This is a genomic window from Geodermatophilus sp. SYSU D01180, from assembly GCF_054050415.1.
In genome coordinates, this window is record NZ_JBJGZH010000004.1 from 171282 (window position 1) to 225777 (window position 54496).

At 75.6% G+C, this 54496-nt stretch carries 60 protein-coding genes and 1 tRNA gene (2 of these 61 only partly in view); 37 read left to right on the plus strand and 24 right to left on the minus strand.

Annotated features, from left to right (window positions below):
- Nucleotides 1-1287, minus strand: the 5' portion of a protein-coding gene (gene argS, locus ACI8AA_RS05895) for an arginine--tRNA ligase (RefSeq protein ID WP_457043573.1). The gene continues 375 nt to the left of window position 1, outside the view; the window shows 1287 of its 1662 coding nt (coding positions 1-1287); the start codon lies at nucleotides 1285-1287; its stop codon lies off the left edge, out of view.
- Between the two features lie 183 nt (nucleotides 1288-1470).
- On the opposite strand from argS, the gene ACI8AA_RS05900 reads away from it, so the two are divergent.
- From ACI8AA_RS05900 to ACI8AA_RS05915, 4 genes are all read left to right on the plus strand, one after another.
- Complete coding sequence (locus tag ACI8AA_RS05900; RefSeq protein WP_457043574.1) at nucleotides 1471-2334, plus strand: DUF3105 domain-containing protein; 864 nt, start codon at nucleotides 1471-1473, stop codon at nucleotides 2332-2334.
- A gap of 7 nt (nucleotides 2335-2341) precedes the next feature.
- Nucleotides 2342-3043 carry a DUF305 domain-containing protein gene (locus ACI8AA_RS05905; RefSeq protein WP_457043575.1) on the plus strand — a complete coding sequence of 234 codons (702 nt, stop codon included), beginning with the start codon at nucleotides 2342-2344 and terminating at the stop codon, nucleotides 3041-3043.
- Between the two features lie 50 nt (nucleotides 3044-3093).
- A tRNA-Arg gene (locus ACI8AA_RS05910) sits at nucleotides 3094-3165 on the plus strand.
- Between the two features lie 260 nt (nucleotides 3166-3425).
- Complete coding sequence (locus ACI8AA_RS05915) at nucleotides 3426-3722, plus strand: hypothetical protein (protein ID WP_457043576.1); 297 nt, start codon at nucleotides 3426-3428, stop codon at nucleotides 3720-3722.
- Between the two features lie 17 nt (nucleotides 3723-3739).
- Here the strand turns inward: ACI8AA_RS05915 and ACI8AA_RS05920 are convergent, their stop codons facing one another.
- The 3 genes from ACI8AA_RS05920 to ACI8AA_RS05930 form a co-directional block, all read right to left on the minus strand.
- Entirely contained in the window at nucleotides 3740-5239 is a 1500-nt protein-coding gene (locus ACI8AA_RS05920; protein WP_457043577.1) for an AAA family ATPase, read from the minus strand.
- A gap of 94 nt (nucleotides 5240-5333) precedes the next feature.
- Complete coding sequence (locus ACI8AA_RS05925) at nucleotides 5334-6029, minus strand: polysaccharide deacetylase family protein (RefSeq protein WP_457043578.1); 696 nt, start codon at nucleotides 6027-6029, stop codon at nucleotides 5334-5336.
- A gap of 155 nt (nucleotides 6030-6184) precedes the next feature.
- A complete protein-coding gene (locus ACI8AA_RS05930; protein ID WP_457043579.1) occupies nucleotides 6185-7201 on the minus strand; it encodes a LacI family DNA-binding transcriptional regulator in 1017 nt (338 codons plus the stop codon).
- 167 nt (nucleotides 7202-7368) lie between these two features.
- Here ACI8AA_RS05930 and ACI8AA_RS05935 point away from each other — a divergent pair, with 167 nt between their 5' ends.
- Both ACI8AA_RS05935 and ACI8AA_RS05940 read left to right on the plus strand, forming a co-directional pair.
- The gene (locus tag ACI8AA_RS05935; RefSeq protein WP_457043580.1) at nucleotides 7369-8520 is read left to right on the plus strand and encodes an endo-1,4-beta-xylanase; all 1152 of its coding nucleotides are present in this window, start codon (nucleotides 7369-7371) and stop codon (nucleotides 8518-8520) included.
- An 80-nt stretch (nucleotides 8521-8600) separates the two neighbouring features.
- Complete coding sequence (locus tag ACI8AA_RS05940) at nucleotides 8601-9509, plus strand: alpha/beta fold hydrolase (RefSeq protein WP_457043581.1); 909 nt, start codon at nucleotides 8601-8603, stop codon at nucleotides 9507-9509.
- A 45-nt stretch (nucleotides 9510-9554) separates the two neighbouring features.
- Here the strand turns inward: ACI8AA_RS05940 and ACI8AA_RS05945 are convergent, their stop codons facing one another.
- Complete coding sequence (locus tag ACI8AA_RS05945; protein WP_457043582.1) at nucleotides 9555-10325, minus strand: SDR family NAD(P)-dependent oxidoreductase; 771 nt, start codon at nucleotides 10323-10325, stop codon at nucleotides 9555-9557.
- Between the two features lie 118 nt (nucleotides 10326-10443).
- On the opposite strand from ACI8AA_RS05945, the gene ACI8AA_RS05950 reads away from it, so the two are divergent.
- From ACI8AA_RS05950 to ACI8AA_RS05960, 3 genes are read left to right on the plus strand one after another with little or no spacing between them, the layout of a single operon-like run.
- Nucleotides 10444-10869, plus strand: coding sequence for a hypothetical protein (locus ACI8AA_RS05950; RefSeq protein WP_456940295.1), 426 nt, complete (start codon nucleotides 10444-10446; stop codon nucleotides 10867-10869).
- Nucleotides 10790-11878, plus strand: a complete 1089-nt coding sequence (locus ACI8AA_RS05955) for an alpha/beta fold hydrolase (RefSeq protein WP_457043583.1) — start codon at nucleotides 10790-10792, stop codon at nucleotides 11876-11878. Before ACI8AA_RS05950 ends, ACI8AA_RS05955 begins: the two co-directional genes overlap by 80 nt.
- Nucleotides 11879-11880: 2 nt before the next feature.
- Nucleotides 11881-12423, plus strand: a complete 543-nt coding sequence (locus ACI8AA_RS05960) for an N-acetyltransferase family protein (protein WP_457043584.1) — start codon at nucleotides 11881-11883, stop codon at nucleotides 12421-12423.
- Nucleotides 12424-12520: 97 nt separating this feature from the next.
- Here ACI8AA_RS05960 and ACI8AA_RS05965 read toward each other — a convergent pair whose 3' ends face one another.
- The 3 genes from ACI8AA_RS05965 to ACI8AA_RS05975 form a co-directional block, all read right to left on the minus strand.
- Entirely contained in the window at nucleotides 12521-14158 is a 1638-nt protein-coding gene (locus tag ACI8AA_RS05965) for an ABC-F family ATP-binding cassette domain-containing protein (RefSeq protein ID WP_457043585.1), read from the minus strand.
- Between the two features lie 84 nt (nucleotides 14159-14242).
- Nucleotides 14243-15418, minus strand: coding sequence for an adenylate/guanylate cyclase domain-containing protein (locus ACI8AA_RS05970; protein WP_457043586.1), 1176 nt, complete (start codon nucleotides 15416-15418; stop codon nucleotides 14243-14245).
- Nucleotides 15419-15431: 13 nt separating this feature from the next.
- Entirely contained in the window at nucleotides 15432-15890 is a 459-nt protein-coding gene (locus ACI8AA_RS05975) for a universal stress protein (RefSeq protein WP_457043587.1), read from the minus strand.
- A gap of 200 nt (nucleotides 15891-16090) precedes the next feature.
- Here ACI8AA_RS05975 and ACI8AA_RS05980 point away from each other — a divergent pair, with 200 nt between their 5' ends.
- From ACI8AA_RS05980 to ACI8AA_RS06010, 7 genes are all read left to right on the plus strand, one after another.
- Nucleotides 16091-17062, plus strand: coding sequence for an ABC transporter ATP-binding protein (locus tag ACI8AA_RS05980; RefSeq protein WP_457043588.1), 972 nt, complete (start codon nucleotides 16091-16093; stop codon nucleotides 17060-17062).
- Nucleotides 17059-17814: an ABC transporter permease gene (locus ACI8AA_RS05985; protein ID WP_457043589.1), complete on the plus strand. Its 756-nt coding sequence runs from the start codon at nucleotides 17059-17061 to the stop codon at nucleotides 17812-17814. The genes ACI8AA_RS05980 and ACI8AA_RS05985 overlap by 4 nt, the downstream gene beginning before the upstream one ends.
- Nucleotides 17815-17857: 43 nt before the next feature.
- Nucleotides 17858-18664, plus strand: coding sequence for an ankyrin repeat domain-containing protein (locus tag ACI8AA_RS05990; protein ID WP_457043590.1), 807 nt, complete (start codon nucleotides 17858-17860; stop codon nucleotides 18662-18664).
- A gap of 178 nt (nucleotides 18665-18842) precedes the next feature.
- A complete protein-coding gene (locus tag ACI8AA_RS05995) occupies nucleotides 18843-22634 on the plus strand; it encodes a multifunctional oxoglutarate decarboxylase/oxoglutarate dehydrogenase thiamine pyrophosphate-binding subunit/dihydrolipoyllysine-residue succinyltransferase subunit (protein WP_457043591.1) in 3792 nt (1263 codons plus the stop codon).
- A gap of 2 nt (nucleotides 22635-22636) precedes the next feature.
- Complete coding sequence (locus ACI8AA_RS06000) at nucleotides 22637-22834, plus strand: DUF6104 family protein (RefSeq protein ID WP_457043592.1); 198 nt, start codon at nucleotides 22637-22639, stop codon at nucleotides 22832-22834.
- A 125-nt stretch (nucleotides 22835-22959) separates the two neighbouring features.
- On the plus strand, nucleotides 22960-23676 hold the full coding sequence (locus ACI8AA_RS06005) for a metal-dependent hydrolase (RefSeq protein ID WP_457043593.1): 717 nt from the start codon (nucleotides 22960-22962) through the stop codon (nucleotides 23674-23676).
- Between the two features lie 36 nt (nucleotides 23677-23712).
- Nucleotides 23713-24132 (plus strand): hypothetical protein, encoded by a 420-nt coding sequence (locus tag ACI8AA_RS06010; RefSeq protein ID WP_457043594.1) that lies wholly within the window; start codon nucleotides 23713-23715, stop codon nucleotides 24130-24132.
- Here the strand turns inward: ACI8AA_RS06010 and ACI8AA_RS06015 are convergent.
- A complete protein-coding gene (locus ACI8AA_RS06015; RefSeq protein ID WP_457043595.1) occupies nucleotides 24102-24536 on the minus strand; it encodes a hypothetical protein in 435 nt (144 codons plus the stop codon). The genes ACI8AA_RS06010 and ACI8AA_RS06015 overlap by 31 nt on opposite strands.
- Nucleotides 24537-24676: 140 nt before the next feature.
- Here ACI8AA_RS06015 and ACI8AA_RS06020 point away from each other — a divergent pair, with 140 nt between their 5' ends.
- The gene (locus ACI8AA_RS06020) at nucleotides 24677-26017 is read left to right on the plus strand and encodes an MFS transporter (protein ID WP_457043596.1); all 1341 of its coding nucleotides are present in this window, start codon (nucleotides 24677-24679) and stop codon (nucleotides 26015-26017) included.
- Entirely contained in the window at nucleotides 26014-27465 is a 1452-nt protein-coding gene (locus tag ACI8AA_RS06025) for a pyridoxal phosphate-dependent decarboxylase family protein (protein ID WP_457043597.1), read from the plus strand. The genes ACI8AA_RS06020 and ACI8AA_RS06025 overlap by 4 nt, the downstream gene beginning before the upstream one ends.
- Here the strand turns inward: ACI8AA_RS06025 and ACI8AA_RS06030 are convergent.
- Nucleotides 27455-28648, minus strand: coding sequence for an NAD(P)-dependent malic enzyme (locus ACI8AA_RS06030; protein WP_457043598.1), 1194 nt, complete (start codon nucleotides 28646-28648; stop codon nucleotides 27455-27457). The two genes, ACI8AA_RS06025 and ACI8AA_RS06030, sit on opposite strands and share 11 nt — an antisense overlap.
- Before the next feature lie 83 nt (nucleotides 28649-28731).
- On the opposite strand from ACI8AA_RS06030, the gene ACI8AA_RS06035 reads away from it, so the two are divergent.
- The gene (locus tag ACI8AA_RS06035) at nucleotides 28732-29352 is read left to right on the plus strand and encodes a dTDP-4-dehydrorhamnose 3,5-epimerase family protein (protein ID WP_457043599.1); all 621 of its coding nucleotides are present in this window, start codon (nucleotides 28732-28734) and stop codon (nucleotides 29350-29352) included.
- On the opposite strand, the gene ACI8AA_RS06040 is transcribed toward ACI8AA_RS06035, so the two are convergent.
- Complete coding sequence (locus ACI8AA_RS06040) at nucleotides 29349-29714, minus strand: S26 family signal peptidase (protein ID WP_457043600.1); 366 nt, start codon at nucleotides 29712-29714, stop codon at nucleotides 29349-29351. The genes ACI8AA_RS06035 and ACI8AA_RS06040 overlap by 4 nt on opposite strands.
- A 51-nt stretch (nucleotides 29715-29765) precedes the next feature.
- Here ACI8AA_RS06040 and sodN point away from each other — a divergent pair, with 51 nt between their 5' ends.
- The 6 genes from sodN to ACI8AA_RS06070 all read left to right on the plus strand — a co-directional run bounded on the left by sodN (nucleotide 29766) and on the right by ACI8AA_RS06070 (nucleotide 33645).
- On the plus strand, nucleotides 29766-30170 hold the full coding sequence (gene sodN / locus ACI8AA_RS06045; protein WP_456929294.1) for a superoxide dismutase, Ni: 405 nt from the start codon (nucleotides 29766-29768) through the stop codon (nucleotides 30168-30170).
- Between the two features lie 178 nt (nucleotides 30171-30348).
- On the plus strand, nucleotides 30349-30762 hold the full coding sequence (locus ACI8AA_RS06050) for a VOC family protein (RefSeq protein ID WP_457043601.1): 414 nt from the start codon (nucleotides 30349-30351) through the stop codon (nucleotides 30760-30762).
- A gap of 74 nt (nucleotides 30763-30836) precedes the next feature.
- On the plus strand, nucleotides 30837-31526 hold the full coding sequence (locus ACI8AA_RS06055; RefSeq protein WP_457043602.1) for a phosphatidylserine decarboxylase: 690 nt from the start codon (nucleotides 30837-30839) through the stop codon (nucleotides 31524-31526).
- A 10-nt stretch (nucleotides 31527-31536) separates the two neighbouring features.
- The gene (pssA, locus tag ACI8AA_RS06060) at nucleotides 31537-32367 is read left to right on the plus strand and encodes a CDP-diacylglycerol--serine O-phosphatidyltransferase (RefSeq protein WP_457043603.1); all 831 of its coding nucleotides are present in this window, start codon (nucleotides 31537-31539) and stop codon (nucleotides 32365-32367) included.
- The gene (locus ACI8AA_RS06065; RefSeq protein WP_457043604.1) at nucleotides 32364-32855 is read left to right on the plus strand and encodes an N-acetyltransferase family protein; all 492 of its coding nucleotides are present in this window, start codon (nucleotides 32364-32366) and stop codon (nucleotides 32853-32855) included. Before pssA ends, ACI8AA_RS06065 begins: the two co-directional genes overlap by 4 nt.
- Nucleotides 32856-32859: 4 nt before the next feature.
- A complete protein-coding gene (locus ACI8AA_RS06070; protein WP_387990193.1) occupies nucleotides 32860-33645 on the plus strand; it encodes an HAD-IIA family hydrolase in 786 nt (261 codons plus the stop codon).
- Nucleotides 33646-33670: 25 nt separating this feature from the next.
- Here ACI8AA_RS06070 and ACI8AA_RS06075 read toward each other — a convergent pair whose 3' ends face one another.
- The gene (locus ACI8AA_RS06075; protein WP_457043605.1) at nucleotides 33671-34144 is read right to left on the minus strand and encodes a hypothetical protein; all 474 of its coding nucleotides are present in this window, start codon (nucleotides 34142-34144) and stop codon (nucleotides 33671-33673) included.
- 81 nt (nucleotides 34145-34225) lie between these two features.
- Between ACI8AA_RS06075 and ACI8AA_RS06080 the strand changes: the two genes are divergently transcribed.
- Entirely contained in the window at nucleotides 34226-35248 is a 1023-nt protein-coding gene (locus ACI8AA_RS06080) for a diacylglycerol/lipid kinase family protein (protein ID WP_457043606.1), read from the plus strand.
- A 302-nt stretch (nucleotides 35249-35550) separates the two neighbouring features.
- Nucleotides 35551-35799 (plus strand): WhiB family transcriptional regulator, encoded by a 249-nt coding sequence (locus ACI8AA_RS06085; RefSeq protein WP_387990201.1) that lies wholly within the window; start codon nucleotides 35551-35553, stop codon nucleotides 35797-35799.
- A 128-nt stretch (nucleotides 35800-35927) separates the two neighbouring features.
- On the opposite strand, the gene ACI8AA_RS06090 is transcribed toward ACI8AA_RS06085, so the two are convergent.
- Nucleotides 35928-37427, minus strand: coding sequence for a sensor histidine kinase (locus tag ACI8AA_RS06090; RefSeq protein ID WP_457043607.1), 1500 nt, complete (start codon nucleotides 37425-37427; stop codon nucleotides 35928-35930).
- A gap of 43 nt (nucleotides 37428-37470) precedes the next feature.
- On the opposite strand from ACI8AA_RS06090, the gene ACI8AA_RS06095 reads away from it, so the two are divergent.
- On the plus strand, nucleotides 37471-37977 hold the full coding sequence (locus ACI8AA_RS06095) for a GNAT family N-acetyltransferase (protein WP_457043608.1): 507 nt from the start codon (nucleotides 37471-37473) through the stop codon (nucleotides 37975-37977).
- A 10-nt stretch (nucleotides 37978-37987) separates the two neighbouring features.
- Here the strand turns inward: ACI8AA_RS06095 and ACI8AA_RS06100 are convergent, their stop codons facing one another.
- Nucleotides 37988-39553, minus strand: coding sequence for a WS/DGAT/MGAT family O-acyltransferase (locus tag ACI8AA_RS06100; RefSeq protein ID WP_457043609.1), 1566 nt, complete (start codon nucleotides 39551-39553; stop codon nucleotides 37988-37990).
- A 114-nt stretch (nucleotides 39554-39667) separates the two neighbouring features.
- Between ACI8AA_RS06100 and ACI8AA_RS06105 the strand changes: the two genes are divergently transcribed.
- On the plus strand, nucleotides 39668-40462 hold the full coding sequence (locus ACI8AA_RS06105; RefSeq protein ID WP_457043610.1) for an esterase/lipase family protein: 795 nt from the start codon (nucleotides 39668-39670) through the stop codon (nucleotides 40460-40462).
- 17 nt (nucleotides 40463-40479) lie between these two features.
- Here the strand turns inward: ACI8AA_RS06105 and ACI8AA_RS06110 are convergent, their stop codons facing one another.
- Together ACI8AA_RS06110 and ACI8AA_RS06115 are read right to left on the minus strand one after the other, a co-directional pair.
- Nucleotides 40480-40704, minus strand: a complete 225-nt coding sequence (locus tag ACI8AA_RS06110) for a biotin/lipoyl-binding carrier protein (RefSeq protein ID WP_387990214.1) — start codon at nucleotides 40702-40704, stop codon at nucleotides 40480-40482.
- A gap of 63 nt (nucleotides 40705-40767) precedes the next feature.
- Nucleotides 40768-41817, minus strand: a complete 1050-nt coding sequence (locus tag ACI8AA_RS06115) for a biotin carboxylase N-terminal domain-containing protein (protein ID WP_457043611.1) — start codon at nucleotides 41815-41817, stop codon at nucleotides 40768-40770.
- Nucleotides 41818-41983: 166 nt separating this feature from the next.
- Between ACI8AA_RS06115 and ACI8AA_RS06120 the strand changes: the two genes are divergently transcribed.
- Nucleotides 41984-42058 carry a 50S ribosomal protein bL37 gene (locus ACI8AA_RS06120; protein WP_014377707.1) on the plus strand — a complete coding sequence of 25 codons (75 nt, stop codon included), beginning with the start codon at nucleotides 41984-41986 and terminating at the stop codon, nucleotides 42056-42058.
- Nucleotides 42059-42138: 80 nt separating this feature from the next.
- Here the strand turns inward: ACI8AA_RS06120 and rsrA are convergent, their stop codons facing one another.
- Together rsrA and ACI8AA_RS06130 are read right to left on the minus strand one after the other, a co-directional pair.
- Nucleotides 42139-42477, minus strand: a complete 339-nt coding sequence (gene rsrA / locus ACI8AA_RS06125; RefSeq protein ID WP_457043612.1) for a mycothiol system anti-sigma-R factor — start codon at nucleotides 42475-42477, stop codon at nucleotides 42139-42141.
- Nucleotides 42474-43190 (minus strand): sigma-70 family RNA polymerase sigma factor, encoded by a 717-nt coding sequence (locus tag ACI8AA_RS06130; protein ID WP_387990223.1) that lies wholly within the window; start codon nucleotides 43188-43190, stop codon nucleotides 42474-42476. The genes rsrA and ACI8AA_RS06130 overlap by 4 nt, the downstream gene beginning before the upstream one ends.
- Nucleotides 43191-43410: 220 nt before the next feature.
- On the opposite strand from ACI8AA_RS06130, the gene ybaK reads away from it, so the two are divergent.
- Nucleotides 43411-43959, plus strand: coding sequence for a Cys-tRNA(Pro) deacylase (ybaK, locus tag ACI8AA_RS06135; RefSeq protein WP_457043613.1), 549 nt, complete (start codon nucleotides 43411-43413; stop codon nucleotides 43957-43959).
- Here ybaK and ACI8AA_RS06140 read toward each other — a convergent pair.
- Together ACI8AA_RS06140 and ACI8AA_RS06145 are read right to left on the minus strand one after the other, a co-directional pair.
- Nucleotides 43938-45419: a fused MFS/spermidine synthase gene (locus tag ACI8AA_RS06140; RefSeq protein WP_457043614.1), complete on the minus strand. Its 1482-nt coding sequence runs from the start codon at nucleotides 45417-45419 to the stop codon at nucleotides 43938-43940. The two genes, ybaK and ACI8AA_RS06140, sit on opposite strands and share 22 nt — an antisense overlap.
- Nucleotides 45420-45508: 89 nt before the next feature.
- On the minus strand, nucleotides 45509-46255 hold the full coding sequence (locus ACI8AA_RS06145; protein WP_457043615.1) for an SOS response-associated peptidase: 747 nt from the start codon (nucleotides 46253-46255) through the stop codon (nucleotides 45509-45511).
- A gap of 134 nt (nucleotides 46256-46389) precedes the next feature.
- On the opposite strand from ACI8AA_RS06145, the gene ACI8AA_RS06150 reads away from it, so the two are divergent.
- From ACI8AA_RS06150 to ACI8AA_RS06165, 4 genes are all read left to right on the plus strand, one after another.
- Entirely contained in the window at nucleotides 46390-47856 is a 1467-nt protein-coding gene (locus ACI8AA_RS06150; RefSeq protein ID WP_457043616.1) for an NAD-dependent succinate-semialdehyde dehydrogenase, read from the plus strand.
- A 40-nt stretch (nucleotides 47857-47896) separates the two neighbouring features.
- Entirely contained in the window at nucleotides 47897-49177 is a 1281-nt protein-coding gene (aroA, locus tag ACI8AA_RS06155; RefSeq protein ID WP_457043617.1) for a 3-phosphoshikimate 1-carboxyvinyltransferase, read from the plus strand.
- Between the two features lie 116 nt (nucleotides 49178-49293).
- The gene (rsgA, locus tag ACI8AA_RS06160) at nucleotides 49294-50190 is read left to right on the plus strand and encodes a ribosome small subunit-dependent GTPase A (RefSeq protein WP_457043618.1); all 897 of its coding nucleotides are present in this window, start codon (nucleotides 49294-49296) and stop codon (nucleotides 50188-50190) included.
- Between the two features lie 13 nt (nucleotides 50191-50203).
- Nucleotides 50204-50635: a VOC family protein gene (locus tag ACI8AA_RS06165; RefSeq protein WP_457043619.1), complete on the plus strand. Its 432-nt coding sequence runs from the start codon at nucleotides 50204-50206 to the stop codon at nucleotides 50633-50635.
- On the opposite strand, the gene ACI8AA_RS06170 is transcribed toward ACI8AA_RS06165, so the two are convergent.
- Both ACI8AA_RS06170 and ACI8AA_RS06175 read right to left on the minus strand, forming a co-directional pair.
- Entirely contained in the window at nucleotides 50632-51258 is a 627-nt protein-coding gene (locus ACI8AA_RS06170; protein WP_457043620.1) for a hypothetical protein, read from the minus strand. The two genes, ACI8AA_RS06165 and ACI8AA_RS06170, sit on opposite strands and share 4 nt — an antisense overlap.
- Before the next feature lie 164 nt (nucleotides 51259-51422).
- Nucleotides 51423-51965, minus strand: coding sequence for a DUF2087 domain-containing protein (locus ACI8AA_RS06175; protein ID WP_457043621.1), 543 nt, complete (start codon nucleotides 51963-51965; stop codon nucleotides 51423-51425).
- Nucleotides 51966-52019: 54 nt separating this feature from the next.
- On the opposite strand from ACI8AA_RS06175, the gene ACI8AA_RS06180 reads away from it, so the two are divergent.
- Nucleotides 52020-52196, plus strand: a complete 177-nt coding sequence (locus ACI8AA_RS06180; RefSeq protein ID WP_457043622.1) for a DUF2795 domain-containing protein — start codon at nucleotides 52020-52022, stop codon at nucleotides 52194-52196.
- 22 nt (nucleotides 52197-52218) lie between these two features.
- Nucleotides 52219-53028, plus strand: coding sequence for an inositol monophosphatase family protein (locus ACI8AA_RS06185; RefSeq protein WP_457043623.1), 810 nt, complete (start codon nucleotides 52219-52221; stop codon nucleotides 53026-53028).
- A 50-nt stretch (nucleotides 53029-53078) separates the two neighbouring features.
- Here ACI8AA_RS06185 and ACI8AA_RS06190 read toward each other — a convergent pair whose 3' ends face one another.
- Both ACI8AA_RS06190 and ACI8AA_RS06195 read right to left on the minus strand, forming a co-directional pair.
- The gene (locus ACI8AA_RS06190; RefSeq protein WP_456929268.1) at nucleotides 53079-53267 is read right to left on the minus strand and encodes a hypothetical protein; all 189 of its coding nucleotides are present in this window, start codon (nucleotides 53265-53267) and stop codon (nucleotides 53079-53081) included.
- A gap of 87 nt (nucleotides 53268-53354) precedes the next feature.
- Nucleotides 53355-54496: the 3' portion of an FGGY family carbohydrate kinase gene (locus tag ACI8AA_RS06195; RefSeq protein WP_457043624.1), read on the minus strand. It continues 175 nt past the right edge of the window; 1142 of the gene's 1317 nt are visible here — the last part of the coding sequence; its start codon lies off the right edge, out of view; the stop codon is at nucleotides 53355-53357.

Genomic DNA, 54496 nt, shown 5'->3' on the forward strand with positions numbered 1-54496 from the left:
GACGTAGAAGACCGGGTTCTCGTTGGTGCTGCGGCTCCACAGCTCGACGTCGATGTCGATGGTCTGGTCCACCGAGGCGCGGGCCAGGGCGTACCGGGCGGCGTCGACCCCGATCGCGTCGGTGAGGTCGGACAGCAGCACGATCGTGCCCGCCCGCTTGCTCATCCGGACCGGCTCGCCGTCGCGCAGCAGGTTGACCAGCTGGCCGATGAGGATCTCGAGGTTGGCGTCCGGGTCGTCGCCGGTCGCGGCCACTAGCGCCTTGTACCGGCCGACGTAGCCGGAGTGGTCGGCGCCGAGCATGATCACGACCCGGTCGAAGCCGCGGGCCCGCTTGTCCAGGTAGTAGGCGCAGTCGGAGGCGAAGTAGGTGGTCTCGCCGTCGGCCTTGACCAGCACGCGGTCCTTGTCGTCGCCGAAGTCGGTGGTGCGCAGCCACACCGCGCCGTCGGACTCGTAGACGTGCCCCTGCTCCCGCAGCCGGGCCAGGGCCTTGTCCACCGCGCCGGTGTCGTACAGCGACTTCTCGGAGAACCAGACGTCGAAGTCGACGCCGAAGCCCTCCATCGACCGGCGGATCTCGTCGAGCATCAGCGCGACGCCGCGGTCCCGGAAGGTCTGCCGCTGCGCGTCGTCGTCGCCCTCGAGGACGTCGGGCACCTCGGCGACGACGGCGGCGGCGATGTCGGCGATGTAGGCGCCGCCGTAGCCGTCCTCGGGCACCGGCTCGCCCCTCGCGGCGGCCTGCAGGCTGCGGGCGAAGCGATCGATCTGCGCGCCGGCGTCGTTGATGTAGTACTCGCGGGTCACGTCGGCGCCACTGGCCTGCAGCAGCCGGCCGATCGCGTCGCCGACGGCGGCCCACCGGCTGCCGCCGATGTGCACCGGGCCGGTGGGGTTGGCCGAGACGAACTCGAGGTTCAGCCGCTGCCCGGCCAGCGTGGCGGTCCGGCCGTAGGCCTCCCCCGCGGTGACCGCCTGCACGGCGATCCGCCCCAGCGCGCCCTGCGCGAGGGTGACGTTGAGGAAGCCGGGGCCGGCGACGTCGACCCGCTCCACGGCCGGCTGCGCACGCAGCTCCTCCGCCAGCAGGTCGGCCACCGCGCGCGGCGGCATGCCGGCGGGCTTGGCCAGGCGCAGGGCGACGTTGGTCGCGTAGTCGCCGTGCTCGGGGTTCTTGGGGCGCTCGACGAGGACGTCGTCGGGGACGGCGACGGCGAGCGTGCCGCGCTCGACGACCGCCGCGACCGCGGTCCGGACGAGGTCGCGCAGCTGCTCGGGTGTCACCGCGTCATCGTAGGCAGCGGCCGCGACCCGGTTCCCCGCCGCACCCGCGTTGCCAGGGGGCGCACAGGTGCGCGACCTAGACTCGCCTGCGAGGGGCAGGCGGGAGGCCTGCCGCGCCGGCGCGCACCCATGCTGCGCCACGACCGGCGGACGCACCACTCGACGAGCACTGAGGAGAAGCACGTGGCCAAGGACCGCAAGCCCGAGGCCGGCCGCGCCGGAGGCGGGTCGAGCCGGTCCGGGTCCGGCGCCCGTCCGGTGTCGACGGCCAAGTCGTCGGGCAGCGGGTCGTCGGCCCGCCCGCCCGCCGGCCGCCCCGGGGGCCGCGGCCGTACCCGCCCGCCGACGCAGGTCGTGACGCAGCAGCGCCCGTGGGGCCTGATCGCCGCCGCCGTCGCCGTCGTGGTGTTCGCCGCCGCGGCCATCACCTACGCCGTCGTCCAGGTGCGCGCGTCCGACGCGGCGAAGATCGACGCGCTCGACGAGATCTCCGGCATCCAGAGTTTCGACTACGCCGCCGGCCAGGAGCACGTGACCACCCCGGTCGAGTACGAGCAGACGCCGCCGGTCGGCGGGCCGCACGACGGCGAGTGGGCCGACTGCACCGGCACCGTCTACGACGTCGACATCCGGCACGAGAACGCCGTCCACTCGATGGAGCACGGCGCCGTGTGGATCACGTACGACCCGGACGAGGTCACCGGCGACGACGTCGAGAAGCTCGCCGAGCTGGTCGACGGCGTCTCCGGCCGGCTGCTGTCGCCCTACGCCGGCCTGGGCTCCGCGGTCAGCCTGCAGTCCTGGAACCACCAGCTGGCGGTCGACTCCGTCGACGACCCGCGGATCGAGCAGTTCGCCGACTTCCTCACCTTCAACTCCGAGGTCGAGGGCGCCTACCCCGAGGTCGGCGCCAGCTGCGAGAACCCGACCTTCATCAGCGACCCGCTCGTGGCCGGCGACGCGAGCCGCGGCGCGGGCGCGACCACCGACGCGCCGACCACGCCGACCATGGGTGCCGACGGCTCCACCGAGTCCCCGACGGAGTGACCGCGCCGTGACCGCCACCGCCACCCGCTCCGGGCAGGAGACCCCCGCGCCGGGCCCCCGCCCGCGCGGCCGGGGGGTGCGGGCCGCGCTCCTGGCCGTCATCGCCGCCGCGCTGGTCGCGCTCGGCGGCGGGCTGGCGGTGGGGCTGGGCATCGGGCAGGAGGCGACGCCGACGGCGGACTCCGTCGACGCCGGCTTCTCGCGGGACATGGCCGTGCACCACCGGCAGGGCGTGGAGATGGCCAACCTGGCCCTCGAGCGCAGCACCGACCCCGAGATCCGGCAGATCGCGTTCGACATCTCCAGCACCCAGACCAACCAGGCCGGGCAGATGGAGGGTTGGCTCGCGCTGTGGGGCCTCCCCCGCTCCGGCGGTGAGCACATGGCGTGGATGGGCGGCGAGCACGCCGGCCACGACATGTCCGCGACGTCCGGTTCCGGCGGCGCGCTGATGCCCGGCATGGCCACCGAGGACGAGCTGGCGGCCCTGCGGTCGCTGTCGGGGACGGCGTTCGACGTCGAGTTCCTCCGGCTGATGATCCGCCACCACCAGGGCGGCTTCGACATGGCGCAGTACGCCGCGGGGAACGCCACGGAGCTGGCCGTGCGGACGCTGGCCCGCTCGATCGCCGAGACGCAGACCGCCGAGGTGACGACGATGGTCGGCATGCTGACCGCGCGGGGCGGGACGCCGCTGCCGGCGCCCTGACCCGCCGCCGGGACGGGCGGGGAGGGCTGGTAACTTCTCTCCTGCCCCGAGCCCCCGTAGCTCAGGGGATAGAGCACCGCCCTCCGGAGGCGGGTGCGCAGGTTCGAATCCTGCCGGGGGCACTTCCCACTGAACGGCCCGGACGGTCTCCCGTCCGGGCCGTTCTGCGTCCCGGCCGGCGGTGACCGGCTCGCGGCGGCGATGAGTTCCGCACGCCGGGGTGGTCGTGTGCGTGTGGTCACGGACGAGACGCTGATCCGGATCGGCCGAGCGGCCCAGCTGGGCCACGGCGGCGAGCGCGAGGCCGCCCGGGCGCTGCTCGCGGGGATCTGGGCGGAGATCGACAGCGAGGACGGGGACCCCCCGCACGCTCGCGCACGCGATGGCCGACGTCCAGGACGACGTGCGCCAGGAGCTGGTCTGGGACCAGCGGACACTGGCGGCCGCCGGCCTGCTGACCGACGAACGGCTGGCGGGGGCCGGCGTGACGCTGCCGGCGGCCGGCCTGTACCCCTCGCTGCACCTGAACCTGAGCGAGTGCCACCGCAGGCTGGGCGACCTCGACCGCGCCCGCGAGCACCTCCGCCGGGCGCAGGCCACGAGCGGCGCGCTCGGCGACGACGCGTACGGGGTGATGGTCCGGGAGGGGCTGCGGCAGGTCGCGGACCGGCTGCGCTGACCGCGGGGCGCTCGCGGTCAGCGCGGGCGGAAGGGGCGGTAGCCGCCTCCGTACTGGATCGGCGCGAGGCCGGGCTGCGGGCCGCCGCCGTCCGCCACCGCGCCCTCGGCCCCCACGCCGAGCAGGGTGCGGGTGACCTGCTGGGTGGAGTCGAGCAGGTCGTCGAGGGCGCGGTCGAGGTGCTCCGCCGTGACCGCGACGACCGGGTCCTGCTCGTGCAGCGCCTCGAGCACGGCGCGGCGCAGCAGCTCCTTGAGGAACGACGCCGTCACGCCCTCGCTGCGGTCGACCGCGCGCGTCACGTCGTCGTCGGTCAGGCGCAGCGGCACCGCCCGGCCGTAGAGGAGCAGCAGCCGCCGGCGGGCCGCGGCGTCGGGGAGGTCCACCTGCACGGCGACGTCGACGCGGCCCGGCCGGGCGGCCAGCGCCGGCTCCAGCAGGTCGGCCCGGTTCGTGGTGAGGACGAACAGCAGGTCGGCGTCGGGCGCCGCGCCGTCCATCGCGTCGAGCAGGTCGAACAGCACGGGGCTGCCGCCGGGGCCGAAGGAGCGGTCGGCGGCGACGAGGTCGACGTCCTCGAGCACCACCACGGCCGGCTGCAGGTCGCGGGCGAGCTCGGTGACCGAGCCGACGACGCCGAGCGAGCGACCGGTGAGCAGCAGCCGGGTGTAGTCGCCCATGCGGCCGAGCAGGTAGCGCACGGTGTGCGTCTTGCCGGTGCCCGGCGGGCCGTAGAGCAGCAGCCCCCGCTTGAGGTGCTGGCCGGCGGCGCGCAGGCCGGCCCGGTGCCCGGCCACCCCGAGCGCGTGCCGTTCGACGCGGTCGAGGACCGCCGCGGGCAGCACGACGTCGTCGCGGGTGAGGTCCGGCGGGTCGAGGAAGGTGAGCGCGACCTGGCCGGTGGGCGTGGGGGTCACCTCCACCAGCCGGCCCCGGTAGACGTTGAGCTCGCGGCGCAGCCGGTCGAGCTCGGCCAGGACGGCCTGGGCCCGCTGCACCGGCAGACCGGCCACCTCGACGCTCATCGCCGGCCGGTGCTCCCCCGCCTCCTGCACCAGCAGGACGTAGCGGCCGTCGTCGTCGGTGACGAGCAGCAGCGCCAGGCGCAGGCAGGCGAGCGTCGACCCCGGGCCGTTCGGGAGGTCGACCACCGCGGGAGCGCTCAGCCGGACCGGGGGCAGCGCCTCCCCGGTCATCAGCTGCTGCAGGTCGATGCCGACGTAGTGCGGCGGGAGGACGACGCCGCGCACCTCCACGGAGCGCCCGGGCGCGGCGCTCCACGCGTCGAGCGCGGTCTGCAGGTTGACGTGCTCGAAGGCCGGCAGCTCCCGGGCGACGACCGACTGGCCGAGGCCGGCGGGGCCGAGCGCACCCCGCACCAGCGCGACGACCTCGTTGCCCGCCGCGGGCCCCGACAGCTGCAGCCAGTCGAGCAGGGACCGCAGCCCCGCGGCGAACTCCCTCGCCTCGTCCTCCGACGCTCCCGCCACCGCGGCCCCCGCTCCCTCGACCGGCACGTGGCGGCGGAGCCTAGCGATCACCGGCCCGGCGTGTCGCCGGGGAATCCGGGGGCCGGCCCCGCCCGCGGAGGCGGGGCCGGCCCGCGCGGGTTCAGGCGGTCTTCGCCGGGCGGTCGAAGCGCCAGCCCTGGTCGCGCAGCAGCGGGACCAACCGGTCGACGGCGTCGACGGTCTGGCTGCGGTCGCCGCCGCCGTCGTGCATGAGGACGACGGCGCCCGGGGTCACCCCGTCCACGACGCGGCGGACCAGCTCGTCGGTGCCCGGCGGCTCCCAGTCGCCGATGGCCAGCGCCCAGCCCAGCGGCTGCATGCCCAGCTCCGCCGCGACCTCCGGCGTCTGCCCCCAGCTGCCGTAGGGCGCGCGGAAGAACGGGATGTGCGCGCCGGGCACCGCCTCGCGGATGACCGCGGAGGTGGCCTCGAGGTCGGCGCGGACCTGCTCGGGCGTCCAGGACGACATGTCGTCGTGGTGCATCGTGTGGTTGCACAGCGTGTGCCCGTCGCGGGCGATGGCCCGCGCGATCTCGGGGTGCTCGCGCACCTGGTCACCCCACAGGCAGAACGTCGCCTTCACGTGGTGCTCGCGCAGGACGGCGAGCAGGTCCAGCGTGTCGTCCGGGTCCGGCCCGTCGTCGAAGGTCAGGGCGACCGACCGGTCGTCGTGCCGGGTCGTCGTCACGACCTCGGCGGTGGGCTGACCGGCCAGCGCCGGCGGCGTGGCGGCCAGGAGGAGGCCGGCCGTGAGGGCGGGGACGGCGAGGCAGGCCAGGCGGGCGGGACGGCGCACGGGAGCTCCTGTCGACGATCGGCGGGCGGCTCGGCTTCCGGGAGTTTCCGGAACGAGCGCGGCCGAGCGTGGCACCCGTCACACCCCCGGGCAAGCGCGGACGGGTGCCGGAGGACGTCCGGCGAGGTCGGGACGGCGAGTCGTGACGGGTCGGGTCAGCGGGGCGCGGCGGTGCTGTCGCGCACGACGAGCCGCGTGGCCAGCTCGACCTTCGGCCCCTCCAGCCGCTCGCCGTTGACCAGCCGCAGCACCGTGCGGACGGCCAGCTCCCCCATCTGCCCCAGGGGCTGGTGCACCGTGGTCAGCGGCGGCGAGGACCACGCGGCCTGCGGCAGGTCGTCGAAGCCGACGACGCTCACGTCGTCGGGGACCCGCAGGCCGCGGCGGCGCACGGCCTCGTAGACGCCGAGCGCCATCTGGTCGCTGGCGGCGAAGACGGCGGTCGGCGGGTCGGCCAGCTCGAGCAGCTGCGCGGCGGCCCGCGCGCCGGAGGCGTAGTCGAACTCGCCGGGGACGACGAGCTGCGGGTCCGCCGCCAGACCCGCGCCGTCCAGCGCGGCCCGGTACCCGTCCAGCCGCGCGCGGGTGCACCACAGTCCCGGCCGGCCGGCGACGTGGGCGATCCGCCGGTGGCCGAGCGCGGTGAGGTGCTCGGTGGCGGCGACCCCGCCGGCCCAGTTGGTGGCGCCGATCGTGGGGACGTCGAGGTCGGGCAGCCCGGCCGGGTCGACGACGACCGCCGGCAGGTGCAGCCCGCGCAGCTCGGTGTGCAGGTCCGGGTCGAGCGCGGTGGTGACCAGGATGACGCCGTCGCTGGCCCGCGCCCGGACGTTGTCCAGCCACAGCCGGGCCGAGCTGCGCCGCCGGTGCACGGCGGAGACGACGGTGCCGACCCCGGCGGCGTGCGCGGCCTGCTCGACGCCGCGGATGACCTCCAGCGCCCACGGGCTGTCGAGGTCGTCGAAGACGAGGTCGACCAGGCCCGCCCGCTCCTCCCGGTGCGGGCCGCGGCGCTGGTAGCCGTGCTCGCGCAGCAGCCGCTCCACCCGTTCCCGGGTGTGCGGCGCGACGTCGGACCGGTGGTTGAGCACCCGGGAGACCGTGGGCACGGACACGCCGGCCTTCGCGGCGATCTCGGAGATCGTCACGGCATGGCGCTGGGTGTCCGTCACGTCCCCTCCTCCGGGCCGACGGTCAGCCTACGGCCGTGGAGCGGCCGACACGGGTGCTCCCGTTCCGCCCACCCCCTTGCGGATGACCGATTTGGTTCCGGTAACTTCCGGAAGTGACGCGGGCCACAGGGCCGTGCCCGCGCACCGGACGTCCTTGGAGGGACACCGTGAAGCGAGTTCTCCGACTGGCCGCCGCCACGTGCGCCGCCTCTGCCCTGCTGTCCACCGGCGCCCAGGCCTGGGCCGCGCCGGCGGGCGGGGGCACCGCGACCGCACCCGGCTACGACAAGCAGGACAGCCTGCGCCGCCTCGCGCCGCAGGACCTCGTGATCGGCAGCGCCGTCGCCGGTGGCGGCCACCACGAGACGATGGGGTACCCGGCGCCGTTCCCGAACGACGAGCAGTACACCGAGATCCTGGGCGAGGAGTTCAGCTCGCTGTCGCCCGAGAACCAGATGAAGTGGGAGTTCCTGCACCCGCAGCGGGACGTGTGGAACTTCGGGCCGGCCGACGAGATCGTCGCCTTCGCCCGCCAGAACAACCAGGTGGTCCGCGGCCACACACTGCTGTGGCACAGCCAGAACCCCGCGTGGCTGGAGCAGGGCGACTTCTCGGCCGAGGAGCTGCGCGACATCCTGCGCGAGCACATCCAGACGGTGGTCGGCCGCTACCGGGGCCAGATCCAGCAGTGGGACGTTGCGAACGAGATCTTCACCGACCAGGGGCAGCTGCGGACGCAGGAGAACATCTGGATCCGCGAGCTGGGCCCGGGGATCATCGCCGACGCCTTCCGCTGGGCGCACGAGGCCGACCCGCAGGCGAAGCTGTTCTTCAACGACTACGGCGTGGAGAGCGTCAACGCCAAGAGCAACGCGTACTACACGCTCGTCCAGCAGCTGCAGGCCCAGGGCGTGCCGGTCGACGGCTTCTCGGCGCAGGCGCACCTGAGCATCCAGTACGGCTTCCCGGGCGACCTGCAGCGGAACCTGCAGCGGTTCGACGACCTGGGCCTCGAGACCGCCATCACCGAGCTCGACGTCCGCATGGTCCTCCCGCCCGGCGGCGAGCCCACCGCCGCGCAGCTGGAGCAGCAGGCCGACTACTACGGCCGGACCCTGGAGGCCTGCCTGGCCGTCGAGGACTGCAACTCCTTCACCCTCTGGGGCTTCACCGACAAGTACTCGTGGGTGCCGGTGTTCTTCCCCGCCGAGGGCGAGGCGACCGTCATGGACGAGCAGTACGCCCCCAAGCCGGCGTACACCGTGCTGCAGGACCTGCTGGCCGAGGCCCGGCCCGGCCGGCAGGTCAACGAGCGCTGACCGTCCCGCCCCGTCGCGCCGCCCGGCACCGGTCCCGTCCGGTGCCGGGCGGTCGCACGTCCGGGGCTAGCGTGCGCGGCATGGAACACAGGGGCATGGAGCACACCGGGGTGCAGACCACCCGCGCCGGCGACGTCGACCTGGCCTACGAGACCTTCGGCTCGGCCGGGGACCCGCCGCTGCTGCTGGTCATGGGCCTCGCCACGCAGATGATCGGCTGGCCCGACGAGTTCTGCCGGATGCTGGCCGGGCGCGGCCTGTACGTCGTCCGGTTCGACAACCGGGACATCGGCCTGTCCACCCACCTCGACGAGGCCGGGGCGCCGGACGTGCTCGCCGTCATGGGCGGCGACCACTCGAAGGTGCCCTACCGCCTCGCCGACATGGCCGACGACGCCGCCGCCCTGCTCGACGCGCTGGGCATCGACAGCGCCCACGTCGTCGGCGCCTCGATGGGCGGGATGATCGCCCAGTCGCTGGCCGTCCGGCACCCGGAGAGGGTGCGCAGCCTCACCTCGATCATGTCGACGACGGGCGACCCCGCCGTCGGCGCGCCCGCCGAGGCCGCCATCGGCGTCCTGCTCGCGCCGCCGGCCACCGACCGGGAGAGCGCCGTGCAGCGCGCGGTCGACACCTACCGGGTCATCGGCTCCCCCGGCTTCGAGTTCGACGAGCACGGGCTGCGGGAGCGGGCCGGGCTGTCGTTCGACCGCGCTCACAACCCGGCCGGCGTCGCCCGCCAGCTCGCCGCGATCCTGGCCAGCCCCGACCGCACCGCCGACCTCGCGCGGGTCGCCGTCCCCACCCTCGTCGTCCACGGCGAGCACGACGCGCTGGTCAACGTGTCCGGCGGCCGGGCGACGGCGGCCGCGATCCCCGGCGCCGAGCTGCTCGTCGTCGACGGCATGGGCCACGACCTGCCGCGCGAGGTGTGGCCGCAGCTGGTCGACCGGATCACCGCGCTGGCCGCGCGCGCGGACGGCCGCTGAGCCTGACCGGGGCCCCGCCGCGCGAGGCGGGGCCCCGGCACGCGGTCAGCTGGTGAGCATGCCGCCCTCGACCGGGATCGTCGTCCCGGTGACGTAACCGCCGGCGTCGCTGACGAGGAAGACCAGCGCCGCGGCGAGCTCCATCGGGTCGCCGGCGCGGCCGGCGAGCACCCGGCCCATCTGCTGGTCGAGGTAGCCCTCGGGGTACTGGTCGGTCATCTCCGAGGCGAAGAAGCCCGGCGCCAGCGCGTTGACCCGGATGCCCTTGCGGCCGGTCCACTGCTGCGCGAGGTCGCGCGTCAGCCCGATCAGGCCGGCCTTGCTCGCCGCGTACGCGGCCTGCGGCAGCCCCGCGGTCGTCAGGCCCAGGATGCTGGAGATGTTCACGATCGAGCTGCCCGGCTTCATCACCCGCCCGCAGGCCTGGGCCATCCAGTAGCAGCCGTTGAGGTTGACGTCGATGACCGACCGGAACTCCTCGGGCTTCTCCCGGGTGGCCGGGACCGCGGTGCCGATGCCGGCGTTGTTGACCAGGACGTCGACCCGGCCGAACTCGGCCATCGTGGCGTCGACCAGCGCCTGGCAGTCCTCCACCCGCGCGACGTCGGTGCGCACGGTGATCGCCCGCCGGCCCTCGGCCTCGACGGCCTCCCTCGTGGCGGCCATCCGGTCCTCGCGGCGGGCGCCCAGCGCCACGTCCGCCCCGGCCTGGGCCAGCGCCCGGGCGAACACCACGCCCAGCCCCGACGACGCCCCCGTGACGATCGCCACCTTCCCGTCGAGCCGGAACATGTCCAGGATCGTCCTGTCCGCCACCGTGGTCTCCTCTCCCGCGCCGCACCGTCCCCAGGACCGTAACGGCGCTGTGCGGTAGATCACCGGGCGGGCGGGTAGGAGGCCCGGCGGGTAGCCGGTCCCGCTGAGGAGGAACTCGATGTCGTCACCGACACCGCCGGGGCCCCCGCTGTGGCGGCAGGCCTACGACGCCGCCGAGAAGCGGGTGACCCCGCACGCGGAGAACCTGGTGCGCACGCCGTACTTCGCCGTCGGGGTGGGCCTGCTGCGCCGCGCGCAGACGCTGGCGAAGGACACCGCCCGCGGCGTCTCCGCGCGCGCCTGGCACCTGGTCAACCTGCCCGCCGGCACCGACCTCGCCCGGCTGCGCGCCCAGGTCGGCGCGCTCGACCGCGAGGTCCGGCGACTGACCGTGCAGTTGGACAACGAGCGCCGCCGTCCCCGGACGGCGGACGTCCCGCCCCCCTCGACCTCGGAGGAAGCCGATGCCGACGGTGCCCAGTCCCCAGGCGGTCCTCGACCGCGTCCGCCGCGACGTGGAGCGCAACGCCCTCCGCGCGCGTAACGGCATCAAGCTCGTCGCCGGGGTCGACCGGCCCGGCGTGGGGCTGACGCCCAAGGACGTCGTCTGGGAGCGCGGCCGCACCCAGCTCTGGCACTACCGCAGCGACAAGGTGAGGTACTCGCCGCCGCTGCTGATCGTGTTCAGCCTGATCAGCCGCAGCTACATCCTCGACCTCACACCGGGGAACTCCTTCGTCGAGCAGCTGATCGACGCGGGGTTCGACGTCTACATGGTCGACTGGGGCGAGCCCGACGCGCGGGACGCGCAGAACCGGCTCGAGGACTACGTCGACGACTACATCCCCGCCGCCGTCGAGCGGGTGCGCGAGCTGTCCGGCGCCGACGAGGTCAACCTGTTCGGCTACTGCTTCGGCGGCAACCTCACCCTGCTCTACGCCGCCCACCACCCCGACGCCCCGGTCCGCAGCCTCACCGTGCTGGCCACCCCGGTCGACTTCACGCGGATGGGGCCGATGGCCGACGTCTTCCGCGGCGGCCTCGACGTCGACGACGTGGTCGACGAGGACGGCAACGTGCCGCCGCGGGTCGTCGTCCAGGGGTTCCGCACCCTCACCCCCACCTCCGAGGTCACCCGCTACGTGACGCTCTGGGAGCGGCTCTGGAGCGACGAGTACGTGCAGGCCTACCAGGCGATGACCGGCTGGTCCGACGACCACATCCCGTTCCCCGGCGCGGCCGCCCGCGAGACGGTGCAGATGCTGGTGCGCGACAACGGGATGGTCACCGACCGGCTGACCGTCGCCGGGGACCCGGTGCACCTGTCGGACATCCGGCTGCCGTTCCTCACCGTGCGCGCCGACCGCGACCACATCGTCCCGCCGGACGCGACCGCGCCGCTGATCGACCTGGTCGGCTCCGAGGACAAGCACGAGCTGCGGCTCAACGCCGGGCACATGGGCCTGGTCGTCGGCCGGACGGCGGCGAAGACGACCGTGCCGGAGATCATCGGCTTCCTGAAGAAGCGCAGCGACGAGATCGGGGAGGACTGACGGTGGAGGTCGTCGAGCTGGAGTCGGCGCACTGCGACGCGCTGCTGCGCTTCTTCGCGAGCCTGCCCGAGGGCGACCTGACCTTCATCGAGGAGGAGGTCACCGACCCCGACGTCGTCCGGTCCTGGGCGTCGGGCGGCGCGGGCGGACGGCGGTTCGTGGCGCTGGACGGCGACGAGGTCGCCGGCTACGTCGCGGTGCGCCCGCTGCCCGGCTGGTCCTCGCACGTCGGGGAGGTGCGGCTGGTCGTCTCCCCCACCCGGCGCGGTGAGGGCCTGGGTCGGCAGCTGGCCCGGCAGGCGCTGGTGACGGCGGTCGGCGACGGGCTGGCGAAGCTGGTCGTGGAGGTGGTCGCCGAGCAGGGCGCGGCGCTGGCGCTGTTCACCGACCTGGGCTTCACCGGCGAGGCACTGCTGCGCGACCACGTCCGGGACCGCGAGGGGAACCTGCGCGACCTCATGGTGCTGGCCCACCACGTCGACGACACGTGGGCCGGCATGGCCACCGTCGGCCTGGACGAGGCGCTGGGCCAGGACCTCAGCTAGGTCCGGTTCCGTCTCCCGGCCTCCCTGCAGGGACCCACCGCGAGCCTGCGAGTGGTGAGGGGCAGGGAGGTCCTTCGACTGAGCTGGGTCCTCCGGCTCAGACCTCGCTGACCCGGCCGCCGTCGACGGTGATCCGCCGGGTGGTGGCCACCGCCTCGAGCATCCGGCGGTCGTGGGTGACCAGCAGCAGCGTGCCCGGGTAGGCGGCCAGCGCCGACTCCAGCTGCTCGATCGCCGGCAGGTCGAGGTGGTTGGTCGGCTCGTCGAGCACGAGCACGTTCACTCCGCGGGCCTGCAGCAGCGCCAGCGCCGCGCGGGTGCGCTCCCCCGGCGAGAGTGTGGCCGCGGTGCGCAGGACGTGCTCGGCGGTGAGGCCGAACTTGGCCAGCACCGTGCGCACCTCGGCGGTCGGCCAGTCGGGCACCTCGGCGGCGAAGGCGTCGAGCAGCCGCCGCTCGCCGGTGAACAGCCCGCGGGCCTGGTCCACCTCGCCGAGCCGCACCGCGGGGCCGAGCGAGGCCGCGCCGGAGTCCAGCGGGACCCGGCCGAGCAGCGCGCCGAGCAGCGTCGTCTTGCCCGCGCCGTTGGGGCCGGTGATCGCCACCCGGTCGCCCCAGTCGACCTGCAGGCCCACCGGCCCGAGGGTGAAGTCCCCGCGGCGCACCACGGCGTCGCGCAGGGTGGCGACGACGGCCCCGGCGCGCGGCGCGGCGGCGATGGTCATCCGCAGCTCCCACTCCTTGCGGGGCTCCTCGACCACCTCCAGCCGCTCGATCCGCCGCTCGGTCTGCTTGGCCTTGGCGCCCTGCTTCTCCGCCGTCGACCGGTTGTGCGCCTTGATGTGCTTGTCCGGGTCCTTGGCCTTCTTGACCGCGTCGCGGACGCCCTTGGCCAGCCAGTTGCGCTGCATCCGCGCCCGCGCCTCGAGCTCGGCCTTCGTCCCGGCGTACTCCTCGTACTCCTCGCGCGCGTGTCGGCGGGCCACCTCGCGCTCGACCAGGTAGCTCTCGTAGCCGCCGTCGTGCACCCGCACCAGCTGCTGGACGAGGTCGAGCTCGACGACGCGGGTGACCGTGCGGGCGAGGAACTCCCGGTCGTGGCTGACGACGACGATGCCGCTGCGGGTGCCGGCGACGAACGCCTCCAGCTGGTCGAGCCCGGCCAGGTCGAGGTCGTTGGTCGGCTCGTCGAGCAGCAGCACGTCGTAGCGGGACAGCAGCAGCGCGGCCAGCCCGACCCGCGCCGCCTGCCCCCCGGACAGCGCGGGCATCGCGGCGCCCGGGGCGACGCCGGGGGCCACCTCGGCCAGGACCTGCTCCAGCCGCTCGTCGAGGTCGGCGCCGCCCAGGGCCAGCCAGCGCTCCAGCGCCTCGGCGTACGCGTCGTCGGCGCCGGGGCGGCCCTCGGCGAGGTCGGCGGTGGCGGCGTCGAGGGCGGCCTGCGCGGCGGTGACGCCGGTGCGGCGGGCCAGCGCGGCGGCGACGGTCTCGCCCTCGCGGCGGTCCCGCTCCTGCGGCAGGTGCCCGACGGTCGCCGTCGGCGGGCTCAGCGCGACCGAGCCGGAGCCGGCCGGCAGCTCGCCGGCCAGCGTGCGCAGCAGCGTGGACTTGCCGGCGCCGTTGACGCCGACCAGGCCGACGACGTCACCGGGCGCGACGACGAGGTCGAGGCCGGAGAAGAGGACGCGTGCGCCGTGGCCGGCGGCCAGGCCGCGGGCGACGAGGGTGGCGCTCATGGAGGTGCTCCCGGGAGGACGGATCGGTCGGGTCGACGTCGTTCCGGGGGTCACAGCACGGGCCCACGGTAGCGCGCGGCCCGGTCAGGCGTCGCGCGCGTTCCCGTCGCCTGCCCCGTCGTCCGCCCCGTCGTCCGCCCCGTCGTCGTGGTCCCCGGCCAGGTCCCCGGCGTCGTCCCCGGCGAGGTCCTCGTCGAGGTCCTCGTCGAGGTCCCGGGCGAGCACCTCGTCGGCCATCTCGTCGAGCATCGCCTCGAGCGCGTTGTCCTCCTCCCCCACCGGCCGGCGGCGGACCAGCCACGGCCGCAGGTGGTCGTAGCCGCGCACCGACACCCGGCGCAGCGGCCGCACCCGGTACCGCGGGTGCCCGCGCAGCCGGCGGGCGAGCTCGCGGTCGACCAGCACCGTCCCGGGCCGGGCCACCGAGGTCAGCCGGCTGGCCAGGTTGACCACCGGCGAGTAGACGTCGCCGAGCCGGGTGAGCACCGTGCCGTAGGCGGCGCCGACCCGCAGCTGCGGCCGGTCGGGGGCGTCCCACGCCTCGGGCAGGGTCAGCCCGATCTCGACCGCGTCGACCGCGGACGCGGCGGTGTAGAGGACGCCGTCGCCGACGGTCTTGACCACCCGGCCGTGCGAGCGGGCGATGACCTCGGTCGCGGTCGCCTCGAACGCCTCGACCATCGCGCCGAGCTCACGGGCGGCCATGCCGCGGGAGCGGGTGGTGTAGCCGACCAGGTCGGCGAACCCGACGGCGAGCTCGCGGCGGTCGCCGGGCTCGCCGGTCGCCAGCACCCGGTCGATGTTGGCCGCGAGGTGCCGGCGCCACACGTAGTCCTGGGTGCGGGCCAGCAGCGGCAGCAGCACGTCGGCCGCGGCGACCGGGTCGACGGCCTCCGGGCCGAGCTCGCGGGCCTGCCGGGTGAGGACGTCGGCGAGCAGGTCGGTCTGCCAGTCGGCCAGCCGCGACAGCGCCTGCCCGGTGGCCCGGGCGATCGAGGCCTCGGTGTCGGGGTCGACGAAGCCGGAGTCGATGAGCGCCGACAGGGTCCCGAGCGCCCCGACGTCGGCGAGGGTGAAGGCCGGGTCGTCGTCGGCGACGTCGGGGAAGCCCAGCGCGCGCCACAGCCGCTGCGTCCGCTCGGGCGGCATGCCCGCGGCCGCGGCCACCTCCAGCCGGGTCAGCCGGCGCGGGCCGCCGAGCAGCAGCCGCTCCAGCGCCGCCCGGACGGCGTCGCGGTCCGGGCCGGATCCGGGGTCCACGTCGGCCCCCGGGTCAGCCCGTCGTGTGGACGACGAGCACGTCGCAGGCCGCGCGGCGCGTGGCGTCGGCCGGGACCGAGCCCAGCAGCCGGCCCCGGATGCCGTTGAGCCCGCGGTTGCCGACCACCAGCAGGTCGGCGTCCTCGCGCCGGACGACGTCGAGCAGCGCCTCCACCGGGGACCCGAGGACGGCGACGGTGCGCACGTCGCCGGCGCCGGCCTCCAGCGCCACCTCGCCGGCCTGCCGCACGGTCTCCTCGGCGGGGTTGGCGCCCACCACCTGGTAGGCCTCGTCCCCCAGCACGTCCCGGGCCCGGGACAGCTCCCGGTCGTCCTCCTCGGTGGGCAGGTGGGCGCAGACCACGACGAGGGTCGCTCCGCAGGCGCCGGCGAGGCCACCGGCCCGCGCCACCGCGCGCAGCGAGGACTCCGAGCCGTCCGTCCCGACCACGACCGTCCGATACGCGCTCACGGCGCGCACTGTAGTGATCGTGCCGCGCCGCTGTGCCGCCGGTCACGGGCCGGACACCCGATCGGGCTGCCGGGAAACGGCTGGTGGACGGCGGGTTGCCGGGACGCGACCGGCGGCGCGCCGTCCCCCCGGGACCTCGGCAGCGTTCCCGTCCTGGGACAGGATGGCGGCAGCACGGGGACCCGACGGCGAGGAGGACCATGACCAGCGCGACCCCCGGACGCCCGGGACCGGTGCGGGTCGAGGTGTCCGGGCTGAGCAAGACCTTCGGCTCGGTGCGGGCCGTCTCCGACCTCGGCTTCACCGTGGAGCCGGGCTCGGTGACCGGCTTCCTCGGCCCCAACGGCGCGGGCAAGACGACGACGCTGCGGATGGTGCTCGGGCTCGTCACGCCCGACGCCGGCACCGCGACCTTCGACGGCGTCCCCTACGCGGCCCTGCGCGCGCCGGTGCGCACCGTCGGCGCCGTCCTCGAGACCGCGTTCCACCCCGCCCGCTCCGGCCGCGACCACCTGCGCGTGTACTGCCGGGCCGCCGGGCTGCCCGTCTCCCGCGCCGACGAGGCGCTCGAGCGGGTCGGGCTGACCGCCGCCGGGCGCCGCCGCGCCGGCGGCTACTCCCTCGGCATGCGGCAGCGGCTCGCGCTGGCCACCGCGCTGCTCGGCGACCCGGCGGTGCTCGTGCTCGACGAGCCGGCCAACGGGCTGGACCCCGAGGGCATCCTCTGGCTGCGCGGGTTCCTGCGGCACCTGGCGCACGACGAGGGCCGCACGATCCTCGTCTCCAGCCACCTGCTCGCCGAGGTGGAGCAGACCGCCGACCGGGTGGTCATCGTCGGCGCCGGCCGGCTGGTGCGGCAGGGCTCGATCGCCGAGCTGCGCGCCGGCGCGTCCGGCGGCAGCGTGCTGGCCCGCAGCCCCGAGGCCGACCGGCTGGCCGCGGTCCTCACCGGGGCGGGCATCGCCGCCACCCGCTCCGACGACGGGCTGGTCACCGTGACCGGGACGACGACCGCCGACGTCGGCGCCCGCGCCTTCGCCGCCGGGGTGGAGCTGCACGAGCTGCGCGCCGAGACCACCGGCCTCGAGGACCTCTACTTCCGGCTCACCGCCGGCCAGGAGCAGTACGCCGCCGACCCGACCGCCGTGACCGCCGAGGGAGCCGCCCGATGACCGCGCTGGTGCGCGCCGAGTGGACCAAGCTGTTCACCACGCGCGTGTGGATCGGCCTGCTGCTCGGGTCGTGCGTGATGGTCGCCGGCTTCGCCGTCCTGTTCACCGCGTTCGCCGGCGACGCCGAGGCCGGGCTGCCCGCGGTCGGCTCGGAGCAGTACGAGCAGCTCGCGCTGGCCACGGCGGCGAACGTGACCGTGCTCTTCCTGATCCTCGGGATCATCGGGATGACCCAGGAGTACCGGCACCGGACCGCGACGCCGACGTTCCTGACCACCCCGGCCCGGGGGCGCGTCGTCGTCGCCAAGCTGGTCTCGTACGCGCTGGCGGCGGTGCCCTTCGCGCTGCTGGTCCTGGCGGTGAACTACGTCGTCGTCGCCCTGTACGCCGGCGCGCGCGGGACCGCACCCTCGCTGTCGGGCGAGAACCTGCGGGTGATGGCCTCCAGCGGGCTGGCGCTGGTCGTCTACGCCGTCATCGGCGTGGGCATCGGCGCGCTGCTGCGCAACGAGGTCGGCGCGATCGTCGGGGCGCTGGTGTACCTGTTCGTCGTCGAGCCGATCATCCGGTCCGTGCCGGCGACGGCGCCCGCCTACAAGTGGCTGCCCGGCGGTGCGCTGGAGGCGCTGACGGCGACCTTCCAGGCCCCGGACCTGCTGGAGGCGTGGCAGGGGGGCCTGCTGCTGCTCGGCTACGGTCTCCTGGCGGCCCTGCTCGGCACCTTCCTCGCCGTCCGCCGCGACGTCGGCTAGCGAGCACCGGCCTCCCCGACCCCGCACCGAGAGGTCCTCCCGCATGACCACCCGCATGACCGTGCAGCGCCTGGGCCGGCTGGTGGCCGACGGCGACGCCGAGGCCGTCCGCGGCGCCGTCACCGACGCACCGCGGCTGCTGACCGGCACGGTCGAGCACCACGGCGACGGCGGGTGGACGCCGCTGCACCTGGCCGTCGCGCAGGGCCGCGAGGACGTGGTCGAGGTGCTGGTCGGGGCCGGCGCCGACCTCGCCGCGCGCACCGAGTCCGGCCGCACGCCGCTGCACGTCGCCGTCGAGCACGCCCCGCGGCTGGTGCCCGTCCTGACCGGGCTGGGCGCGGCCGTCGACGCCGCGGCCGCCGCCTACCTCGACGACACCGGCCGGCTCGCCGCCGAGCTCGACGCCGGGGCGCCGCTGACCGACGCCGCCGGCGGCTGGGACCTGCTGACGCTCGCCGCCGCCGGCGGGGCGGCGGGCACGCTGCGCCTGCTGCTCGACCGCGGCGCCGACCCCGACGGCGGCGCGCTGGCCGCGGCGGCCGCCGCCGGCCGCCCGGACCTGGTCCGGGTCCTGCTCGACGCCGGCGCCACCGTCGGCCGCCGGGACCCCGACACCGGCCGGACGGCGCTGCACGAGGCGGTCGCGGCCGGCCCGGGCGACGACGCGCCCGAGGTCGTGCGGCTGCTGCTGACCGCCGGGGCCGACGTCAACGCGACCACCAGCGACGGCGCCAGCGCCCTCGACATCGGCCGGGTCGCGGCGGCCCGGCACCGGCGCGACGCAGGTCAGGCGGGCGCCCGCGACGCGCTCGTCGACCTGCTCGTCGCCTCCGGCGCCACCGACTGACCGGCCCCCGACCAGCGGTGTCCGGGACGCAGACGGCCTGCTCCACGCGGTTCCGGAGAACCGGACGGGCGTAGACTCCAACCCCGGTCCAGCGACGTCCACCGACGACGAAGAAGGCACTCGCCCCGTGTCACGCGACAACTCATCCCGGCCGTCCACCACCTCGTCCTCCTCCGCGGTGGCGGGCTTCGGCACCAACGAGTGGCTGGTCGAGGAGATGTACCAGCAGTACCTCGCCGACCCGTCCAGCGTGGACCAGGCCTGGCACGAGTTCTTCGCCGACTACCGGCCGGGCAGCCCGGTCGCCGCGAGCGACGACCGTGAGCAGGCGTCGGCCCCCGCCGGCAACGGCGCCGCCGCGCAGCCCGCGCCCGCCGCGAGCTCCTCCGCGCGCCCGGCCGCCGCCGACGCCGCCGCCTCGGCCCCCGCGGCCGCCGCCCCCGTGACGCCGTCCCCGGCGCCGGCGCGCTCCACCCCGGTCCCCGAGCGCACGGAGGCCACCGTGGTCGACCAGGCCGCCGACCGCGCCGACCAGACGGCGAAGGCCGCGCCCGCCCCGGCGAAGCCGGCCCCGGCCGCCGCGAAGCCCGCCCCGGCCCCCGCCGCCGACGGCCCGAAGCGGACGCCGCTGCGCGGCGCCGCCGCCAGCGTCGTCAAGAACATGAACGCCTCGCTCACCGTGCCGACGGCGACGAGCGTGCGCGCGGTGCCCGCCAAGCTGCTGGCCGACAACCGGATCGTCATCAACAACCACCTGAAGCGCTCGCGCGGCGGGAAGGTCTCGTTCACCCACCTGATCGGCTACGCGCTGGTCCGGGCGCTGGACGACTTCCCGAACATGAACGCGGCCTTCGCCGAGGTCGACGGCAAGCCGACCCTGGTGCAGCCCGAGCACGTCAACTTCGGCCTGGCCATCGACCTGCCCAAGGCCGACGGCTCGCGCTCGCTCGTCGTCGCCTCGATCAAGGGCGCCGAGCAGATGGACTTCGCCCAGTTCTGGGGCGCCTACGAGGACGTCATCCGCCGCGCCCGCGCCGGCAAGCTGACCCTCGAGGACTTCTCCGGCACCACGATCAGCCTGACCAACCCGGGCACCATCGGCACCGTCCACTCGGTGCCGCGGCTGACCGCCGGCCAGGGCGCGATCATCGGCGTCGGCGCGATGGAGTACCCCGCCGAGTTCCAGGGGATGAGCCCCGAGGCGCTGACCGAGCTCGGCGTCTCGAAGATCATCACGCTGACCTCGACCTACGACCACCGGATCATCCAGGGCGCCGAGTCCGGCGACTTCCTGCGCCGGCTGCACCAGCTGCTGCTCGGCGAGGACGGCTTCTACGACGAGGTCTTCCGCTCCCTGCGCCTCCCCTACGAGCCGGTGCGCTGGATGCCGGACGTGCGGGTCAGCCGCGAGGGGCAGATCGACAAGGAAGCCCGGGTCATCGAGGTCATCGAGTCCTACCGGCGCAACGGCCACCTCATGGCCGACACCGACCCGCTCGAGTTCAAGGTCCGCAGCCACCCCGACCTGGACATCCTCCAGCACGGCCTCACGCTGTGGGACCTCGACCGGCCCTTCCCCGTCGGCGGGTTCGTCGGCGAGAAGGTCATGCCGCTGCGCGACATCCTCGGCGTGCTGCGCAACTCCTACTGCCGCACCGTCGGCGTGGAGTACATGCACATCACCGACCCCGAGGAGCGCGAGTGGCTGCAGAAGCGCATCGAGCTCAAGGCCGAGCAGCCCGACCGGGAGAAGCAGAAGCACATCCTCGGCCGGCTCAACGCCGCTGAGGCGTTCGAGACCTTCCTGCAGACCAAGTACGTCGGGCAGAAACGGTTCAGCCTCGAGGGCGGCGAGTCGGTCATCCCGATCCTCGACGAGGTCCTCATCGCCGGCACCGACCACGGCCTCGACGAGGTCGCGATCGGCATGGCCCACCGCGGCCGGCTCAACGTCCTGGCCAACGTCCTCGGCAAGAGCTACTCGAAGATCTTCGGCGAGTTCGAGGGCAACATCGACCCCGGCACGGTCCAGGGCTCGGGCGACGTCAAGTACCACCTCGGCGCCGAGGGCACCTTCGAGAACCCGTTCAAGCCGGGTGCCGAGATCGCCGTCTCGCTGGCCAGCAACCCCTCGCACCTGGAGACGGTCAACCCCGTCCTCGAGGGTGTCGTGCGCGCCAAGCAGGACATGATCGACAAGGGCGAGCAGGGCTTCACCGTCCTGCCGGTCCTGCTGCACGGCGACTCCGCCTTCGCCGGCCAGGGCGTCGTCCAGGAGACGCTGAACCTGTCCCAGCTGCGCGGCTACCGCACCGGCGGCACCGTGCACGTGGTCATCAACAACCAGGTCGGCTTCACCACCAGCCCGGCCGCGGCGCGCTCGAGCCTCTACTCGACCGACGTCGCGCGGATGGTCAACGCGCCGGTGTTCCACGTCAACGGCGACGACCCCGAGGCGTGCGTGCGCGTGGCCCGGCTGGCGGTGGAGTACCGGCAGGAGTTCAAGAAGGACGTCGTCATCGACCTCGTCTGCTACCGCCGCCGCGGGCACAACGAGGGCGACGACCCGTCGATGACCCAGCCGCTGATGTACGACATCATCGACCGCAAGCGCTCGGTCCGGAAGCTGTACACCGAGGCGCTGGTCGGCCGCGGCGACATCACGCTGGCCGAGGCCGAGGAGGCCCTGAAGGACTACCGCGACCAGCTGGAGCGGGCCTTCGCCGAGACCCACGACGCCACCGAGACCCCGAAGCCGCAGCCGGTCATGGACCAGCCGGCCCAGCAGGTCTCGACCGTCGCCACCGCCATCACCCCTGAGGTGATGAAGGCGATCGGCGACGCGCACGTGTCGCTGCCGCCGCAGTTCACCCCGCACCCGAAGCTCCAGCGGCTGCTCGAGCGGCGCGCGGCGATGGTCAGCGAGGGGGGCATCGACTGGGCGATGGGCGAGCTGCTGGCCTTCGGGTCGCTGCTCATGCAGGGCGTGCCGGTGCGGCTGGCCGGTCAGGACTCCCGCCGCGGCACGTTCGTGCAGCGCCACTCGGTGCTCATCGACCGGGAGACCGCCGCCGAGTACACCCCGCTGGCGCACCTGGCCGAGGACCAGGCGAAGTTCTTCGTCTACGACTCGCTGCTGTCCGAGTACGCGGCGCTGGGCTTCGAGTACGGCTACTCGGTGGCCAACCCGAAGGCGCTGGTCCTCTGGGAGGCGCAGTTCGGCGACTTCGTCGACGGCGCCCAGATGGTCATCGACGAGTTCATCTCCTCCGGCGAGGCCAAGTGGGGGCAGCGCTCCGGCGTCACCATGCTGCTGCCGCACGGCCTCGAGGGTCAGGGCCCGGACCACTCCAGCGGCCGCATCGAGCGGTTCCTGCAGCTGTGCGCCGAGAACAACATGACCGTCGCCAACTGCTCGACCCCGGGCAACTACTTCCACCTGCTGCGCCGGCAGGCGCTCTCCGACGTGCACCGGCCGCTGGTCGTGTTCACGCCGAAGTCGCTGCTGCGGGCCAAGGCGGCGGTCAGCCCGGTCGCGGACTTCACCGACGAGGGCTTCCGCCCGGTGCTCGGCGACCCGGGTGTCGGCGGCGAGCCGCTCGACGACGCCGCGGTGCGCCGGGTGCTGCTGTGCAGCGGCAAGGTCGCCTACGACCTGCTCGCGCAGCGGGAGACCGAGGGCCGCGCGGACACCGCGATCCTGCGGGTCGAGCAGCTCTACCCGCTGCCGGCCGAGCAGATCGCCGAGGCGGTCGGCCGCTACCCGAACGCGCAGGACCTGGTCTGGGTGCAGGAGGAGCCGGCGAACATGGGCGCCTGGTCGTTCATGGCGCTCAACCTCCCCGAGCACCTCGGCGGGCGGACGCTGCGGCGGGTCAGCCGGAAGGCCTCGGCCAGCCCGGCGGTCGGCTCGGCGAAGGTCCACGAGGTGGAGCAGAAGGAGCTCATCGCGAGCGCCTTCGCCGACTGACGGTGTACTTCACCGACCGCGGGCTCGAGGAGCTGGCCGACCGGCGCGGCGAGGAGCAGGTGACCCTCGCCTGGCTGGCCGGCCAGCTGCAGGCCTTCGTCGACCAGCACCCCGACTTCGAGGTGCCGATCGAGCGGCTGGCCACGTGGCTGGCGCGCGGCGGCACCGACGACGTCGACGACCTCGACGACCTCGACTAGACGAAGGACCCCCTCGCCCCCAGCCCCTCGCACGCTCGGGGCCGGATCCTGCGAGGGGGCCTCGGTTCGTCGGCTGCGGGGCGCGCCTGCACCGGCCGGGCCGCGGACGACGGCACGCTGTGTCCGTGCTCGGTCACTCGCACGCCCTGTCCGGACTCGCGGCCGGCGCGGCGACCCTGCCCTGGGCGCCCGTCGAGGGCACCGTCGCCCAGGTCGCGTGGGTCGCCGCCGTCGGCGGGTTCGCCATGCTGCCCGACCTCGACCACACCGGCTCCACGGTCTCGGACATGTGGGGGCCGGTGACCGACGTGCCCTCCGGCGCGATCGGCCGGCTGGCCGGCGGGCACCGCTGGGGCACCCACGACGCCGTCCTCGCGCCGCTGGCCTTCGGCGCGCTCGCCCTCGCGGCGGCCGAGCTGTTCTGGTCCAGCCTCCTGGTCATGGCGCTGGGGATCGGGCTGGCGCTGCGGGCGCTGCACTTCGTCATCCCCGGCCGGGCGGAGAACACCGTCGTCGGGAACCTGGTGCTCTCCTTCGGCGGCGCCTGGCTGCTGCTGGCGCACATCCCGCAGCCCACCTGGCTGCCGTACGCGGTCGGGCTGGGCGTCCTCACGCACGTCGCGGGCGACCTCATCACCAAGCAGGGCGTGCCGCTGCCGGTGCTGTGGCTGGCCAGGCGTCGCCGGCTGGCGCTCACGCCGATGCGCACCGGGACGACGCTGGAGAAGGCGGTGCTGGCGCCGCTGTTCCTCGGCGTCGCGGTGTGGTTCGTCTACGCCAACACCGGCGCCCGCGAGGCCCTGGACCCCTACCTGGCCGACCTGGTCACCCTCGGCGGCTGAGACCGCGCCGAGACCCGCACGCGCCGTGCTCGGCGCGTGACCCGCGTCGGCGCGCTGCTGGTGGCCCTGGCGTGCGCGGGGTGCACGTCGTCCGCCGGGACCCCGGGGGCGGTCGCCGGCCGCGCCGCGCTGCCGCCCTGCCCGGTGCAGGACCTCGGCCAGGGCGAGCGGGTCGCCGCGGACGCCCTGGCGTGCCCGGCCGCCGGCGCCGCCGACGGCGCCGAGCTGGTGGTCACCCGGCCGACCACCGAGGGCGACCCGGTGACCAGGTGGTACCGCGCCCGGCCCGGCGTCCCCGGCCTGGAGGTGATCGTCGACGGCAGCCGCGACCGGTTCGGCACCGGCGACTGGCTGCGGCTGGACTGCCCCGCGGCGACCTCCCCGGAGGACCTCGGGGACTGCGGGGAGACCGTGCTGGGCCGAGGTCAGCCGGCGCGCGTCATCGTGGACTCGTAGCCGCCGCCGGGCCACCGCCACGCGCCCTCGTTGACCGTGCCGTCGGGGCTGAAGCGCCCCTCGTAGCGGGCCGGGGAGTCGGTGCCGCCGTACCAGATCCGCAGGACGTCGCCCTCGAGCCGGTAGGTGTACTCGAGCAGCTCCCCGCCGGCGCCGAAGTAGTGCGACCGCAGCTCGCCGGTGCCCTCGTCCCAGCCGATGTACTCCACGCCGCGGGTGGGGTCGTCGCCGCGCAGGTCCACGTGCTGGACCAGCCAGTTGCCGCCGTCCATCCACTCGTAGCGGACCTCGCCGCGCGGGCCGCCGGGGCCCGAGACGGTCCAGGTGCCGACGAGCCGGTCGAGGGTGCGCAGCGCCGCCGCGCGGGCATCGGGAGCGGGAGCGGTGCTCGGGTCGGGGTCCACGGTCGCCTCCTGGGTGGGCGGGGCCCGGCGCCGTCGCGGGGCCACACGGGGAGGACCGCGCGGCGACTCCTCCCTCATCGGTGGACGGCGGGGCGGGTTCCGAGACCGTGCCGCCCCGGCGGCGGCTACGGTGCCCCGCTGTGACCGCCGTCGCACCGCGCCTGTCCCGGGGCACCCACCTGGGCTACGCCCTCGGCTCGATCGGGACGGCGGCCTTCGGCACGGTGCCCGGCCTGCTGCTGCTGCACTACCTGACCGACGAGCTGGGCGTCGCCGCCGGGCTGGCCGGCCTGGTCGTGTTCGCGCCCAAGGCCTGGGACGTGCTGCTCAACCCGTGGATCGGCAGCCGCTCGGACCGCACGACCGGCCGCTGGGGTCCGCGCCGGCCGTGGATGATGGCCGGCGGGCTGGCCCTGCCGCCGCTGTTCGTGCTGGTGTTCGCCGGCCCCGGCGACCCGCCGGCGGCGGCCGCGGCCTGGGTGGCCGTCACCTTCCTGCTCGCGGCCACCGCCTACGGCTGCTTCCAGGTGCCCTACGTGGCGCAGCCGGCCGAGATCACCGACGACCCGGGCGAGCGGGCGACGCTCATGTCCTGGCGGGTGGCCGCGCTGGCGCTGGGCATCCTGCTCGCCGGCGCGGGCGCGCCCGCGGTGGTCGACCTGGCCGGCGGCGGGCGCGCCGGGCACCTGGCGATGGCGGTGTTCGTCGCGGTGCTGCTGGCCGCCGGGATGATCGGCGCGGTCGTCGGCACGCGGCGGGCGCCCACCCTCACCCGCGTCGAGAGCGAGGGGCGGCTGGGCGCCACGCTCGTCGTCGCCTGGCGGTCCCGGCCGTTCCGGGTGCTGCTCACCGGCTTCGTCGTCCAGGCACTCGGGATCGGCGTGATGCTCGCCGGCGTCCCCTACTACTCCGAGCACGTGCTCGGCGACGCCGCGGCCGGCTCGGTCCTGTTCGCCGCGCTGGTCGGCCCGGCGATCCTGGTCATGCCGCTGTGGCTGCGGGTCAGCCGGCGGCTGGGCAAGCGCACCGGGCTGCTGGTGTCCTCGGCGCTGTTCGCGGCCGGGGCCGGGGCGTTGGCGCTGGTCGGCACCGGCGGGACCGGGCTCGCGGTCGCGCTCGTGGTGCTGGTCGGCGTCGGCTACGCCGGCATGCAGATGTTCCCGCTGGCGATGCTGCCCGACGTCGTCGCCGCCGACGAGGCCGCCTCCGGCCGGCGGCGCGCCGGCGTCTTCACCGGCGTGTGGACGGCGGCCGAGACGCTCGGCCTCGCCGTCGGGCCGGGCCTGCTCGGGCTGCTGCTCGCCGCGGCCGGCTACGTCTCCTCCACCGGCGGCGACGCCGTCCAGTCCGGCGGCGCGGTGCTCGCCGTCCGGCTGGGCTTCACCGTCGTCCCGGCGCTGTTGGTGCTCGCCAGCCTGCCGGTGCTGGCCCGCTACCGGCTCTCCCCCGTCCCCGCCCGTTCCCAGGAGGTCCCCGCGTGACGCCGCAGGAGGTGCTGGCCGAGCTCACCGCGCTGCAGGCCGGCGACGTGCCCACCCACGGGGGCTCGACGATGGCCTACGTCTACGACTCCGGGCTCGCCGGCGTCGAGGACCTGGCCGCCGCCGCGCAGGCCGCGTTCCAGTGGACCAACGCGCTGGACCCGACCGCCTTCCCCAGCGTCGCCCGCATCGAGGACGACCTGGTGGGCGCGGCGGCCGACCTGCTCGGCGGCGGGCCGGCGACGGTCGGCACGGTCACCAGCGGCGGCACCGAGAGCTGCCTGCTGGCGGTGCTGGCCGCCCGCGAGCGGTGGCGTGCACGCGGCGGCACCGGGCGGCCACGGCTGCTGCTCCCGGTCACCGCGCACGCCGCGTTCCGCAAGGCCGCGCACCTGTTCGACCTCGAGGTCGCCGACGTCGCCGTCGACCCGGTCACCTGCCGAGCGCTGCCGTCGGCGGTGGCGGCCGCGCTGGACGCCCGGGCCGCGCTCGTCGTGGTCAGCGCGCCGTCCTACCCGCACGGCGTGCTCGACCCGGTCGGCGAGGTGGCCGTGCTGGCGGCCGCCGCGGGCGTCCCCTGCCACGTGGACGCGTGCATCGGCGGCTGGGTGCTGCCCTTCCTCGACGACGTCCCCGAGCCCTTCGACCTGTCGGTGCCCGGCGTGACCTCGCTGTCGGTGGACCTGCACAAGTACGCCTACGCGCCCAAGGGCGTCTCGGTGCTGCTCACCGCCGAGCCCGAGCTGCGGCAGGGGCACTGGTTCAGCACCGCCGGCTGGCCCGGCTACCCGGTGGTCAACCCGACGCTCGCCGGCACCCGCCCGGCCGGGCCGATGGCCGCCGCCTGGGCGGTGCACCGGTGGCTGGGCCGTGACGGGTACGCCGGGCTGGCGCGGGCCACCCGGGCGGCCACGATCGCGCTCGCCGAGGGCGCCGCCGCCATCCCCGGCCTGCGGGTGGTCGGCACGCCGGTGGCCACGCTGGTCGCGCTGGCGCAGGACGGCCCGGACGGCGTCGACGTGCTCAACCTCGCCGACGAGGCCACCGCCCGCGGCTGGCTGCTGCAGCCGCAGCCACCGTTCGCCCAGCCCGGCGGCGCGGACCTGCCGGCCACGCTGCACCTCACCGTCACCGGCGCCACGGCCGGCCGGGTGGACGCCCTGCTCGCCGACCTCGCCGACGCCGCCCGGGCCGCCGCCGGGCTGCCCCGCCCGGTGGCCGACCCGGACCTGGTGGCGGCGGCGGCGACGATCGACCCGGCCGCGCTCACCGTGGCCGAGGTCGACGCGCTGCTGGAGGTCGCCGGCGTCGGCGGCGGGCGGCTGCCCGAGCGGATGGCGCCGGTGCACGCCCTGGTGGCCGCGCTGCCCCGCCCGGTGGCCGAGCGGCTGCTCGCCGGCGTCCTCGACCTGGTCTACCGGCCCCGCCGGGCGGCGCTCAGCGGGTGACGCCCTGCTCCCGGGCGGTGGCGGCCACGGCCTCGGCGACCGCGGTGGCCACCCGCCGGTCCAGCGGGCTCGGCACGACGTACCCGGGCGCCAGGTCCTCGCCGACGACGCCGGCGATCGCCTCGGCGGCGGCCAGCTTCATCTCCTCGGTGATCGCCGTGGCGTCGGCGTCGATGGCGCCGCGGAACACGCCGGGGAACGCCAGGACGTTGTTGATCTGGTTGGGCAGGTCGCTGCGGCCGGTGGCGACCACCGCCGCGTACCGCGCCGCCATGTCCGGGTCCACCTCGGGCGTCGGGTTGGCCAGCGAGAACACGATGCAGCCGGGCGCCATCGACGCGATCGCCGCCTCGGGCACCGAGCCGCCGGACAGGCCCAGGTAGACGTCGGCGCCCTCGAGCGCGCCGGTCATCGTGCCCGCGTGGCTCGCCCGGTTGGTGTTCTCGGCGATCCACCGCTTCACCGGCGTCAGGTCCTCGCGCCCGGGGTGCAGCACCCCGCGGGAGTCCGCGACGGCGATGTCCCCGATGCCCGCGCCGAGCAGGATCTTCGTGCAGGCGACCCCCGCCGCCCCGGCGCCGGCCACGACCACCCGGAGGTCACCGAGCGCGCGCCCGGTCACCCGCGCCGCGTTGCGCAGCGCGGCGAGGACGACGATCGCCGTCCCGTGCTGGTCGTCGTGCATGACCGGGACGTCGAGGCGGGCGCGCAGCCGGTCCTCGACCTCGAAGCAGCGTGGGGCGCTGATGTCCTCGAGGTTGACCCCGCCGAACGACGGCGCGATCGCCGCGACGGCCTCGACGATCTCGTCGACGTCGGTGGTCGACAGCACGATCGGCACCGCCGACAGCCCGGCGAACTCGCTGAACAGGCAGGCCTTGCCCTCCATCACCGGCAGCGCCGCGGCCGGGCCGATGTCACCCAGGCCGAGGACGGCGGTGCCGTCGGAGACGACCGCGACCACCCGTGGGGCCCAGGTGAACCGGCGGGCCAGCGCCGGCTCCGCGGCGATCGCGCTGGAGACGCGGGCGACGCCCGGGGTGTAGGTGAGCGCGAGGTCCTCGCGGGTCTCGATCGGCCGGGTCGGGCGCACCGTGAGCTTGCCGCCCTCGTGCACGGCGAACGCCGCGTCCCCGCCGAAGCGGTCGGCACTGTCCCCGGCGGAGCCCGTCGCTGCGCTCATGGCCTCGACAGGGTAGTGATGTGACCACCGTCGCCGGGCCACCGACCCCGCCCGCCGGCACCGCGGTCGCTACCGTGCGGGTCGTGGAGATCCGAGAACTCGCCGTCCCGGACAGCTACGTCCTCGACCTGGTGCCGCACGGGGACGACCGGGGCCGGTTCACCGAGTGGTACCGCGCCGACGTGCTCGCCGACGCCACCGGGTGGGCGCTGCCGCTCGCCCAGGCCAACCACAGCGTCTCGGCGCGCGGGGTGCTGCGCGGCGTGCACTTCGCGCTGGTGCCGCCGGGGCAGGCCAAGTACGTGTACTGCCCGGCCGGGCGGGTGCTCGACGTCGTCGTCGACATCCGGGTCGGCTCCCCCACCTTCGGGGTCTCCGACGCCGTCCTGCTGGACGCGGAGGAGCCGCGCGCGGTCTTCCTCGCCGAGGGCCTCGGCCACGCGTTCCTGTCCCTCGAGGACGGCTCGTCGGTCACCTACCTGGTCTCCTCGGGCTACTCCCCCGGCCGCGAGTTCGGCGTCTCGCCGATGGACCCCGACCTCGGCCTGCCGTGGCCGGACGACGTCGAGGTGCGGCTCTCGGACAAGGACCGGGCCGCGCCCACCCTGGCGCAGGCCCGTGAGCAGGGCATCCTGCCGACGATGGAGGAGTGCCGCGCCTGGTACGCCCAGCAGCGCGCCGGGGCCCGGAGCGCGGGGGCTTAAGAGGCGGGGGCCGCGGCCAGCCGGCCGGGGCGCGGGTGCAGCCGGAGCACCACCCGGCCCACGGCGACCGCGGGCCCGTAGGCCCGGCTGTCGTCGGTCACCAGCGGGTTGTCCCCGCGGACGTCGACCGCGTCGCCGTCGAGCAGTCGGTGCACCCGCTTGACCACCAGCAGGTCCGGGCGGGCCGGGAAGCGCGCCAGCACGACGTCGCCGACCCGGGCCCGGCCGCGGCGCAGCCGGCGCACCAGCAGCCGGTCACCGTGCCGGACGGTCGGCGTCATCGAGGGGCCGGTGACCCGCGCGAGCACCCACACCGCGGGCAGCGGTGGGAACGGCCGCTCGGCGGGACGGGGGCTGATCACCGCGAGTAGGGTCGCAGACGACCCGATCGATCGACACACGAAGGAGCAAGCATGCTGTTCAGCCGCGTGTTCTCCGCCGTCGAGGCCACCGCGCACTGCGACCTCCCGTGCGGCGTGTACGACCCGGCCCAGGCCCGCATCGAGGCCGAGTCGGTCAAGGCCATCCAGGAGAAGTACCAGGCCAGCGACGACGAGGTCTTCAAGCAGCGCTGCGTGCTCATCAAGGAGCAGCGCTCGGACCTGGTGAAGCACCACCTGTGGGTGCTGTGGACCGACTACTTCAAGCCGCCGCACTTCGAGAAGTACCCGCAGCTGCACGAGCTGTTCAACAAGGCCACCAAGCAGGCCGGCGCCGCCGGCGGCAAGGGCAGCATGGACCCGGCCGAGGGCCAGAAGCTGCTCGACTACATCGCCGAGATCGACAAGATCTTCTGGGAGACCAAGGCCGCGGCCTGAGGAAGGACCTCCCTGCCCCCCGCCCCTCGCACGCGCGCGGCGGGACCCTGCAGGGAGGCCGCAGACGTCCCGACGGCCGGTGGGCACCTCGCCCACCGGCCGTCGGCGTCCCCGGGACCGATGAGTCCCGCCGCACCCGCCGGTCTGCACCCCGCCACCCCAGACCCGAGGAGACCCGATGGCCGTCCGGCTCAACCCCTACCTGCACTTCTCCGGCAACGCCCGCGAGGCGATGGAGCTCTACCGCTCCGTCTTCGGCGGGAACCTCGACGTCATGACCTTCGGTGACGTCGGCGGGAGCGGCGACCGGTTCCCCGCCGACGGCGTCATGCACGCCTTCCTGCGCACCGAGCACGGCCTGGAGCTCATGGCCTCCGACGGCCACGACCCCGACGCCGGCGGGCCGGACAAGGTGTCGGTCTCGCTGTCGGGGGACGACGCGGAGACGCTGACCCGCTGGTTCGAGCAGCTCGCCGAGGGCGGCCAGGTCGACGTCCCGCTCGAGAAGCAGATGTGGGGCGACACCTTCGGCCAGGTCACCGACCGGTTCGGGATCCGCTGGCTGGTCAACGTCGCCACCCCCGCCGTCTGACGCCGCGACCCGCCCACCGGCCTCCCCGGCGGGTGGGCGGGCCGCGCGACCGCCCCCGGTACCGTCGGACCTCGATGCGCATCGACCGGGCCGGGTGGCCCTTCATCACCGGACCCCTGGCCCCGGCCGCGCTGCTGGCCGCTGCCGGCGCGGCCCGCGGGCGCCGCTGGGCGCGGCTCGCCGCGTGGCCGTTCCTCGCCCTGTCGGCCTACATGGTCCTGTTCTTCCGCGACCCCGAGCGCGCCTGTGACCGCGAGGAGCCGCCGGCCGACGTCGTCCTCTCCCCCGCCGACGGCATGGTGATGGTCGCCGGCGAGCCGCAGGAGGGCGTGGCCCCCGAGCCCGCGCCCGAGGGCGGCTGGCAGCAGGTCAGCGTCTTCCTCTCCGTGGTCGACGTGCACGTCAACCGCTCGCCCTACCGCGGCGAGGTGGTGGAGCACTCCTACCGCCCGGGCAGCTTCCTGGCCGCCTACCGCGCGGAGTCGGCGCACCGCAACGAGCGCAGCGAGCTGTGGCTGCGCGAGGACCACCCGGACGGCGAGCGCACCGTCGTCTTCCGGCAGCTGGTCGGGGTGCTGGCCCGGCGCATCGTCACGCGCACCGGCGTCGGCCGGCGGCTGGCCACCGGCGAGCGGTTCGGCCTGATGAAGTTCGGCTCGCGGATGGACGTCTTCGTCCCGGCCGGGTGCACGCTCACCGTGCAGAAGGGGCAGCGGGTGCGCGGCGGGGAGACCGTCATCGCCCGCTGGCCCGCCGCGGGCTGAGGGGCCCGCGGTGCCCAGTACCGCCTCGGGAGAGGGGCGGCCGGCCCCCACCCGGCGCACGGCCACGGTCGAGTTCGTCCGCGGGTCGGTGCGCGGCAGCCGCCGGCGCGCGCTCGCGACCCTGCCCAGCCTGTTCACCCTGGGCAACATGATGTGCGGCTTCGCCGCCATCCTCGTGTCCATCCGCGGCCAGTACACCCTCGCCGCGGTGCTCATCGGCCTGTCGGTGCTGTTCGACATCACCGACGGCGCCGTCGCCCGGCTGGTCGGCGCGGTGAGCGCCTTCGGCCTGCAGTTCGACTCGCTGGCCGACCTGGTGTCCTTCGGCCTGGCCCCCGCGCTGCTGGCGTTCACGCTGTTCTCCGAGGGCCGCGACGAGTGGGACCCGCTGGGCTGGGTCGTGTGCTTCCTCTGGGTGGCGTGCGCGGCGATCCGGCTGGCCCGCTTCAACACCACCATCGACCCGACGGCGGACAAGCGGTACTTCACCGGCATGCCCAGCCCCGGCGCGGCCGGCGTCGTCCTGGCCTCGGTGTTCGCGTTCGGTGACCAGATGCAGGGCCGCGACCGGCTGTGGGTGCTGCTCATCGTCGCCGTCCCGGCGCTGCTCATGGTCAGCACCGTCCGGTTCCGCTCGTTCCGCTCGCTGGTCAGCCCGAAGAGCGGCCGGCCCTACGGCCTGCTCGCCGCCGTCGTCGCGCTGGTGTTCGGGTTCGCCACCGTCCCCGTCGTCACCGGCTGCGTGCTCGCCTACGGCTACCTGCTGGCGCCGGTCCTGGTCCCCCTGCTGTCCCCCCTCGCCCGGCTGGTGCCGGCCCGCCTCCGTGAGGTGCTGACGTGAGCGTCCGCCCGATCCGTCCCGACGACGTCCCGGCCGTGGTCGGCCTGGTGCGCGAGCTCGCCGAGTACGAGAAGGCGGCGCACGAGGTGCGGCTGACCGAGGAGCAGCTGCACACCGCGCTGTTCGGCGCCTCCCCCGCGCTGTTCGGGCACGTGGCCGAGCGCGACGGCGGCGTCGTCGGGACCGCACTGTGGTTCCTCAACTTCTCCACCTGGCGCGGCACCCACGGGATCTACCTCGAGGACCTCTACGTGCAGCCGCAGCACCGCGGCGGCGGCCTGGGCCGGGAGCTGCTGCGCACGCTGGCCGCCACCTGCGTCGAGCGCGGCTACGACCGGCTGGAGTGGTCGGTGCTCGACTGGAACGAGCCCTCGATCGCGTTCTACCGGGCCGCCGGCGCGGTCCCGATGGACGAGTGGACGGTGTTCCGGCTCACGGATGAGGCACTGGCCGGTTTCGCGGCCGACCGGCGGGATGCGGCAGGCTGACGCGGTGACCATCGAGCGCGGACCCGCGGAGTGCTGGCTGACCGACATGGACGGCGTCCTGGTGCACGAGGGCCAGGCCCTCCCCGGCGCCGCCGAGTTCCTCGCCCGCCTGGTGGACCAGGACCGCCGCTTCCTCGTCCTGACCAACAACTCGATCTTCACCCCGCGCGACCTGTCCGCCCGGCTGTCGCGCTCGGGCCTGCAGGTGCCCGAGACGTCGATCTGGACCTCGGCCCTGGCGACGGCGGACTTCCTGTCCACCCAGCTGCCCGGCGGCTCGGCCTATGTCATCGGCGAGGCGGGGCTGACCACCGCGCTGTACGAGGCCGGGTACACCCTCACCGACACCGACCCGGACTTCGTCGTCCTCGGCGAGACCCGCACCTACTCGTTCGAGGCGATCACGCGGGCGATCCGGCTGATCGGCACCGGCGCGCGGTTCATCGCCACCAACCCCGACGTCACCGGGCCCTCGCCGGAGGGGCCGCTGCCGGCCACCGGGTCGGTCGCGGCGATGATCACCGAGGCCACCGGCGCCAAGCCCTACTTCGTCGGCAAGCCCAACCCGATGATGTTCCGCAGCGCGATGAACCGGATCGACGCGCACTCGGAGAGCACGGTCATGATCGGCGACCGGATGGACACCGACGTCGTCGCCGGCATCGAGGCGGGCCTGGAGACGATCCTCGTGCTCACCGGCTCGACCACCGCCGCCGACGTCGGCCGCTTCCCGTTCCGGCCCAGCCGGGTCCTCGACTCGATCGCCGACGTCGTCGACCTCGTCGTCTAGCGGCGAGTCGTCCCGCGCTGGTCGGCTAGCGGTCGAGGAAGGCCAGCCGCGCCTCGGGCGTGAACAGCAGGTACAGCTCGGCGACCGCCAGCACGATCAGCGGGATGCCCAGCAGCGGCTGCCCGCCGGGGAACGCGGTGCTGTAGCCGAACAGCCCGAGCAGGATCTGCAGCACGACGACCGGCCCCCGCGCCCACCCCGACAGCCGCCGCAGGCCCACGGCGGCCGCGGCCAGGACGGCGCCGAAGATGCCGACGTAGACCACCTCGGCCAGCGCGCGGGCCACGCTGTCGGGGTCGCTGGTGAGGGTCAGCCACAGGATGACCAGCGCCCCGCCGAGGAGCAGGGCCGCCTCGATCGCGGCCACCAGCGCCGCCCGGACGACCGCGGGCGGGGCCTCGGGCCGGGCGGGCCGCGGCGGCCGGGCGGAGGGCTGCGCGGCGCCGCCGAGGAGCCGCTCGGCCCGGCCGGGGCGGCGGGTCGCGTCCTCGTCCGTCACAGGAGGGAGGCTACGCGTCACCGGTCACGGGAGGTCCCGTCCGTGCCCGTCGGGCGCCCGGCTGCTGGCTAGCCTGGCGACATGCGTGCGCTCGTGGTGGCCAACCCTGCGGCGACGACGACCACCGGCCGGGTCCGGGACGTGCTGGTCGGCGCGCTGGCCAGCGAGCTCAAGGTGGACCTCGCCGAGACCACCCACCGCGGGCACGCCCGCGAGCTGGGCCGGCAGGCGCTGGCCGACGGGGTCGACGTCGTCGTCGCGCTCGGGGGGGACGGCACCGTCAACGAGGTCGTCAACGGCCTGCTGACCGACGGGCCCGGCGAGCACGTGCCGACGCTGGCCGTCGTCCCCGGCGGCTCGACCAACGTGTTCTCCCGCGCGCTGGGCCGCTCCCGCGACCCGGTCGAGGCCACCGGCGAGATCCTCGACTCGCTGCGCGCCGGGCGCACCCGCCGCGTCTCGCTCGGCACCGCCAGCGCCACCGGCACCAGCACCGCGCCCGCGCGCGGGGTGGACCCGGGCGTCGCCGCCGCCGTCGCCGAGGTCGACGCCGTGGCCGACCCCGGCTGGACCGACCCGCGCTGGTTCGTCTTCGCCGCCGGCCTGGGTTTCGACGCCGACGTCATCGCCCGGGTGGAGGCGCAGCGGGCACGCGGCCGCCGCTCCACCGGGGCGCTCTACGTGCGGGAGGCCACCCGGGCGTTCGTCCTCGGCCGCGAGCGCCGCCGTCCCGCCGTGACGCTGTGCGTCCCGGGCTCCCCCGAGCTCGACGGGCTGTTCCTCTGCCTGGTCTCCAACGTCAGCCCGTGGACCTACCTGGGCTCCCGGCCGGTGAACCCGAGCCCCGAGGCCTCCTTCGAGGCCGGCCTCGACGTCTTCGCCCTCGGCCGGATGGGCGTGCTGCGGATGCTGCACACCACCCGGCAGGTGCTGGCCCGCCGCCCCGACGCGCGCGGCCGCGGCGTGCACCGCCTGCACGACCTGGCCGGCTTCGAGCTGCGGGCGTCGCGCCCGCAGGGCTGGCAGCTCGACGGCGACCACCTCGGGACGGCGACCGGGCTGCGCGTGCGGTCGGTGCCGTCGGCGCTGTCCGTCATCGCCTGAGCGAGGGCCGCGCGGCGTCCCGGGGACACGCCCGGGGGGCCCGTGTCAAGCACCACTCCACCGCCGAGTGGCGCCCCTAGCACGCCCGTGGTGAGCTTGCTCACGAGGGGTCGACCCAGGGCCCCGGTGCGCTTGACACGTGTTCCTCAGGTGAAAACATCGCGAGAGGAACGCAACCTGCCGGTAACAAGCGGTGGGCGGTCGCTGGAACGAGGCGCTGGGCAACCGGTGTCGCGCCCGCGCGAGCGGCCCGATGTCAGCGATTCGCAAGCAATGTAGTCGACACCGAGGAGTGCACAGACATGGACTGGCGCCACCGCGCGCTCTGCCGGGACGAGGACCCGGAGCTGTTCTTCCCCATCGGGACGACCGGTCCGGCCCTCGTGCAGATCGAGCAGGCGAAGGCGGTCTGCCGCCGCTGCTCGGTCGTCGAGTCCTGCCTCGACTGGGCTCTGCGCTCGGGTCAGGACTCCGGCGTGTGGGGCGGGCTGTCCGAGGACGAGCGGCGTGCTCTCAAGCGCCGTCAGTCCCGCACCCGCGTCCGCGCCTGACGGAGCAGCTGCCGGCACCCGCCGGCTGAGCAACGGCGCGAGGCCGGTCCCCCGAGCGGGGACCGGCCTCGCGCCGTGTCGACGACATCGTCGTCCTGCCGGACGACACCGCGGCCGGGTGCCGTTCCCTACCGGCGGGGCCGTCCCGCACCGGGCAGCTCGAGGACGACCTCGGTACCCGGCCGGCCGGGACCGGGCGGCTCCTCCGGCGTCCGCATGAGCAGCGACCCGCCGAGCTCGCTGGTCACCAGCGTCCGCACGATCTGCAGGCCCAGGCCGTCGCTCAGCGCCGGGTCGAAGTCCTCCGGCAGTCCCTGGCCGTCGTCGCGGACGCGCACCACCAGGTCGTCGCCGTCGCGCTCGGCCGCCAGCTCGATCGCGCCGGGCTGGCCGTCGGCCGGGAAGGCGTGCTCGGCGGCGTTGTGCAGCAGCTCGGTGACAGCCATGACCAGCGGCGTCGCGGTGGCCGCCGGCAGCTCGCCGAACGCGCCCACCCGCCGGGTGCGCGCCGCCGGGCCGATCGAGGTCAGGTCGCCGAGCATCGGCAGCACCTGGTCGAGCACGTCGTCGACGTCGACCACGTCCTCCCGGCTGCCCGCGAGCGTCTCGTGGACGACGGCGATCGAGGCCACCCGCCGCACCGACTCCTCCAGCGCCGCCCGCGCGGCCGGCTCGGTCATCCGCCGGGCCTGCAGCCGCAGCAGCGCGGCGACCGTCTGCAGGTTGTTCTTCACGCGGTGGTGGATCTCGCGGATCGTCGCGTCCTTGGTCAGCAGCGCCCGGTCGCGGTCGCGCAGGTCGGTGACGTCCCGGACCAGCACCAGCGCGCCCTCCTCGGCGCCCGGCGCCTGCAGCGGCAGCGCGCGCACCAGCAGCGTCGCCGACCGCCCCACGACGTCGGTCGGGTCGGGGAACCGCCCGGCCACCGCGGCGGCGATGGTGGCCGCGACCGCCTCCCCCGCCACCCGGTCCGACGACGCCGCCCGCGTCACCCGGGCCAGGTCCGTGCCGAACAGGTCCCCGGTCACCCCGAGCCGCCGGTAGGCCGACAGGGCGTTGGGGCTGGCGTAGACGGCGCGGCCGGCGGCGTCCAGGCGCACCAGCCCGTCCCCCACCCGCGGGCTCATCTCGGCGTCGAGCAGCTTCTCCGGCGGGAAGGTGCCGGCCGAGACCATGAGGCAGAGGTCGGCGGCGATGTCGAGGTAGGTCAGCTCCAGCGTCGACGGCGACCGGGTCACCGCGAGGTTGGTGTCCTTGGCCAGCACCGCGACGACGACGCCGTCGTGCCGCACCGGGATGACCTCGCGCCGCCGCGGGCTGGTGCCCGACCAGTCCGGCTCCCCCTCGGTCACCGGCCGGCCCTCGCGGTGCGCCAGCCGGAACGGGTCGGCGTCGGGGCCGTCGACCTCGCTGCCGACCAGGTCCTCGGGCTGGCTGGTCGGCGCGGTGAGCGGGCGCACCTGGGCCACGCACCACCACGCGCCGGTGCGCAGCGGCACCCACAGGGTGAGGTCGGCGAAGGCCAGGTCGGCCAGCAGCTGCCAGTCGGCCACCAGGCGGCGCGCGTGGTCGACCTGCGACGGGGCCGTCGCCGCGCCGCGGTGCAGGCGCTCGGAGAGGGTGCTCATCGTCCCCGAGGGTAGGGCGGGCGCCGTCCTAGGCTGGACACCCGTGGCCGCCCCCTCCCTCGTCCCCCCGCCCGCGACCGTCGACGACGCCGTCCCCGCCGACTTCCCGGCCATCGCGGCGCTCACCGTCGGCGTCTACCGCGCCGAGCGGCTGGCCTCCGACGCGTACCTGCCGCAGCTGGCCGACGTCGAGGGCCGGGCCTCCCGGTCGCAGCTGCTGGTCGCCCGCGACGGGGACCGCGTCGTCGGCGCGGTGGCGCTGGTGCTCGACGGCGACTTCGGCGAGGTCACCGAGTCGCCGGCGGAGGCGGCGTTCCGGATGCTCGTCGTCGACCCGGCCGCGCGCGGCCGCGGCGTCGGCGAGCTGCTGGTGACCGAGTGCCTGGACCGCGCCCGCGCGGCCGGCAAGCGGCGGATGGTGCTCTCGACCGACCCGGTGATGGCCGCCGCGCACCGGCTCTACGCCCGGCTCGGCTTCACCCGGCTCCCCGAGCGGGACTGGGCGCCGCGCCCCGGCATCGACCTGCTGGTCTACGCCCGCGACCTCTGACCGGCTCCCCTCAGCGCCGGGCGCGGGCCGGACCGCTGCTGCGGGACCGGGCGGGACGGCGCGGCGCGGGCGCGGGCGCCTCCGGCGCGGGCACCTGCACCCCGGCCGCGGCGGCGAGGGCGTCCAGGTCGTCGAGGATGTCGCGGAGCAGCACGTCGACGTCCGGGAGCAGTTCGGCGCACGACACCAGGCCCCAGTCCAGGCGGTCGAGGTAGCTCTGCACCGTGATGTTCAGGCCCTGCCCCTCGACGATCGTCGAGACCGGGAAGTAGTGCTCCAGCCGCGCGCCCGCGGCGTAGAGCGGCGTGCGCGGACCGGGCACGTTGGAGATGACGAGGTTGCCCGGGCTCAGGCGGGAGCCCAGCCGCAGCCGGGCGCTGAGCCGCATCGCCCGCGCGAACACCGCCGGCGGCGGGAACTCGGCGAAGTCGGTGAGCCGCTCGGCGGGCAGCGCGGAGAAGATCTCCTTGCTGCTGCTCATCGCCTCGTGCACGCGGCGGACCCGCCGGACGGGGTCGGGCTCGTCGGTCGGCAGGACCGCCGAGAGCATCGACACCCGGTTGGTCCAGCGGTCGGTCTCCTCCCCCGTCCGCACCGAGACGGGCACCAGCGCCACCAGCGGGTCCGACGGCAGCGCCCCGCGCCGCTCCAGCCAGGTGCGCAGGCCGCCGGCGCACGCCGCCATGACGACGTCGTTGACCGTGGCGCCCAGCGCGGACTTGACCTGCTTGACCACCTCGAGCGACGTCGACCGGATGGCGAGCTTCCGGTGCGGGGTGATGGGCCCGTTGAACGGCGTGCGCGGCGGCCGGACGCTGGGCACCGGCGGCGGCCGGTCGGGCTCCTCGGGGCGGTTCCGGCCGAGGTTGAGCACGGTGCCCAGCGGCCCGCGCAGGCTGCGCCGGACGTCGTTCGCCGCGCGGACCAACACGGGGTTGCGCGTGGCCCGGCCGATCTCGCGGGCGCTCCACGCGGCGAGCAGGACCCCGCGCGCGGGCTTGCGCGCGAGGCCGAGCGCGCCGCGCGCGAGCATCTCGAGGTCGCCCGGCGGCCGCTCCGGCGTCCACGGCTCGGCCCCGGGCGGCGTCCGGTTGCCCTCGGGGGTGTCGTCGAGCATCAGCGTCATCAGCTCCACGCCCGACGCCCCGTCGATGGTGGCGTGGTGGACGATCGTCAGGACGGCGAAGCGGCGGTCGGCCAGCCCCTCGATGACGTACGACAGCCACAGCGGCTTGCGCCGGTCCAGCGGCCGGGAGACCAGGCGCGCGGCCAGCGCGGCGAGCTGGTCGTCGCTGCCGGGCGGCGGGACGGCCGTGTGCCGGACGTGGAAGTCCAGGTCGAAGGCGGGGTCGGCGACCCAGTAGGGGTGGTCCAGGCCCAGGGGCACCTCGACCAGGCGCCGGCGCAGCGGCTCGAGCAGGTGCAGCCGCTGCTCCAGCTGCGTCCGCCACGCGTCGTAGGGCCGGTAGTCCGGGTCGTCCGGGCGGGAGTAGATGGACAGGCTCGAGACGTGCCCGAACTGCGCGGACGTCTCGAGGTGGAGGAACGTCGCGTCCAGACCCGACAGCTGCTTCACGTCCGCTGGCCTCCTCGGGGGACGACGGGGTGCCGCGACCCCGGCCGGTGTGGCTCAGTGTGTCAGGCGTCACACTCTCCTGCAGAGGACCGTGAAGGGGAGCGAGGACCCGACATGCAGACGACGGCGCGCTCCTCCCGGACACCGGACCGGGAGGCTCCCCCGTGGATCGGGGCGTCCCCGGTGGCGGCCCTGCTCGCCGCGCAGCGGCCGTGGCGCGAGGCGGCCGCGCTGGTCCGCTCCCCCGTGTGGCGGGGGCACGGCGTCCCGCACGGCAGCGGCCTGCCGGTCCTGCTCGTGCCCGGCTTCCTCGCCGGGGACCCGTCGCTGTCGGTGCTGGAGCGCTGGCTGCGCGCCCGCGGCTACCGGACGTGCACCTCGCAGATCCGGGTCAACGTCGACTGCACCCGCCTGGCGGTGGAGCGCCTGGAGCGCCGCCTCGTCGAGTTCACCGACCGGACGGGCCGGCCCGCGGCGGTCGTCGGCCAGAGCCGGGGCGGGCTGTTCGCCAAGCTCGTGGCGATGCGCCGGCCCGACCGGGTCGCCGGGATCGTCACGCTCGGCAGCCCGAACGTCGACCACATGGCGATCAACCCGCTGGTCGCCGCGCAGGTGCGGCTGGTCGCCGCGCTGGGCAGCGCGGGGATGCCGGGGCTGTTCCGCGACGACTGCCTGGACGGCGGGTGCGCCGGGGAGCTGGCCGAGGACCTGGCCCGCCCCTTCCCCGCCGAGGTGCCGTACCTCTCGGTCTACTCGCGCAGCGACTGGGTCGTCGACTGGCACGCGTGCCTGGACCCGGACGCCGAGAACGTCGAGGTCGACTCCAGCCACGTCGGCATGAGCGTGCACCCGGGGGTCTACCGGCTGCTCGGGGACCGCCTGGGCGACCTGGCCCGCCGGGCGAGCTGAGCCGCCCGGGACGGCGGTCAGGCGTCGGCGACGGTGGCGATGAGGTCGCCCTCCTGCAGCACCTCGCCCTCGACGACGTGCAGCTCCTGCACGACGCCGGCGCGCTCGGTGAGCACGGGGATCTCCATCTTCATCGACTCGAGGATCACCAGGGTGTCCCCCGCGGAGACCTCGCTGCCCGGGCTCACCAGCACCTTCCAGACGCTGGAGACCATCTCGGCGTGGATCTCCTCGACTGCCACGCGGCACCTCCTCGCTGAGCGGAGCCCCCATCCAAGCACGGGCCCCCGGAGCCCGGCGGGCGCTCAGGAGCCCGGCGCGAGGTCCCCCTCGGCCAGCCGGTGCAGGACCGCGCCGACCTCCTCGCCGTCGTGCGGCACGCCGGTCTCGGGCAGCCCGGACAGCGCGGCGGCCGCCGCCCGCGCGGCGGTGGCGATGTCGGGCGCCCCGGCGCTCACGGTGGCCAGCAGGGCGTCGTACCAGCCGTCGAGCCGGTCGCCCGGGTCGTAGCCGCTGACCGCGACCACCTCGGTCCGCCCGGCGGTGCCGCGCAGCCGGCCCGCCGAGGGCAGGGCGCCGGTCACCCGGCCGGCCCGCCCCGGCGGCAGCGTCGAGCGCAACTGGACGGCGACCGCGGCCCGCGGCGGGTGCTCGTCGGCGGCGCGGAGGCGCGGCGCGCGGCGGCCCACCGCCGCGGCCAGCGCGAGGTCGACCGCGTCCACCCGGTGCGCCCGCTCGAGCACGGCCATGTCGAGGGAGAAGCCTGCCGCGACCTCCCCCAGCTCGCCGTCCTCGGCGACGCCGACGGTGACCAGCCCGCGCCAGCCGACCTCGGCCAGCCGCTTGGCGCCGGGCGGCACGTCGCCGGCAGGGTCGGGCGTCCAGGACACCCGCGCGATGCCCGCCGCCCGGTCGCGGGCGACCGCCGTCGGGAAGCGCAGCCCGTCCTCGGTGACGACGGCGAGCAGGCCGTGCTCGCTGGCCGGCTCCACGCCGTCGCCGCCGAGCCGCTCGAGCACCTCGGCAGGCGGGCCGACCCAGGTCAGCCCCGCGGCGGCGACCTCCCCGGCCAGCGCGGCGTTCCCGGCCAGTGCCGGCGGCACGGGCAGCACGGCGCGGGCGCCGCTGCGGCGGGCGGCCTCCACGATCCGGTCGACGGCGAGGTAGGACTCCGCGGCGGGCGCCGGGCCGAGCAGCACCGCGTCGTCGGCCAGGCGCACGTGCCGGGCCGAGCGCTCGGCCTCGGAGTAGACGGCCACCGACTTCACGTCGAGGCGGGAGCAGGCCGCGATGACCGCGCACGCCGCGGGCCCCCGCCCCGCCACGAGCACGCTGTCGATCCCGTGCTGGGCCACGCTCTCCGGCCTCCCGTCCCCGCGCCGGGCCGTCCGCCCGGTCTCCCTGCCATCGTGCCCCGCGCCGCCGACACCCACGCCACCGGGCGGGGGCCTCCTCACCCGCTGTGGGACCCTGGGTACGACCTCGGACACTCCGGACCACGACGACGAGAGGAGGGCAGCGATGTCCAAGCGTGGACGCAAGCGGCGCTCCCGCAAGGGGAACAAGGCCAACCACGGCAAGCGCCCCAACGCCTGACGACGGCCTGCACGGGCCTGACACGACGACGCCCCGCACCCGGAGGACCGGGGCGGGGCGTCGTCGTGTGCCGGGGTGTCTCAGGCGTCCTCGGACCAGTCGGTCCGGACCACCTCGGTGCTGACCTTCTCCACGCTGATCTGCGTGCCGTCCTCCTCGAAGGAGACGGTGGTCAGCTGCATCTTGATCCGATCGCGCAGGCCCGACGGCGTCGGGTCACCGCCGCAGCGGCGGCGGAGCAGCGCCTTGAACTCCTGCTCGATGCCGAACTGCCGCAGACACGGGGAGCAGTCCTCGAGGTGCTCGGCGATGACGGCGCGGCGGGCGTCGTCGGTCTCGCGGTCGAGGAACTCGAAGACGTGCGACAGGACGTCGTCGCACGAGGAGATCTCGACCGGACGCTCCTGCTCGGTGCTCACGACCGCCCCTCCTCACCGGCTCCGGCGCGGACGAACCCGCGCTCACGGGCGTAGTCGGCCAGCAGCTTCTGCAGGCCCCGCCGGCCACGGTGCAGCCGGGACATCACCGTGCCGATGGGCGTGCCCATGATCTCGGCGATCTCCTTGTAGGCGAAGCCCTCGACGTCGGCGAGGTACACCGCCAGCCGGAAGTCCTCGGGCAGCTGCTGCAGGGCCTCCTTGATGTCGGAGTCCGGCAGGTGGTCCAGCGCCTCGATCTCCGCAGACCGCAGCCCGCTGGAGCTGTGCTCCTCGGCCGCGTACAGCTGCCAGTCCTGCACCTGGTCGGTGGGGTACTGCTGCGGCTGCCGCTGCTTCTTGCGGTAGCTGTTGATGTAGGTGTTGGTCAGGATCCGGTACAGCCAGGCCTTGAGGTTCGTGCCCTCGGCGAACTGGTGGAACGCGGAGTAGGCCTTGACGAACGTCTCCTGGACCAGGTCCTCGGCGTCGGCGGGGTTGCGGGTCATCCGCAGCGCCGCCGGGTAGAGCTGGTCGAGGTAGGGCAGCGCGTCCCGCTCGAAGCGGGCGTCGCGCTCCGCGCGGGTCTCGGCGACCTCGGTGCGGCTGCCCCCCTCGCGGGCCTCGGGCACCTCCACCGGAGCCCCGACCACCTGCTCGCGCGGGGTCTCGACCGGCTCGACGGCGGGGTTCCCGCCCGGGGTCTCCTCAGGCACCGACCGTCCTCTCTGCGGCGCCCGGAGGCGGGCTGCCACGTCGGTCGATCCTAGTCGCGCGGCGTCGGGCCGGCCCGGGGGCCGCCGGTGCGGGGCCCGCGTGCGGGCGCTGGAGACGGTGCTGCTCACGGTCCCTGCAACGGTGCCCGCCGGTGGGCTCATTCCCCGGTCGCGGGAAGTCGGCGGCGGTCCGCGCGGGCGCTGGCTACAGTGCCCGGCCGTGGCGGCGACCCCCGCGGTGCGGGCCCTGGAGAAGGCCGGGGTGGCGCACACCCTGCACCCCTACGACCCCGAGCACCCGAGCGACCAGGGCCACGGCGAGGCGGCGGTGGCCGCGCTCGGCGCCGACCCGCGCCGGGTGTTCAAGACGCTGGTCACCCGCGTCGACGGCACACTGACCGTCGCCGTCGTCCCGGTGAGCGGCACGCTCGACCTCAAGGCGCTGGCCGCCGCGGCCGGCGGGCGGAAGGCCGCGATGGCCGACCCGGCCGACGCCGAACGCACCACCGGCTACGTCCTCGGCGGGATCAGCCCGCTCGGCCAGCGCAAGGCGCTGCCGACGGTGGTCGACGACTCGGCGCTGGGGTTCGCCACGGTGATGGTCAGCGCCGGCCGGCGCGGGCTGCAGGTGGAGCTGCCACCGGCCGAGCTGGTCCGCCTCACCCGCGCCCGCACCGCCCCGATCGCGAGAGGACCCCTCGCCCCCCACCACTCGCAAGCTCGCGGCGGGCCCCAGCGAGGGGCCGACTACGAGTCTGGGACTCCGTAAGGGGTCAGAAGCTGATCGACCGGCGCGGCGTCGTCGGTGAGCACCTGCGCGTCGCCGGCGAGGGCGGCCACCTCCTCGGCCGGGGCGACCTGCCAGGCCGAGTCCTGGGCCAGCAGCGCCTCCGCGAGCGCGGCCTCGTCCAGCGGCCGGTGCGAGGCGACCGCGACGACGTTGCCGCCGTCCTCGCCGGCGAGCACCGGGGCGCGGGCGAGCAGCAGCACGTGCGGCCACACCGCGCGCATCGTGGCCAGCTCCGCGCGGACGAAGCCCAGCGGCGGGTGGTCGATGAGGTTGGCGACGTACACGCCGTCGTCGGTGAGCGCCCGGTCGACCAGCTCCAGCGCCTCCACGGTGGTCAGCTGCCAGGGCACCGACAGGCCGCCGAACGCGTCGCCGACGACGAGGTCACGGGTGTCGGCGGGCTCGGCGGCCAGCCCCACGCGGGCGTCGCCGACCCGCACCCGCAGCCGCTCCGAGGTCTGCAGGCCCAGCTGCTCGCGGTCGATCGCGACGACGCCGGCGTCGACCTCGAGCACCAGGCTCTCCGTGCCGGGACGGACATCGGCGAGGTAGCGCGGCACGGTGGCACCCCCACCGCCCAGGTGCAGCGCCGACAGCGGCTGCCCGGCGGGGGCCAGGACGTCGGTGACCGCGGCGATCGCCCGGACGTACTCGAACTCCAGGTACGTCGGGTCGGCGAGGTCGACGTAGCTGTGCCGCAGCGTGTCCAGCACCAGCACCCGGCCGGTCTCCCGCTCGGGGTCGGCCACCACGCGGGCGCAGTGGTAGGAGGTCTCCTCCTCGCACGGCGTCGGTGCGACCGCCGCCAGCAGCGACCCGGCGACGGCGAGCAGCAGCAGCGCCGTCGGCACCCGGCCGGCCCCGCCCGGGGACCGGCGGCGCAGCAGCAGGTGCACGGCGATCCCGGCGACGACGGTCACGAGCCCGGTGCCGACGAGGATGCCGCTGCTGGGGAAGACCGCGATGAGCACGAAGCCGGTGGCGAACGTGGCCGCGATCCCGCCGAGCGTGCCGATGCCCGACAGCTTGCCGACCACGGACCCGGTCTCGGCCAGGCTGGCCAGCTGCAGCTTCACCACCATCGGCGGCACCGCCGACAGCAGGGTCGCCGGCACCACGATCGCGACGGCGGCCAGCAGCAGCACGGCGCCGGCGTCGGGGCCGGTGAGGAACGACCCGGTGAACCGCACCAGCGGCAGGACGGCGATCACCAGCGCACCGCCCGCCACCAGCAGCGGCGTGATCAGCCCGCGCGGGTCGCGCCGGTCGGCGGTGGCACCCCCGGCCCAGGCGCCGACCGCGATGGCGGCCAGCGCGAAGCCGATGACCGCGGTGTTGGTCTGCAGCGTGATGCCGACGTAGGGGGCGATCAGCCGCAACCCGACGATCTCCAGCACCAGCACCGCGCCGGAGGCGAGGAAGGTGACCCCCGCGGCCACCCAGCCGGGCAGCACGGGCCCGGCGGGCGGCTCGACGGGCGGGTCGGAGGGGACGACGGCGGAGGCACGCTCGCTCAGGGGACGGCTCCTCAGAAGAGCGCGGGCTGGTCGGCCGGGGCGCTGGTGCCCTCGACGCGGGCGACCAGCTCGGCGCCGTTGTTGCGGACGTTGTTCACCGCGGGGCTCACCGGGCGCAGCTCCAGCCCCTCGACCACCGACGGCGGGGTCGGCTCGGTCAGCGCCTCGACGTCGTCGCGGGCGGGGTCCAGCCAGTCCGCCCACCGCTCGCGCGGCAGCACCAGCGGCATCCGGTCGTGGATCTCGGCGAGCGCGCCGACGGCGGGCGCGGTGACCACCGTGCAGGTGTAGAGCCGGTCCTCGCCCTTCCCCCACACCTCGTAGAGCCCGGCCATGGCCAGCACCGACCCGTCGGCCGGGGTGATGAAGAACGGCTGCTTGCCGGGCGAGTCGAGCTTCTTCTGCCACTCGTACCAGCCGTCGGCCGGGACCAGGCACCGGCGGGAGCGGGCGGCCGAGCGGAAGGCCGGCTTCTCGGTGAGCGACTCGACGCGGGCGTTGAGCAGCCGGTTGCCGACCGAGACGTCCTTGGCCCAGGAGGGCACCAGGCCCCAGCGGACCGAGCGCAGCTCCCGGTGCGCCTCGCCGGTGGGGCTGCCCTCCGGGTCGCGCTCGCGCTTGGTGCGGACCACGTAGACGTCCTTGGTCGGCGCGACGTTGAAGTCGGCCCGCAACGGCTCCTGGCCCTCGGCGGGGACGGCCTCGAACTCGACGACGAGGTCCTCGGGACGGCGGGTGGCGGCGTAGCGACCACACATGGCTGGTCCTCCCGGCTGTCGGGCCGGCCCGGGACGGGCCCGCGGGACCGACTCTAGGCGGGCACGGGGACAGCGGGAGCGCGCTGCCGGACCCCGGGTGGAGACCCCGACGGGCAGAGACGAGGATCACGCGCGTGACCGCGACCCAGAACCCACCGCAGGAGCAGCCGAAGACCGCGAGCGAGTCCGCCGAGCGGCGCTACGCGACGGTCAACCCCTTCACCGGGGAGACCGAGAAGGAGTTCGACTTCACGCCCACCGAGGCCATCGACGGGATCATCGCCACCGCGCACGCCGCCTACCAGGAGTGGCGGCAGCGCCCGGTCGAGGAGCGCGCCGGCGTCGTCCGCCGCGCCGCGGAGCTCATGGACGAGCGCCGCGAGGACCTCGCCAGGCTCATCACCACCGAGATGGGCAAGCGGCACGAGGAGGCCACGGGCGAGCTCTACCTCTGCTCGATGATCCTCAAGTACTACGCCGACAACGGCCCGTCGTTCCTCGAGCCCAAGCCGATCAAGCCCCTGATGGGCAAGGGCGAGGCCGTCGTCGAGACGCAGCCGATCGGCGTCCTGCTGGCCATCGAGCCGTGGAACTACCCCTTCTACCAGGTGGTCCGCGTGGCCGGCCCGAACCTGGTGCTGGGCAACACCGTCATCCTCAAGCACGCCGAGATCACCCCGCAGTGCGCCGAGGCGATCGAGCAGCTGTTCACCGACGCCGGCGCCCCCGAGGGCGTCTTCACCAACACCTTCCTGCGGATCGCCGACGTCGAGCAGGTCATCGCCGACCCGCGGATCCAGGGCGTGACCCTGACCGGCAGTGAGCGGGCCGGCAGCGCCGTGGGCGCCCTGGCCGGCAAGCACCTGAAGAAGTCGGTGCTCGAGCTCGGCGGCAGCGACCCGTTCATCGTCCTCGACGCCGAGGACCTCGGCGCCACGGTGAAGGCCGCGACCATGGGCCGGATGCAGAACACCGGCCAGGCGTGCACCGCGTCCAAGCGGCTGATCGTCACCGAGGAGCTCTTCGAGCCCTTCGTCGAGGGCCTCAAGCAGGCGTTCTCCACCTTCTCCCCCGGCGACCCGGCCGACCCGTCGACGTCGCTGGCGCCGCTGTCCAGCGAGCGGGCCGCGCAGGACCTGCACGCGCAGATCCAGGACGCGGTCGACAAGGGCGCCACCGTGGTCGCCGGCGGCACGCGGCCCGAGCACCCCGGCGCGTTCGTCGAGGCGACGATCCTCACCGACGTCACCCCGGAGATGCGTGCCTACAGCGAGGAGCTGTTCGGCCCCGCGGCGGTCGTCTACAAGGTCAAGGACGCCGACGAGGCGGTCGCGCTGGCCAACGACAGCGCCTTCGGCCTCGGCGCCACGGTCATGAGCAGCGACCTCGACCGCGCCCGGGCGGTGGCCGACCGGCTCGAGGCCGGGATGGTGTGGATCAACCAGCCCACCGGCTCCTCCCCCGAGCTGCCCTTCGGCGGGATCAAGCGGTCGGGCTACGGCCGCGAGCTCTCCGAGCTGGCGGTGTTCGAGTTCGCCAACCGGCGGCTGGTCCGCACGGTCCCGGCGAAGAAGCAGGCCGCTCCCCCGGTCGGCGGCTGAGCGTGAGCGGCGTCGTCCGGACCGGGCAGGATGGTCTCCCGTGAGCCAGGTCTGGACGACGCCGCACCACCCGACCCCCGTGGACGCCGTCGTCCCGCTGCCCGGGTCCAAGTCGATCACCGCGCGGGCGCTGGTCCTGGCCGCGCTCGCCGACGGCCCGAGCCGCGTCGTGCGCCCGCTGCGGGCCCGGGACACCGACCTCATGGCCGCCGGGCTGCGCGCGCTCGGCGTCGGGATCGCCGAGGACGGCGCCGACTGGCTGGTCACCCCCGCGGAGCTGCGCGGCCCGGCGGAGGTCGACGCCGGCCTGGCCGGCACCGTGCTGCGCTTCCTGCCGCCGGTGGCCGCGCTCGCCGACGGCCCGGTCCGGCTCGACGGCGACCCGCGGCTGCGCGAGCGCCCGAACGCCGGGCTGATCGCCGCGCTCCGCGACCTCGGCGTCGAGGTCGACGACGGCGGTCGCGGCCGGGCGCCGTTCACCGTGCACGGCACGGGCGCGGTGCACGGCGGGGCGGTGACCGTCGACGCGAGCGAGTCCTCGCAGATCGTCTCCGGGCTGCTGCTGGCCGCCGCGCGGTTCGCCGACGGGATCGACCTCGCCCTGGCCGTCGGCGTGCCGTCGATGCCGCACGTGGAGATGACCGTCGCCGCGCTGCGCGAGCACGGCGTCGACGTCGGGGCCACCGACCGCGGCTGGCGGGTCGCCCCCGGGCGCCTGGCCGCGCTCGACCGCGTCGTCGAGCCCGACCTGTCCAACGCCGCGCCGTTCCTCGCCGCGGCGCTGGTCACCGGCGGGCGGGTCACCGTGCCCGACTGGCCGGCGGCCACCACCCAGCCCGGCGCGCAGCTGGACCGCCTGCTGGGCGCGATGGGCGCCGAGGCCGAGCGGACGCCGGACGGCCTGCGGGTCACCGGCACCGGCCGCGTCGCCCCGCTGGTCGCCGACCTGGGCGACGTCGGCGAGCTGACCCCGGTGCTCGCCGCGCTGTGCGCGCTGGCCGACGGGCCCTCGCGCCTGACCGGCATCGCCCACCTGCGCGGCCACGAGACCGACCGCATCCAGGCCCTCGACGAGGTGCTCACCGCCGTCGGCGCCCGCGTGCGGCAGCTGCCCGACGGCCTGGAGGTGGAGCCGGGCCCGCTCCGGCCGGCGCTGCTGGACTCCTACGCCGACCACCGGATGGTGCACGCCGCCGCCGTCCTCGGCCTGGCCGTCGGCGGTGTGCGGGTCTCCGGGCCCGAGGCGGTCACCAAGACGCTGCCGGACTTCCGCGAGCGCTGGGCGGGCATGCTCTCCGCGACCGCGGGGGTGGCCTCCTGAGCCGCCGCCACGACAGCCGCTCGGACGAGGACGACGTCCGGGTCCGGCCCAGCCGGCGCGGCTCCCGACCGCGCACCCGCACCCGGCCCGCGCACTCCGACGCCGTCCCCGGCCTGGTGATCGCCGTCGACCGCGGCCGGATGACCGTCCGCATCCCCGGTCCCGACGGCGTCCCGCTCGAGGTGACCGCGATGCGCGCGCGGGAGCTGGGCCGGCACGGCGTCGTCGTCGGGGACCGGGTGCGGCTGGTCGGCGACACCAGCGGCCGGCCGGACACCCTCGCCCGGATCGTCGTCATCGAGGACCGGACGACGTCGCTGCGGCGCACCGCCGACGACACCGACCCCACCGAGCGGGTCGTGGTGGCCAACGCCGAGCAGCTCGTCGTCGTCACCTCGGTGAGCGACCCCGACCCGGCGCTGGGGTTCCTCGACCGCTGCCTGGTGGCCGCCTACGCCGGCGGGCTGGAGCCGCTGTTCTGCCTGACCAAGACCGACCTGGCCAGCCCGCAGGCGCTGCTGGACCGCTACGCCGGGCTGGACGTCGGCGCGGTGCCGGTGTCCCGCGAGACGCCGCTGGACCCGCTGCTCGAGCGGCTGGAGGGCCGCACCAGCGTGTTCGTGGGCCAGTCGGGCGTGGGCAAGTCGACGCTGGTGAACCGGCTGGTGCCCGACGCCGACCGGGCCACCGGCGAGGTGACGAAGGTCGGCAAGGGGCGGCACACGTCGTCGTCGGCGGTGCTGTTCGACCTGCCCGGCGGCGGCACGATCGTCGACACCCCCGGCATCCGCTCGCTGGGCCTGGCGCACGTCACCGCCGACGACGTCGTCGCGGCCTTCGACGACCTCGCCGAGGCCGCCGTCGACTGCCCGCCCGGCTGCGGGCACTCCGCCGACGACCCCGACTGCGCGCTGGACGCCTGGGCCGCCGACGGCCCGCCCGGCCGCGCCGAGCGGCTGGCCAGCGTGCGGCGGCTGCTCGACGCCGTGGGCCAGCTCGGCCCCGGCTACTGACGGGAGGTCACCCATGGACCAGCAGGTCCACTTCCTGACCCTGGCCACCGCCGACCTCGACGCCGCGCGGCGGTTCTACGTCGACGGCCTGGGCTGGACGCCGCTGCTCGACGTGCCCGGCGAGATCGTGTTCTTCCAGGTCGCCCCGGGCACGGTGCTGGCCTTCTTCGAGACGGCGAAGTTCGCCCAGGACCTCGGCACCGGGCCCGCCCGGCCGGAGGTGTCCGGGCTGACGCTGGCGCACAACGTCGGCGACCGCGACGCGGTCGCCGCGCTGTGCGAGCGGATGGCCGCCGCAGGAGGCACCGTGCTCACCCCGCCCGAGGAGGGCGCCTTCGGCGGCGTCTTCCACGCGCTGGTGCGCGACCCGAACGGCGTCGTCTGGGAGATCGGGCACAACCCCGGCTGGTCGGTCGACGCCGACGGGACCGTGCGGCTCGGCTAGCCCCGCCCCGCGCGGCGGAACAGCTCGTCGGGCAGCGGCTCGTCCACCGCCTCGATGCGCAGGTCGTGCGTCTCGCCCGCGAAGGTGCCGTCCAGCGCCTCCGCCCACACGCAGACGCCGGTCCGCACGTCGAGCCGGACGAGGTGGGTGGTCGGGTACTCGACGCCGTCGGGGACGCTCCCCCACTCGGGCTCGTCGACCCGGCGGCTGCGCAGCAGCGGGCAGCAGCCGCAGCGCGGCTCGTACCGGTCGGTCGGCGCGACCAGCGCCTCCCAGGCCGGGCGGCCGGCGTGCTCGACCTCGCGCAGGCCGTCGACGGTCAGCGCCGGCCCGGCAGGCGCCCCGGTGTCCGGGTCGAGACCGTCCGCGAGCTCCCGCGGCCGCAGCTCGGCCACCCAGCGGTAGTCCTGCCACATCGGGTCGTCGCCGGCGCCGGACTCCCGGACGACGCCGAGCAGCCGGCCGGCGGCGTCCTCGACCCGGAGGCGGTCCGGCCGGCGCAGCCAGGCGCGGAGCCGCCCGGACCACGTCCACGCGCGGCGCCGGCGCTCGGTGAACCGCAGCGTCGTCCACCGGTCCGGGGAGGACCGGGCGAGCGCGCGGAAGGCGTCGGCGTCGGGCACGCCCGGCAGTGTGGCGCCGCGGCCGACCACCTGTCCTCCGGGTACTCGTGCTCTGCACACAGGTGTGTGCAGAGCACGAAGGAGTCCGCCCTAGGTGTCTCCTCCGCGTGCTCGTGCTCTGCCTACGGGAGTGTGCAGAGCACGAGCGTCCGGTCAGGAAGGTGTCAGGGGTCGACGTCGACCCAGCCGCCGGTCCGCCAGTAGAGGCCGGCCGCGCGGGACAGCAGCCCCTCGTCGACCAGGTAGCGGCGCAGCGCCGCGGTGTCGGGGTGCCAGACCGCCAGCAGCGCGTTGACCTCGCGCTCGGGATAGCGGACGCCGACGTCGAACACCCGCACCACGTGCTGGAGCACCAGGCGCCGCTTGCTCTGCTGCGCCGGGATGGTGGTCAGCCGGCCGTCGCGGATGAACGCGGCGAGCACCGCGGACTCGGCCGGGTCGTCCGACAGCGGCTCCGGCGCGGGCGCCGCCTCGGCCGCCGCGCGGGCGGCGGCGCCGAACCGGTCGGTCAGCAGCTCGAGGTCGTGCCCGTCGCGGCGGACCAGCCCGGCCCGGGCGAGCCGGCGGGCGGCGAGCGCGACGTCCCTGAGCGACAGCCCCGAGGCCGCGGCGACGTCCTCGATCGTCCCGGCGCCCAGCGCCAGGGCGGCCACCACCTTCAGCCGGGTGGGGTCGGCCAGGAGCCCCACGATCGTCGCCGCGTCCATCGCCTCGACGGTATCCGTGCATCGGAGCACGTGGGCGGGGGTAGCGGCACCGGCATGGTGAGCCCCATCGACCTCCAGAAGGCCCTCAAGGGCATGGACTACCCGGCGAGCAAGGACCAGATCCTCGAGCACGCCGAGGGGGCGGACGAGGAGGTCCTCGACGCGCTGCGGAAGATCGCGGACGGGGAGTACGAGGGGCCCAGCGGCGTCAGTGCCGCGGTCTTCGACTGACCGCCCGCTAGGTTCGGTGCCCATGACACCGGGCCGGGACTTCACGGGGGACATGCACCTGGCGCACGTGCTGGCCGACCAGGCGGACTCCATCAGCATGGAGCGGTTCCGGGCCCTCGACCTCACCGTCGAGACCAAGCCGGACCTGACGCCGGTCACCGACGCCGACCGCGCCGTCGAGGAGCAGCTGCGGATCACCCTCGCCCGGGCCCGCACCCGCGACGCCGTGCTCGGCGAGGAGTTCGGCGTCACCGGGCACGGCCCGCGGCGCTGGGTGCTCGACCCGATCGACGGGACGAAGAACTTCGTCCGCGGCGTGCCCGTGTGGGCGACCCTGATCGCGCTGTTCGACGGCGACGAGGCGGTCGTCGGGCTGGTCTCGGCGCCGGCGCTGAACCGCCGCTGGTGGGCGGCCAAGGACGTCGGCGCCTGGACCGGGCGCCGGTTGGAGTCGGCCACCCGGTGCCACGTCTCCGGCATCACCGACCTCGGCGACGCGAGCCTGTCCTACTCCAGCCTGTCCGGCTGGGAGGAGCGCGGCCTGCTCGACGGCTTCCTCGACCTCACGCGGTCGGTGTGGCGCACCCGCGCCTACGGCGACTTCTGGAGCTACGTGCTGCTGGCCGAGGGCGCGGTCGACGTCGCCTGCGAGCCCGAGGTGTCGCTGTGGGACCTCGCCGCGCTCGACGTCATCGTGCGCGAGGCCGGTGGGCGGTTCACCGACCTCACCGGCGCCGACGGCCCGGCCGGCGGCAGCGCCCTGGCCACCAACGGCGCGCTGCACGAGGCCGCGCTGGCGCACCTGCGCCTGCCCGACCCCGCTGCCCGGTGACGACGGCGGCCCCTCCCGATCCCGGGGAGGGGCCGCCGTCGCGTCGTGGCTCAGGCCGTGGGCCGCGGGCCCCCGCCGGTGCCGCGGCCACCGGTGAACCGGCGGCGGGCGTCGTCGATCCGCGCCCTGGTCTTGGGGTCCTTCGCCAGCTGCTGGGCCTTGGCCGACACCTGCTTGAGGGTCTGCTGACCCTTCGGGCTGCGGGCGAACTGGGCCACCTTGTCGAACACCGACGCCATCTCGCGTGCCTCCTCTCGCCGGGGCCCGTGCTGGGCCCTCCTGCCGGGATCAACGGTGCCCGGACCGGCTCCGTTCCATGCGGCCGGTCAGGCCCGCCGCGGCTCGACCGGCAGGCCGGCGCCGCGCCCGGCCAACACCGCCGCCCCGACCGCGGACGCGCTGCGCAGCGGCAGGTACGTCACCGGCCGGCAGAGCAGGGCGGCGAGGGTCTCCCGCACCAGCGGCGCGCGTCCCCCGCCCCCGGTCAGGACGACGGGACCGTCGGGCACCTCCCCCAGCAGCCCGGCCGCCGCGGCGACGGCGGACAGCACCCCCTCGACGGCGGCCCGGGCGAGGTCGGCGCGGGTGGTGCCGGCGCCCAGGCCGGACCAGCCGGCGCGGTCCCCGGGCCCGGCCACCCCGCCGCGCTCGGCGGTGAGGAACGGCCGGAACACCGCTCCCCCGGCCCCCGGCGGCGACGTCGCGGCCAGGTCGAACAGCGCGGCGGGCGGGACGCCGAGCACGCCGGCCACCCAGGTCCACGCCGAGCCGCCGTTCTGCAGCGCGGCCATCGCGTACCAGCCGTCCTCGGCGTCGGCGTAGCCGTGCACCGGCGGGTCGTCGGCCGGTACGGGCGTCCAGCCGGGCCGCAGCACCTGCGCGCCGGTACCGAGGTTGACCTGCAGCCCGCTCGTCGTGCCGGCCGCGAGCAGCGCCAGCGGGGTGTCCCCGCCGCCGACGACGACCGGGACCTCCGCCCCGCCGAGCACCGCCGTCCCGGCCACCTCCGCCGAGGGCCGCACCGCCGGGAGCAGGCCGGGCGGCACCCCGGCCGCGGCCCGCGCGGCGGCGGACCAGCCGTCGGCGACGACGTCCCACAGCAGCGTGGCCGAGGCGTCGCTGCGGTCGGTGACGCGCGGGTCGGTGCCGGGCAGCAGTGTGGCGCGGAGGGCGTCCTTGGGCAGCAGGACGGCGGCGGCGCGGTCGACCAGGCCGGGCCGGTGCGCCGCCAGCCAGGCCAGCACCGGGCCGGTCATGCCCGGCACCAGCGGGTTGGCCAGCGCGGCGCGGTCGGGAGCCGGCAGCGCCCGCCACCGGCCGACCTCCGCGGCGGCCCGCCGGTCCGGCCACAGCACCGCGGGCGCGAGCGCGGCGCCGGCGTCGTCGACGAGCACCGTGCCGTGCATCTGGCCGGACAGGCCCAGCCCGTCCACCGGCCGGCCGCCCAGCGCGGGCAGCAGCCGGGCCA

Excerpts from the sequence above, each read along its gene's own strand:
- ACI8AA_RS05915 (WP_457043576.1), top strand. The coding sequence starts at position 3,426 with ATGGCCGACGTCCAGGACGACGTGCGCCAGGAGCTGGTCTGGGACCAG.
- ACI8AA_RS05940 (WP_457043581.1), top strand. The coding sequence starts at position 8,601 with ATGGAACACAGGGGCATGGAGCACACCGGGGTGCAGACCACCCGCGCC.
- ACI8AA_RS05950 (WP_456940295.1), top strand. The coding sequence starts at position 10,444 with ATGTCGTCACCGACACCGCCGGGGCCCCCGCTGTGGCGGCAGGCCTAC.
- ACI8AA_RS05955 (WP_457043583.1), top strand. The coding sequence starts at position 10,790 with ATGCCGACGGTGCCCAGTCCCCAGGCGGTCCTCGACCGCGTCCGCCGC.
- ACI8AA_RS05965 (WP_457043585.1), bottom strand. The coding sequence starts at position 14,158 with ATGAGCGCCACCCTCGTCGCCCGCGGCCTGGCCGCCGGCCACGGCGCA.
- ACI8AA_RS05980 (WP_457043588.1), top strand. The coding sequence starts at position 16,091 with ATGACCAGCGCGACCCCCGGACGCCCGGGACCGGTGCGGGTCGAGGTG.
- ACI8AA_RS05985 (WP_457043589.1), top strand. The coding sequence starts at position 17,059 with ATGACCGCGCTGGTGCGCGCCGAGTGGACCAAGCTGTTCACCACGCGC.
- ACI8AA_RS05990 (WP_457043590.1), top strand. The coding sequence starts at position 17,858 with ATGACCACCCGCATGACCGTGCAGCGCCTGGGCCGGCTGGTGGCCGAC.
- ACI8AA_RS06030 (WP_457043598.1), bottom strand. The coding sequence starts at position 28,648 with ATGAGCGCAGCGACGGGCTCCGCCGGGGACAGTGCCGACCGCTTCGGC.
- sodN (WP_456929294.1), top strand. The coding sequence starts at position 29,766 with ATGCTGTTCAGCCGCGTGTTCTCCGCCGTCGAGGCCACCGCGCACTGC.
- ACI8AA_RS06050 (WP_457043601.1), top strand. The coding sequence starts at position 30,349 with ATGGCCGTCCGGCTCAACCCCTACCTGCACTTCTCCGGCAACGCCCGC.
- ACI8AA_RS06055 (WP_457043602.1), top strand. The coding sequence starts at position 30,837 with ATGCGCATCGACCGGGCCGGGTGGCCCTTCATCACCGGACCCCTGGCC.
- ACI8AA_RS06080 (WP_457043606.1), top strand. The coding sequence starts at position 34,226 with ATGCGTGCGCTCGTGGTGGCCAACCCTGCGGCGACGACGACCACCGGC.
- ACI8AA_RS06085 (WP_387990201.1), top strand. The coding sequence starts at position 35,551 with ATGGACTGGCGCCACCGCGCGCTCTGCCGGGACGAGGACCCGGAGCTG.
- ACI8AA_RS06090 (WP_457043607.1), bottom strand. The coding sequence starts at position 37,427 with ATGAGCACCCTCTCCGAGCGCCTGCACCGCGGCGCGGCGACGGCCCCG.
- ACI8AA_RS06105 (WP_457043610.1), top strand. The coding sequence starts at position 39,668 with ATGCAGACGACGGCGCGCTCCTCCCGGACACCGGACCGGGAGGCTCCC.
- ACI8AA_RS06145 (WP_457043615.1), bottom strand. The coding sequence starts at position 46,255 with ATGTGTGGTCGCTACGCCGCCACCCGCCGTCCCGAGGACCTCGTCGTC.
- ACI8AA_RS06165 (WP_457043619.1), top strand. The coding sequence starts at position 50,204 with ATGGACCAGCAGGTCCACTTCCTGACCCTGGCCACCGCCGACCTCGAC.
- ACI8AA_RS06175 (WP_457043621.1), bottom strand. The coding sequence starts at position 51,965 with ATGGACGCGGCGACGATCGTGGGGCTCCTGGCCGACCCCACCCGGCTG.
- ACI8AA_RS06180 (WP_457043622.1), top strand. The coding sequence starts at position 52,020 with ATGGTGAGCCCCATCGACCTCCAGAAGGCCCTCAAGGGCATGGACTAC.
- ACI8AA_RS06185 (WP_457043623.1), top strand. The coding sequence starts at position 52,219 with ATGACACCGGGCCGGGACTTCACGGGGGACATGCACCTGGCGCACGTG.
- ACI8AA_RS06190 (WP_456929268.1), bottom strand. The coding sequence starts at position 53,267 with ATGGCGTCGGTGTTCGACAAGGTGGCCCAGTTCGCCCGCAGCCCGAAG.